Annotated in this window: 40 protein-coding genes (1 of these 40 only partly in view); 34 read left to right on the top strand and 6 right to left on the bottom strand. The window is 36.7% G+C overall.

Annotated elements, in window-relative coordinates; translation table 11 throughout:
- Together M0R16_07045 and M0R16_07050 are read right to left on the bottom strand one after the other, a co-directional pair.
- A partial coding sequence (locus M0R16_07045; GenBank protein MCK9612642.1) for a hypothetical protein occupies positions 1-665 on the bottom strand: 665 nt, incomplete at its 3' end.
- A gap of 248 nt (positions 666-913) precedes the next feature.
- Entirely contained in the window at positions 914-10,894 is a 9,981-nt protein-coding gene (locus M0R16_07050; GenBank protein MCK9612643.1) for a GEVED domain-containing protein, read from the bottom strand.
- Between the two features lie 193 nt (positions 10,895-11,087).
- Here M0R16_07050 and M0R16_07055 point away from each other — a divergent pair, with 193 nt between their 5' ends.
- The 7 genes from M0R16_07055 to M0R16_07085 all read left to right on the top strand — a co-directional run bounded on the left by M0R16_07055 (position 11,088) and on the right by M0R16_07085 (position 19,735).
- A complete protein-coding gene (locus tag M0R16_07055) occupies positions 11,088-13,310 on the top strand; it encodes a RelA/SpoT family protein (protein MCK9612644.1) in 2,223 nt (740 codons plus the stop codon).
- 77 nt (positions 13,311-13,387) lie between these two features.
- On the top strand, positions 13,388-13,834 hold the full coding sequence (locus tag M0R16_07060; GenBank protein ID MCK9612645.1) for a transcriptional repressor: 447 nt from the start codon (positions 13,388-13,390) through the stop codon (positions 13,832-13,834).
- Between the two features lie 30 nt (positions 13,835-13,864).
- Entirely contained in the window at positions 13,865-15,154 is a 1,290-nt protein-coding gene (locus M0R16_07065) for an adenylosuccinate synthase (GenBank protein ID MCK9612646.1), read from the top strand.
- A 12-nt stretch (positions 15,155-15,166) separates the two neighbouring features.
- Positions 15,167-16,789, top strand: a complete 1,623-nt coding sequence (locus M0R16_07070; protein ID MCK9612647.1) for a PepSY-like domain-containing protein — start codon at positions 15,167-15,169, stop codon at positions 16,787-16,789.
- 49 nt (positions 16,790-16,838) lie between these two features.
- A complete protein-coding gene (locus M0R16_07075) occupies positions 16,839-18,371 on the top strand; it encodes a hypothetical protein (protein MCK9612648.1) in 1,533 nt (510 codons plus the stop codon).
- A 1-nt stretch (position 18,372) separates the two neighbouring features.
- Positions 18,373-19,071, top strand: coding sequence for a 16S rRNA (uracil(1498)-N(3))-methyltransferase (locus tag M0R16_07080; protein ID MCK9612649.1), 699 nt, complete (start codon positions 18,373-18,375; stop codon positions 19,069-19,071).
- Between the two features lie 4 nt (positions 19,072-19,075).
- Positions 19,076-19,735 carry a DUF4159 domain-containing protein gene (locus tag M0R16_07085; protein MCK9612650.1) on the top strand — a complete coding sequence of 220 codons (660 nt, stop codon included), beginning with the start codon at positions 19,076-19,078 and terminating at the stop codon, positions 19,733-19,735.
- A 49-nt stretch (positions 19,736-19,784) separates the two neighbouring features.
- Here the strand turns inward: M0R16_07085 and M0R16_07090 are convergent, their stop codons facing one another.
- Both M0R16_07090 and M0R16_07095 read right to left on the bottom strand, forming a co-directional pair.
- Complete coding sequence (locus M0R16_07090; protein ID MCK9612651.1) at positions 19,785-20,717, bottom strand: T9SS type A sorting domain-containing protein; 933 nt, start codon at positions 20,715-20,717, stop codon at positions 19,785-19,787.
- A gap of 163 nt (positions 20,718-20,880) precedes the next feature.
- Positions 20,881-23,757 (bottom strand): hypothetical protein, encoded by a 2,877-nt coding sequence (locus M0R16_07095; GenBank protein MCK9612652.1) that lies wholly within the window; start codon positions 23,755-23,757, stop codon positions 20,881-20,883.
- 179 nt (positions 23,758-23,936) lie between these two features.
- On the opposite strand from M0R16_07095, the gene thiL reads away from it, so the two are divergent.
- On the top strand, positions 23,937-24,998 hold the full coding sequence (gene thiL, locus M0R16_07100) for a thiamine-phosphate kinase (GenBank protein ID MCK9612653.1): 1,062 nt from the start codon (positions 23,937-23,939) through the stop codon (positions 24,996-24,998).
- Here the strand turns inward: thiL and M0R16_07105 are convergent.
- Positions 24,979-25,602 carry a hypothetical protein gene (locus tag M0R16_07105; protein ID MCK9612654.1) on the bottom strand — a complete coding sequence of 208 codons (624 nt, stop codon included), beginning with the start codon at positions 25,600-25,602 and terminating at the stop codon, positions 24,979-24,981. The two genes, thiL and M0R16_07105, sit on opposite strands and share 20 nt — an antisense overlap.
- Positions 25,603-25,720: 118 nt before the next feature.
- On the opposite strand from M0R16_07105, the gene M0R16_07110 reads away from it, so the two are divergent.
- From M0R16_07110 to M0R16_07135, 6 genes are all read left to right on the top strand, one after another.
- On the top strand, positions 25,721-26,086 hold the full coding sequence (locus tag M0R16_07110) for a co-chaperone GroES family protein (protein ID MCK9612655.1): 366 nt from the start codon (positions 25,721-25,723) through the stop codon (positions 26,084-26,086).
- 152 nt (positions 26,087-26,238) lie between these two features.
- Positions 26,239-26,703: a hypothetical protein gene (locus M0R16_07115; GenBank protein ID MCK9612656.1), complete on the top strand. Its 465-nt coding sequence runs from the start codon at positions 26,239-26,241 to the stop codon at positions 26,701-26,703.
- Positions 26,704-26,764: 61 nt separating this feature from the next.
- On the top strand, positions 26,765-28,105 hold the full coding sequence (locus M0R16_07120) for a TolC family protein (protein MCK9612657.1): 1,341 nt from the start codon (positions 26,765-26,767) through the stop codon (positions 28,103-28,105).
- Between the two features lie 29 nt (positions 28,106-28,134).
- Positions 28,135-29,181 (top strand): efflux RND transporter periplasmic adaptor subunit, encoded by a 1,047-nt coding sequence (locus tag M0R16_07125; GenBank protein MCK9612658.1) that lies wholly within the window; start codon positions 28,135-28,137, stop codon positions 29,179-29,181.
- Between the two features lie 49 nt (positions 29,182-29,230).
- Positions 29,231-32,350 carry an efflux RND transporter permease subunit gene (locus M0R16_07130; GenBank protein ID MCK9612659.1) on the top strand — a complete coding sequence of 1,040 codons (3,120 nt, stop codon included), beginning with the start codon at positions 29,231-29,233 and terminating at the stop codon, positions 32,348-32,350.
- Between the two features lie 11 nt (positions 32,351-32,361).
- A complete protein-coding gene (locus M0R16_07135; protein ID MCK9612660.1) occupies positions 32,362-32,655 on the top strand; it encodes a hypothetical protein in 294 nt (97 codons plus the stop codon).
- Between the two features lie 47 nt (positions 32,656-32,702).
- Here M0R16_07135 and lipB read toward each other — a convergent pair whose 3' ends face one another.
- Positions 32,703-33,401, bottom strand: a complete 699-nt coding sequence (gene lipB, locus M0R16_07140) for a lipoyl(octanoyl) transferase LipB (GenBank protein ID MCK9612661.1) — start codon at positions 33,399-33,401, stop codon at positions 32,703-32,705.
- Between the two features lie 244 nt (positions 33,402-33,645).
- On the opposite strand from lipB, the gene lysS reads away from it, so the two are divergent.
- The 20 genes from lysS to M0R16_07240 form a co-directional block, all read left to right on the top strand.
- Complete coding sequence (gene lysS, locus M0R16_07145; GenBank protein MCK9612662.1) at positions 33,646-35,370, top strand: lysine--tRNA ligase; 1,725 nt, start codon at positions 33,646-33,648, stop codon at positions 35,368-35,370.
- A 107-nt stretch (positions 35,371-35,477) separates the two neighbouring features.
- On the top strand, positions 35,478-36,755 hold the full coding sequence (locus M0R16_07150; protein MCK9612663.1) for a radical SAM protein: 1,278 nt from the start codon (positions 35,478-35,480) through the stop codon (positions 36,753-36,755).
- 204 nt (positions 36,756-36,959) lie between these two features.
- On the top strand, positions 36,960-37,526 hold the full coding sequence (gene efp / locus M0R16_07155; protein ID MCK9612664.1) for an elongation factor P: 567 nt from the start codon (positions 36,960-36,962) through the stop codon (positions 37,524-37,526).
- A gap of 25 nt (positions 37,527-37,551) precedes the next feature.
- Complete coding sequence (locus tag M0R16_07160; protein MCK9612665.1) at positions 37,552-38,472, top strand: UDP-3-O-(3-hydroxymyristoyl)glucosamine N-acyltransferase; 921 nt, start codon at positions 37,552-37,554, stop codon at positions 38,470-38,472.
- Positions 38,473-38,537: 65 nt separating this feature from the next.
- Positions 38,538-38,915, top strand: a complete 378-nt coding sequence (locus M0R16_07165) for a LysR family transcriptional regulator (protein ID MCK9612666.1) — start codon at positions 38,538-38,540, stop codon at positions 38,913-38,915.
- A 142-nt stretch (positions 38,916-39,057) separates the two neighbouring features.
- Positions 39,058-40,056 (top strand): tungstate ABC transporter substrate-binding protein WtpA, encoded by a 999-nt coding sequence (gene wtpA / locus M0R16_07170; protein ID MCK9612667.1) that lies wholly within the window; start codon positions 39,058-39,060, stop codon positions 40,054-40,056.
- A gap of 97 nt (positions 40,057-40,153) precedes the next feature.
- The gene (locus tag M0R16_07175; protein ID MCK9612668.1) at positions 40,154-41,104 is read left to right on the top strand and encodes a hypothetical protein; all 951 of its coding nucleotides are present in this window, start codon (positions 40,154-40,156) and stop codon (positions 41,102-41,104) included.
- Between the two features lie 35 nt (positions 41,105-41,139).
- Positions 41,140-42,555 (top strand): T9SS type A sorting domain-containing protein, encoded by a 1,416-nt coding sequence (locus tag M0R16_07180; GenBank protein ID MCK9612669.1) that lies wholly within the window; start codon positions 41,140-41,142, stop codon positions 42,553-42,555.
- Between the two features lie 62 nt (positions 42,556-42,617).
- On the top strand, positions 42,618-44,972 hold the full coding sequence (locus M0R16_07185; protein MCK9612670.1) for a TonB-dependent receptor: 2,355 nt from the start codon (positions 42,618-42,620) through the stop codon (positions 44,970-44,972).
- A 52-nt stretch (positions 44,973-45,024) separates the two neighbouring features.
- Positions 45,025-46,092, top strand: a complete 1,068-nt coding sequence (locus M0R16_07190) for a hypothetical protein (GenBank protein MCK9612671.1) — start codon at positions 45,025-45,027, stop codon at positions 46,090-46,092.
- A 7-nt stretch (positions 46,093-46,099) separates the two neighbouring features.
- Entirely contained in the window at positions 46,100-46,894 is a 795-nt protein-coding gene (locus M0R16_07195) for an ABC transporter permease (GenBank protein ID MCK9612672.1), read from the top strand.
- Positions 46,887-47,945 (top strand): ATP-binding cassette domain-containing protein, encoded by a 1,059-nt coding sequence (locus tag M0R16_07200; protein ID MCK9612673.1) that lies wholly within the window; start codon positions 46,887-46,889, stop codon positions 47,943-47,945. The genes M0R16_07195 and M0R16_07200 overlap by 8 nt, the downstream gene beginning before the upstream one ends.
- Positions 47,946-48,048: 103 nt before the next feature.
- Complete coding sequence (gene lpdA / locus M0R16_07205) at positions 48,049-49,440, top strand: dihydrolipoyl dehydrogenase (protein ID MCK9612674.1); 1,392 nt, start codon at positions 48,049-48,051, stop codon at positions 49,438-49,440.
- Between the two features lie 9 nt (positions 49,441-49,449).
- The gene (gene asnB, locus M0R16_07210; GenBank protein MCK9612675.1) at positions 49,450-51,342 is read left to right on the top strand and encodes an asparagine synthase (glutamine-hydrolyzing); all 1,893 of its coding nucleotides are present in this window, start codon (positions 49,450-49,452) and stop codon (positions 51,340-51,342) included.
- Between the two features lie 13 nt (positions 51,343-51,355).
- Positions 51,356-52,549 (top strand): glycosyltransferase, encoded by a 1,194-nt coding sequence (locus M0R16_07215; GenBank protein ID MCK9612676.1) that lies wholly within the window; start codon positions 51,356-51,358, stop codon positions 52,547-52,549.
- 33 nt (positions 52,550-52,582) lie between these two features.
- Complete coding sequence (locus tag M0R16_07220) at positions 52,583-53,326, top strand: polysaccharide biosynthesis/export family protein (protein MCK9612677.1); 744 nt, start codon at positions 52,583-52,585, stop codon at positions 53,324-53,326.
- Positions 53,327-53,331: 5 nt separating this feature from the next.
- On the top strand, positions 53,332-55,809 hold the full coding sequence (locus M0R16_07225) for a polysaccharide biosynthesis tyrosine autokinase (GenBank protein MCK9612678.1): 2,478 nt from the start codon (positions 53,332-53,334) through the stop codon (positions 55,807-55,809).
- Positions 55,806-56,348, top strand: a complete 543-nt coding sequence (gene rfbC / locus M0R16_07230; GenBank protein MCK9612679.1) for a dTDP-4-dehydrorhamnose 3,5-epimerase — start codon at positions 55,806-55,808, stop codon at positions 56,346-56,348. The genes M0R16_07225 and rfbC overlap by 4 nt, the downstream gene beginning before the upstream one ends.
- A gap of 41 nt (positions 56,349-56,389) precedes the next feature.
- Entirely contained in the window at positions 56,390-57,478 is a 1,089-nt protein-coding gene (locus M0R16_07235) for an undecaprenyl/decaprenyl-phosphate alpha-N-acetylglucosaminyl 1-phosphate transferase (GenBank protein ID MCK9612680.1), read from the top strand.
- On the top strand, positions 57,465-57,671 hold the 5' portion of the coding sequence (locus M0R16_07240) for a lytic transglycosylase domain-containing protein (protein MCK9612681.1). 810 nt of this gene lie beyond the right edge of the window; 207 of the gene's 1,017 nt are visible here — the first part of the coding sequence; its start codon is at positions 57,465-57,467; its stop codon lies off the right edge, out of view. Before M0R16_07235 ends, M0R16_07240 begins: the two co-directional genes overlap by 14 nt.

The following is a 57,671-nucleotide window of genomic DNA, read 5'->3' on the forward strand; positions in this document are numbered from 1 at the left end:
GTATCTTGTATCACCGGCGGGAGTATAGTGATTTCAGGTGGTATTAACTCTGAAGTTCCTGCTATTACGATAACATCATCAATATACCAGCCATGATTCTGTGCTGCGCCGTCATTGTCGCCATCTTTTAAAGCAAATCTTACTCTTACATCTGCCTTGCCTGCTGCAAATCCTGAAATGTCAAACAATTCATTTCTCCACCAACTTTGCTGTGGCTTGGCATCACTGATGTTAAAAAGCCATTCGGGATAAGCATTTGCAGTGAAACTGTATGATTGTGTGCTGAACTGGGCAGAACCAAGATATTCTGTAGTAAGTTTTATCCAGTTTACTCCGCCATCGATAGATACTTCTATTGTAGCCTTATCATTAAACTCTATTTTGCAAATGTGTGAAAAGTTCAGCAAAACATGTGTATAGCCAACAGTGCTGAACGGAAGGGTTGTCAGGTATGCAGTGTCATTTGCAGTTACAATGTTCGAGTCGCACTGTGTTCCTGAATTGTGTAACCTTGTGTTTATACTCCAGTTATATGTAGCCCCGCTAGCAACAACATTATTTGCATTTGAAGGCGGTTCAAAATCTTCCTGAAAAACTGTTGTCTGTGCAATCAGTGATGTTGCTGCAAAGAGCAGCCCGCTTAGAAAAGATAAAAATTTTTTCATGACTATTTTTTTAATTATTGATGGTTTTTTAAAAGAAAATAATAGCGTATAAAATTACGCTATTATAGAATATAAATACCTATTTAACCAGTATTTAGCAAGTTAGTTTTATTTTTTTTCAAATGTAAGAAAAAAATATACTGTTTGCAAGTAAAATTTTATTTTTTATCTGTCAAATATTTGTTAATGCAGATATTTTATATTTGAAAGATGTTATAAATTTTTATAAAAACATGTTGTAAGCATCTCTATTTCAAAATTATCATGCGTTTGCATAGTTTATTATCCTTGTATATAACGGAATAATAGTAAAGCCCTGCTGGAAATTCTGAAACATTAAGTTCAATGGTGTTTATTCCGCTTATGGCATCATACAGCTCAGAAAATATTTTGCGGCCTAAAATATCGGTTATTTCAAAAATAACTCTTCCGGACTGTAATGTTTTATAAATTATTGTTGTTACTTCGGTCGCGGGGTTTGGAATATTCTGCAAAAGTTCAAAATCTTTATTTTTATATTCTTCCATTCCAGTCCCGCCAAAGGGGAATATGCATTTTTCATCATTAACAGGATCCTCGTCTCCTGTAAGCATCGTTTTTGCACATAAATTATAATTTCCTGTTGGAGAAATAAATGTTGTGGTAAATGTATAATCTGCGGAATCGCCCGGGTTTATTGTCCCGGTGTAAATTCCTGCCCCAACCTGTATCAGGTTTTTTAAATATACCAGGGGTATGGAAGCCTCGGGGTTCAATCCGTAATTTTTTATTCTTACTTTTACGGTAACATCTTCTCCGGGGGGAGTATATTCTCCCGGCTCCAGAATTTCCGAAATCCCGACATCATGATTGGCAGGTGTAGGGTTGATAAATTTGCAGGTGGTGTCGTTTCCCCAGTATATATCCCCTGTTCGTTTGGTAAAAGCACAAATCTGGTAAGCAGTGCCCGGTGAGGGATAAGTCGTTGTAAAAGTATAATCTGTTGATTCTCCGGATAACAATGTACCGTGCCAGGTTTCAGCAACCACAGCACCGCCACTGATAAAATACCTTACAGGTATCATTTGCAGACTGTCGGTACCAAAGTTATGTATTGTTAATTTTACTGTTACTTCACTGCCGGTTTGCACCGAATCATCAGGCAATGCAATATCTGTAACACCGGCGTCTTTCGGTATGGGTGGCACAGTGATGGAGAAGTTATCGAGTGCCCATCCGTCATAATTATTTATTGTGTTGTTTGAGAAAAATTTATATCTGAACTGCACATAGCCTGTAGCATTCATAATAGGGGTTACATAAGCAAGGGCATACCGTGAATATGTATATCCTGAAGAATTTCCTGACCAACAAGGTATTCCATTAATTAAAGCATTGTACCAGTCCGTGGCATGCGAATCATTTTGAGTGCCCAGCACTGTCCAGGAATTTCCGTTGTTGACAGTGTATTCAATCAGGCAGCCGTCATAAGAGTCTTGAGTATGGTACCAGTGTCTGAACTCCAGGTAGGCGCTGTCAACATAGGCAAGATAAAACCAAGGTGAATATAAGTAACTGGTGGCATTGTTCGGGTATGTAGTGTTAAGTTTTGTTTTCCATGCGTTTGACGGGCTGTATGGGGTATTAATGTTTGTGGATGCCGGAGTGCCGTATTCCCAGATATTGGGAACTCCCGTACCGACCCAATAGGGAGTGTTTTCGAAGTCATCGCTGTACGGTACGTTGTATTTTGGCACTCCCATGACGTAAGAATATGTGGTGTCATTTTCATAGTCTCCGTCACCTGCCAGTTGTGTATAGGAAATTATTTTAAATTTTCCTTCCGGGACGGTAAATGGTGTTGTAAAAATTACAGATATTGAATCGTATGGAGGAAGCACGCCCGTCCAGGTTTGTGTAATGACGGGCCCGTCATCGTTTATGCGGTAGGCAATCGGCACAGATATTGCTGATGACAGTCCGTAATTGCGTAGGCGGACTTTCACCTGCCGTGATGAGCCTGCCTGGGCCTGCACCGATGGACTACTGATAAGTTCTACACCCACATCTTTCATGCCTTGTTTTGAAATGGAGAAATTATCAACGGAAACTCCGTCATAATTTACCGAAGGGTCGGATGTAAAAACAAACCTGAAACGTACCAGGGGAACATGATTAAGCTGAGATAACTGGAACCAACAATAACGCCAAACCAGAGAGTTGCCTGTCCATCCGGGAAGGTTACTTGAATACAAAGAACTGTTGTTGTACCAGAAATATGAACCAGGGGCACTTACACTGCCCAGAACATACCATGTTTTATTGGTATCGGTTGAATAGTCAACCCTGAGACCATCCCAACTGGATTCGCAATAGATGTTAAACCAGAATTTCATTTTTACATCCACGGCATTTGAAAAGTCAAAAAACTGTGTGTAAAGTATAGAATTGGCATCACCCCCATAAGGGTCGCTCAGATTAATATCCCAGGAGTTAGGAGGCGTGAAAGCAGAATTTGTACTGCCATAAGCCGGTTGCCCGAGTTCCCAAACGGAGCCTGCAGCAGAAACCTGTGACCAAAAAACCGTTGAATCGTCAAAATTATCAAAGTAAGGAATAGTGCTGGTAACCACCCCGAAGGAATTCATACACACAGTGTCGTTGGCATGATTTGAATCTGCATCAAATGAGGTGTATGCACAAAGAGTGAAAGCCGTTTGAGGAATATTAAATGTCTGGGTTATCGTTATAGTATCCATATTATTAGGCGCAATTGTTCCCGACCAGGCTTGAGTGGCTGAAAGAATCCCGTTAATGTTGTAACACAGGTTTAACGAAGTAAGGTTCTGCACTCCGAAATTCTTTACCACCACGGAAACCACTTCGTCAGCATCACTCACCGACTCGGCTCCTGGGTGGAGAATAGCCACGATTCCTGCGTCGTTCAGGGGTGTACCATAAAAATCCTTGCAGAATTCATCATTAAATACATTACTGTCACCGGGTAAGGATGTAGTGGCGCATATGTGATTCATATTCGGGGAAATGCTTATACCTGGTAAAACGGCAGTATCTGAATGAAGCGGGAGTATGTCTCCGCCGCTCCATGTTATTGACTGTGGTGGGAGGCCATTATATGTATAGGAAACAGTCATATTGGATGAATTACGGATGGTGTCGGTACCGAAATTGCAAATGATAACTTCGACAGGAACCAGGCTATCTTCAATTTCTGTATTTTCAGGACTTATAATTGCTGTAACTCCGGCATCATGAGGTATCTGAGGCAAAATATACAGGAAATAATCTTCTGTTTCGCCATAAGAATAAGTTCCGCATGGGGGAGCGTTGCCGCTGCGGTCCAATACAACGCGCATCCTTGTTGGCAAACCGGTAACAGTGCCGGTAACAGGGATTGTTATGTTTCCGGTGACGGAAGGGTTTGTTGCATTTACGGTTACTGCATTAAAAGCCAGTTCTGAAGGTATATCAAATTGCCCGTTTCGGTTGTAATCAATATAAACTTTTACGGCAGCACTGTAAAAAGTTGCCGAATATTCAATTTGAGAAATGGATATTGGGTAATCAGAACCAATCGTAATGGGTGTTGCCGGTAAGCCGGTATAATCTGAATATGCATGAGTTGAATTGGGGTTGCTTAGAACAGGAAAAGGATTTCCGTTGTTCAGGGTGCCAAATGTTATATTCCCAATATTGCTTCCTGTGGTGTATATTGCATTTGAGTTGCAATAGGGTATCTGACTGCAGATAACTGTTTTGCTTGCTGTGTCGTTAATGAAAGTGGTATCACAGTTCAATTTGGTATAAACTTTAATTTGATAAGTGCCATAAGCAGATAAGTCTGCAGGGACAGCAAAAGAGAAAATTGTCGTGTCGTTTTGAGCTATAGGCCCGGGGATGGTATCATTAATTATAGTAGTTTCATTGATGTTATAAGTTATAGGAATATTGACAGCGGTTTGTGTTCCGTAATTTTTAACTTTTACTGTAATGATTTCCGCACTACCAAGTTCTATGGCAGACTCGGGAGAATAAATATCGAGCACGCTCATATCGCATGGTGGGACTCCTGTAACATAAGCTGTGTCGGGAACTCTTGCGCTTGCACAGCCGGAACCGTTGTAACTTACAGATAAATTTGGATTCAAAGTGCCAATGGTTTGGGGGACAATAGCACTTGATATAATCCAGTCCCCGGATATATTATTATCAGAAATCATTCTTATAGTGCCGGCATAACTTGACATGCCGTTTATATTTCCCGACCAATCGCCTGCAGATACACCGTCTGAGATGGTGAAAATATATCCGTTGGAGGCTACCGCATCAACGACTTCTCCATTCGGTGTTTTCAGAGCAAAGCCGCTTAAGCTTGTAGATTGAATAATATCATTGCCTCCGCCCATGTTATAGTATTTATTGGCAGGGTCATCAATTCCAGTTCCGGCGCATAATACCAGTATCTCTCCTGCTTCGAGAGTAATATCTGGAATAACATAGCTCCTGTTGCCAACGCCATAAATATTCATGGTATAGTTTCCCAGATTAATTGGGGATGTACCGAGGTTGGATATTTCTATTAAGTCAGCACCGGTGCACCATGCAGGATAAGGGTTGGTATAACCGGTGCCAGTACTGAAATGGGTTATTTCTGTGAGCTTCACATCCGGAGTACCCGACCTTGATTCTACATAATAAAAGGTAGTTCCAAATAATACTGGTGTTGTATAACTATTTCCCTGGGCGATCTCCGTTCCGCCCACCGGAACATCAAACCAATAAAGAGAATCGGTGGATATAATATTAAAAGTGCCTGAAGTGCCATAAGGAACAAAAATATTAGTTGTAACGGGGTTGGGTGGTGTATAAAGCAGATCAACTGTTTTGGAAAGTGTGTCATTTAATGTGTATGTATCACCGCTTAATTCTATATAAGTTATAATCTGGAATGCAGAATCCTGATAAGACTGGGAAAGTCCTGTTGTAAATGGAGTTGAAAAAGTAAAGGAGATTGTATCACCAGGGACAATAACATCAAGTATAGCTTCAGAGACGACAGGGCCGGAATTGACTTTATAATGAGCAGTAAAATTTCCATTAATGGTATTCAAACCATTATTACGTATTCGGATGCTTATGTTTTCGAAGCTTCCGGCGCAAGAGCTGACAGGCGAATTAATATCTGTTAAGGATGCCTCAAACGGAAGCAATTCAACATAAGCAGTATCCGGTATTCTGTTACTGGTACAACCACCCATGCCGCCGCTTAAAACAACATCGTTTATATACCAGCCATCACTGCCAACCGATAAATCTGTGGTGTAAACAAAGGCAAGCTGTATATTTGTTGCCCCAGTGGTATTTATGCTTCCGCTGCTGGTAATATATGCAGACTGGGCTCCGTAAAAACAACTTTTAGAGTTTGAGGTGCAAGAGTTTAAAGGATCCATATCAACACTATGAGTTGAAGTGCTATAAGTATTTGTTGTAGGGAAAAATTGTGTCCAGGGCCCATTATCAAGGCGGTAAGCAACATACCCTTCATCGCAGCAACTTTCCGTTTGATACCGGTGAGTGAAGGAAAGCGATACCGTTTCTGCTCCTGCCACAATCACTGACGGAGATGTAATAAGTTGTGAAGATGTTGCGGCAGGATTACTTGCGTAAAGGGTTCCATTACCGCCATCGCTGTTCCATGACCATTCCACTGTTGATGAACAGGGATTTTGGACGGTCCAACCTTCTAATCCGCTGTCAAAAGTCCAGGAATTGGTTCCTCCCTGAGTAATTGACTGAGCATAATAAACAGTGTTGACAAACAATGGAGGTGTTATCAGTGTATCTCCTGAGAAAATGACATTGCCACCTGTAGGTACATCAAACCAGTAAATGAAATCCGAAGAGCTTGCAATAAGAGTTGCTGGTTCACCATATGCCGTTGTATCGCTTATTGTCAAAGGGTCTGCAGGTATGTGAGATGAAGCAATGGGACTATTTATGGTATCATTAAAACTGTAAGGGTCATTAAGCAATGAAACCCAAACCTTCAGGGGAAATATGGAATCATTGGCAACAACATGAGCATCCACTGTTTGTGTAAATGAAAATGAGAGAGTGTCGTTAGGGGCTATACTGGAAGTTAAAACTTCTGTAACAGGAGTTCCGTTATTAAAGGTGTAAGAAGCATTATAATTTCCGTTAATTTCATTCGTCCCGGTGTTTTTAATAAGAATACTGACAGTTTCTGCAGAAGTAAGTCCGCATCCTGAAATCGGAGCAGTGACAGATAATAAAGCCGCTTCCTGCAAGGGTACCAGCGAGATGTTGATGTCGTCAACAAAAGCATAGTATGAGCTGGCAACGCTATGGCCCCACCAGCCGAAATAATAAGAGCCGGAATTTGCAGGGATAAAATAAGCAGTAGCTTTTTGGTATGATGTGTTGTTAAAAGAAGTAAGCGTCAATAAATTGCTGACCATAGCGCCGGGTGTGGCAGTATTTCCTGCCTTAAGGTCAATAGTTTGTGGATAACTTGAGTTATATGCTCTGTACCAGAATTCTATTTTATAAGTTGCCCCGGCATTTAAAGTAAAGCATCTTGAAAATAACCAGTCATTGCCTGCATTATTGGCGTTATACAAACGAGCACTGTTGGAGCCAGTATGTGCATCCGATGCACTGGTATAAGGAATGGTCCATCCATAGTTATCGCCATTTACATCAACGACCAGCCAGTCGCTGAAATTTTCAGAAGCCTCAAACCCTATTGTAAAATAACCCGAATTAAAGTCGTAACCGCTATAAACGATATAATTGCTTATCGTGTCATTTAAAGGAATGGTATCTCCAGACAGGTTTACCCAGAATTTAAAAGAATAATTACCCGGTGCAGTAAGGTCTGCTTGCTGTGTAAATGTATAATTATATTCGGCTTCAGGCAATAGTGAATAAGTCATGGTTTCATGTATTGCAGTTCCTCCGTTTATGGCGTAATATACATCAGCAGAAGTTATATGTGTGCTTCCAAAGTTCTTGAGCCGGATAACGACATTGCCCGGTGAAGTAGCTCCACAACTGTTTACAGGTTCGATAACATATAATATTCCGATATTTTTTTCAGGGACATCAAATTCGCTGGCTCCGATATCAGGGGTTACAGCATCTCTTAAATTTCCGTCAATATCATCAGATACTCCTGCTACAGAAATTGCATGATCATTAATTTGTGAAGAATAGGTATGCAAATCTGCAGGTGAAATAAAATAAGGGTTAACGGAAACGGAGTTGGAGTCTTTGCTGCTTACAGTTTTCCATGCAGCTAAGTTTGGCTGCATAGCTGTCCAGTAACCTAAATTAGTTCCTGATGAATACAAGTCATTGTAATTCATGGATGCAACACCTGCAGTATTTGCAATGTACACTGCAAGGCCGGATAAGTTTGTTCCGGTGTAAGCAAAAATATTATTTTTTAAATAGTGATTGATATTGGAAGTGGAGCCACTCAGATAAAATGCACATGCTGTGCTATTGTTTGAATAAATGTTTACGCTGTTATAATATATTTTCTGGTTGCTGCAGTAATAAGGATAAATACCATAGGTACTATTAATTCCTGATATGCTTATCATGTTATTTGCAATAAGGCCTTCTTTATCATAAGCGCCATCGCAATAGCTAAGATAAATTCCATAGCCTCCGTTTGACTGAGATATTTTATTTTTTAATATCTTCAGTTGATTATCACAATATCCGCAATAAATGGAGTAAAAAGTAGTATAGGTATTATTGGTAGAAAAAGTGTTTTGTGTTACTTCGGGTGCATTTTGATAATAAAGGTAAATTCCTGAATAATACTGATTGATAAACTGGTTGTTTTTAATTATGGTTTTATTTTCAAGTTGATTTATTGCTGAACCTTGCCCGTAGCAATATATGCCGTATGAGCCGTTTTCAATAATATTTTCTTCAAATAACATCACGGAGTCGCAGGTTAATGCTCCGCTGGGAGAAATAATTACGGCTTTATCAATAGTTGTGGTATTGGAAGCAGTCCCCAGCAATCTGTTCCCGATGAAGCTGTTGTATGTGGCATTATTACTGTATTTTATAACATTAGAATATACATTTCCGTTCGCCTGTATTGTGAGGTTTTTAAAATGGATATAATCTGCTCCGTTAAGATTTACAACAAAATTGTTTGCAGTTCCGGAAGCAGAATAAGCTAATGTAACATCATTATAATTTCCACTTGCCGATTGAAAAGTAATTGTGTGCAAAGATGATGCGCCAGGTATCTCAGGTATGTTGATTTGTTCATTATAAATTCCTGGCAATACATTAAAAATAACCTGTCCGTTTATCCCGCAATTATTAAGCGATGCTAGCGCACTGTTGAAGTCAGCATAATTGCATCCTGCGCCTATGGTATATGTCCCATTCAGATAACTGGAACAGGCATAAAAATTTACATTTAGAGTATCGTTTGAATGAAATTGGTCAGCATTATCATTAGGCAGTTCTGTCCATACTTTAATGGTATGGCTGCCGGGTAACACATTGATGTCGCCAATAGAAAAAACTCCCGATATCACATCTTCTGCTAATTGCCCTGTCCAGTGAAATATTGCCTGTGAAATGCCATCAAGTTGCCACGCAATTTTAACTTTTGTAAGGGTATCATCTGCATAATTTTTAATCCGAATATATACAGGGTTATTAACACCTGAAAGTATTGTCCCTGCTGGGCTTATTATCTGATTTATTCCTGCATCCGCAGTGTAAGTGAAAGTTGGCAAATGAAGCTGAATATTAGGTCTGTTGGTTTGAACACTGCCGCCACCGAGAGTGCATCCCGAACTGCCGTTCACATATTGTGTCCAGGTTTTTCCGGATGCCGGCGTGCAATATACTTGTGAATTGCTCGAAGTAAACGTGTTGTCATAACAAATATCAATAAGCAGGTTGCTGTTCCCATCCCAGTTAAATGGTGTCTGCAGGGTGATGGTTTGCCAGCCGGTATTAGTTACAGTATAAGTTCCCGAATAAACAGTTGCCCACCCTGTATTTACAAATCCTGACAGATTGCTCAGGCTTGTATGTTGCATTTTAATGTTGAAGTTGTTCATTGTAATAGCTGAGGCAGAAGCAACATTAAAAGCAATAGATGTTATTGGTCCTGCAACCCCGTCGGCAGCTGTAATTTCATTGGAGGCATAAATAAGTTGGGTTCTCGCATCCTCGTAAAGAGTTGCATAAGGCCAAGCCTGCTGCGTTGTGCCGTTTCCGATTTCTACCAGCGGAATGATTTTTTTTATGTAAAACCAAAAAGACAGTCCGTCAGCCTGTACATGTGCAGTAGAATTATCAAAAGCCCTGACATGATAGTCAATTTTGTTTGTATAGGTATAGCTGGGGATAGTTCCTTTATATGTGCTGTCTGATATCCATATCATTGGTTCAACCATCTCTGTTCCATTGTTCAGCTTGTAAACGATATATGCCGTATCAATTCCCGAAGAATCAGTGATATGAGCATAAATATCAAAGGGTCCCGTGTTAAAAACTGTGTCTTGAATTATTACAGGAATGACAGTGATTTTTGGAGGAATTATTTCGTCTGCAGAAGCTGTAACGCTTATATTGTCAATATACCACCCGTGGCAGGTACTGGAGCCGTTGCTGTTGCCATCTCTTAATAGAAAACGGATACGGACATTTGAACTGTTCGCTGCAATTGCTGATATATTAAAAATTTCATTTTTCCACCAGCTCTGTGTGGGCATCACTCCGTTTATGGCAGGCTGCCAGTTTAGCGGATATGTATTGGTGTTAAATTTGTTCCCATTATTTTCAAACTGTGAATTACCGGGGTTAATATAGTGGTCGCCTGTTAGTTTTATCCAGGGCCCGTTATTGACAGAAACTTCAATTTCTCCTGCATCAAGCAGTTCTATTTTGCAAATATGGGAAAAACGCAACAACACAGAAGTATATCCAACTGTAGTAAAAGGAACTGTGGTCAGGTAAGCCGTGTCGTTGAGAGAAACGATATTTGAGTCGCATTTAATTCCTGAGTAATGCAAACGAGTATTAATTGACCAATTATAAGTAGCACCGCTGGCAACAACATTGTACGTTGCCTGTTCAAAATCTTCCTGTAATACTACTGTTTGTGCTGAAGATACGAGGAAACAAGAAAACATTACCAACAAACAAATATACTTTTTCATAGAATTTATTATTATCAAAATTAATACTTTAAAAGTAAGCAAATAGTATATAATTATGAATATTTGAAGAAATTTTTTTTTTAATTATTTTAATTAGTTTATTGCCAGAAAGTTATTTTTTGTGATATTTTTTATAAATTTATTACAGATAGCTTGCTTAATTTGAATTAAATTTGTGTAAAAATTTTTTTAAATGCGGAACGATGCAGACTTGAACGAGACAAAGGAGATAATTGCCAGATACAGAAACCTTTTGCGTGTATGCAAGCCCAAAACAACCGATAAAGATAAGGTTTTAATCCGGAAAGCTTTTAAGCTGGCAGTTAATGCTCATAAAGATATGCGGCGAAAAACAGGAGAGCCTTATATCTATCATCCTATAGAAGTGGCACGTATTTGTGCGGCAGAAATCGGGTTGGGAACAACATCTGTCATTTGTGCTTTGCTGCACGATGTAGTGGAAGATACGGATTACACTCTTGATGATATTAGAGGCTTATTTGGTGACAAAGTGGCAAAGATAATTGACGGACTTACGAAGATTTCAGGAATTTTTGATGCCGGGACAGAGTCAAAGCAAGCTGAAAACTTCAGAAAAATGCTTTTGACACTTTCTGATGATGTCAGGGTAATTTTGATAAAACTTGCCGACCGTTTGCATAATATGCGTACCCTTGACTCACTTCCTAAAGAAAAACAACTCAAAATTGCATCAGAAACTTCATTTCTCTACGCCCCTTTGGCGCACAGGCTGGGTTTGTTTGCTATTAAAACCGAACTTGAAGATCTGGCATTTAAACATATGGAGCCGGAAATATACAGTACCATATCATACATGATTAGGGAATCTGAACCGGAACGAAAAAAGTTTATCAGTAAGTTTTTATCCCCTATAAAAAAGGATATAACAGAGAAAGGTATTGACGCAACTATCATCACAAGAACAAAGTCAATATATTCCATCTGGGATAAGATGCGCAAAAAAGAAATCCCTTTTGAAGAAGTGTATGACCTTTTTGCAATAAGAATTATTATAAATGTGTCACCGGAAAAGGAAAAATCAGAGTGCTTCAACGTGTATTCCATTGTTACAGATCATTACCGCCCTAATAAAGACCGTTTTCGCGACTGGATTTCCATTCCAAAGGCGAATGGTTATGAAGCCCTGCATACAACAGTTATGAGTCATACCGGCAAATGGGTGGAAGTACAGATTCGTTCCGTTCGGATGGATGATATTGCCGAAATGGGTTTCGCCGCACACTGGAAATACAAAGATGGTTCTCAAGGTGAGAGTGCATTGGAAGAATGGCTTGCGCGAATTCGTGAACTGCTTCAAAGCCCTGAGTCAAATGCTCTGGATTTTCTTGAGGATTTTAAACTTCATTTGTTTTCAGATGAAATTTATGTTTTTACTCCCAAAGGCGATATGATTATATTACCTTCAAAATCAACAGCACTTGATTTTGCATATAATATTCACTCACAAATAGGCAATAGTTGTATTGGAGCAAAAGTTAATTTAAAGCTTGTCCCTTTGAACTATGTTTTAAAAAGCGGTGACCAGGTAGAGATTATTACTTCTGATAAACAAACACCAAAAGAACAATGGTTTGAATATGTTACTACTGCCAAGGCCAAGTCTCAGATTAAAGCATTTGTCAGGGAAGAAAAAAAGCAAATGGCCATTGAAGGTAAAATTAAATTAAAATCCTTCTTTGAAGAATTGCATATTGAATTCAACACTTCTAATTTAAATAAGTTTATGCATGCCACCGGATTCAATGTGCCCGCAAATCTTTATGTCGAAGCAGCGAAGGGAACTATAACGGATAAAGACATAAAAGAATGCTTTACGAAGCAGGAAAGTGAAAACTGGCTCCGTTATCTTCGATTCCCTTTCTCTAAAAGCAAACACACCGAAATAAAAAAAGAAACTACTCCTGAATCCTCTTCCGGAAACTCAGACAGTCTTCCTCTATTGAACTCTCAGGTTGAAAATATACGTTATAACATTGCTAAATGCTGTAATCCGATTCTCGGAGATGAAGTAATTGGCTTAATAGAAAAAAGCGGAGAAATTACTGTGCATCGAGCAAACTGCGTTTATGCAGTAGAGTTTATGTCGAAGTACGGGAACAAACTGGTGAAATCAAAATGGACCACCGATGGCTCGCCTCATTTTCTGGCCGGGATTACAATAAAGGGCTTTGACAGAGTTGGAATGATTAGAGATATTACTACTCAAATATCACAACAACTTAATATAAATATTCGTTCCATGACACTGGAAACCGACAGCGGAATCTTTGAAGGTCATATCACTGTTTATATTCAGAATACCGAACAGTTAAAAACATTGATAGAAACCATAAAAAAAGTGAATGGAATAGAAAGTATAAACAGAATCAACTGATGGTTTTTTATATGAAGAGAATATTTAATTTTTATCTGGAATAAATTAATATTTTGTATCTTTAACAAAAAAATATAATGAAATATCAACAGTTAGAAAATTTTGAGGATGTCAGAAAAATTTTTGTAGCTTACCTTGAACAGCAAAAACATCGCAAAACTCCGGAAAGATTTACTATTCTGAAAGAAATTTATTCTTTTAACGGGCATTTTGATGTAGAAACACTCTATATTAAAATGAAAAATAATAAATATAGAGTAAGTCGTGCAACGCTTTATAATACTATTGAAATTCTTTTACACTGCGGCCTTGTTGTGAGGCACCAGTTTGGACAAAATTCAGCTCAATATGAAAAATCACATAAGTTCAAGCAACATGACCATGTGATTTGCATCGACAGCAAAAAAATAATTGAGTTTTGTGACCCTCGTATTGAAGAAATAAAAAAATCTCTTGAAGAAACATTTAAACTTAAAATTACACATCATTCGCTGACTTTTTATGCAAAATGTGGCAGGAAGTAAAACGATTATGAATTTAATAAAAGAAGATAAATGAAAGTAGATGTGATACTAGGCCTTCAATGGGGAGACGAAGGAAAAGGTAAAATTGTTGATGCCCTGGCACCCGGATATGATATTATTGCTCGTTTTCAGGGAGGGCCCAATGCCGGGCACACCATTGAATTTAATAATCAGAAGATAATTTTACATACCATTCCATCCGGAATATTACATAGCAACACTATGAACATAATAGGCAATGGAGTTGTTATCGACCCGGTCATATTAAATGAAGAACTAAATAATATTCTTGCTTTTAACCCTGCAGCAGCCCAAAACCTTCTCATCTCAAAAAGGGCGCATTTTATACTTCCTGTTCATCGTGCTGTTGATGCCTGTTTTGAACACCTGAAAGGCGATGCAAAAATAGGTTCCACACTGAAGGGGATAGCCCCGGCATATTCTGATAAATATAATCGTAGAGGTATTAGAGCAGGAGATATTTTTTATCCCGATTTTTTATCAAAATATAAAAAACTTACCGAGGAACATATTCAGATTATTAAACATTACGGATTTAGTACTACTGATTTTAAAATTGACGGCATTGAGTTCAGCAGATACGAAGAATTGTGGCTGGCAGCAATAGAGCAAATCAAGCACTTGCAATTTGAAGACACAGAGATATATATTAATGAAGCCATACAGGCCGAAAAGAAAATACTTGCCGAAGGCGCTCAGGGAACTTTGCTCGACATTGATTTCGGCTCTTATCCTTATGTAACTTCGTCAAATACTATTTGTTCGGGGGTTTGCTCAGGGCTGGGCATCGCACCTCACAAAATCGGGAGAGTTTATGGAGTGTTTAAAGCTTATTGCACAAGGGTGGGCAGCGGACCTTTCCCAACGGAATTATTTGACGAAACAGGTATAAAACTGCAAAAAAAAGGAAATGAATTTGGATCGACTACAGGCAGGGTAAGACGTTGCGGATGGCTCGACCTTCCGGCGCTCAAATATGCTGTTATGCTTAACGGAGTTACCGATTTGGTTATGACAAAAGCAGATGTTATGAATTCCTTTGAAACAATTTTAACGGCCACTTCCTATTTGGACAGGGATATTAAATACAACTTTATTCCTTTTGATTTGCCTGTTAAAAATTTAGTTCCTCAATATGCTCAGATAAAAGGATGGAACAGGCAAACGGATGATATTAATACTGTTGAAGACTTACCCGAGGAATTATATAATTACATAAAATTTATTGAAAACCATACAAATATTCCTGTTTCTTTTTTATCTTTAGGACCTGATAGAAAACAAACGTATCAATTATAAAACATTAATATAATGAAAACAAAAGGTTTAATTCTTCTTTGCTTTTTTGTATCAGCATTCATAAGTGTAAATGCACAAAAAATTAATGAGTCCAAAGTACCTCAGGACGTTTTTATTAGTTTTAAATATAAATATTCTGAAGCCGTGGTTAGTTATTGGGAAAAAATAGGTGATTTATATGTTGTGAAGTTTAAATTAAACGACCAAGTCTCAAAAGCAGAATATGATGAAAAAGGCTTATGGCAAGTTACTAAAACAGAAGTTAAAGAAAAAGAAATGCCCACTCCGATTATTGATTACTATAAACAAAACTATTGGAGTAAAGAATATGTAATTGTTGTTAGTGAACTTCATAGAACAGCTCAGGGTGAATCGTTTTATTTTTTACAACTGAAAAAGGAAGGAATAAGCCAGGTAAAACCTGTTGAGTTGCATTTTGACCTTACCGGGAAACTTATTTATAAATACGACCCCGCTGAAGATCTTATTGACGATAAAAATAATGGGGAGAATACCGATGATAAGCCTCATAATCAGGTAAATGTTTCTAATTATAATACAGGGCCATATTCCAATCAAGGTGAAGATACTCCTGATGATGGAACAAAAAACCTTATTGATGTTTCAAAAGTACCTGCTGCGGCCAAAACACATTTTGCGAGCAAAAATAAAAAAGCTGCCGGCACCGTATGGTATTTGATAGATAAAAAATATGTTGTAAAATTTAACAGTGCCGGCAGAAATGGCTCTGCAACATACACAAAAGAAGGTACGTGGATGGAAACCAGGATAGAATCATCTGAGGCTAGCCTGCATCAACTCATTATCAAGTATTTAAAAGATAATTATAGACCTTATGTTATCAAGTCAGTTGAAAATGTTAATAAACCAAAAGATAAATCAGTTTATATAAGGATGTATGATAAACGCGACAAGACCGTGCCTCCACTTATTACAGAAATATGGTTTACCTCTACTGGCAAATTTATTAATGTTGAAAAACCGGAAATTATTGACCCCTACGAGCTGGAACGCCAGAAACGCAAGGAAGAAAAAGAGAAAGAGTTTTTGTCGAGTGTTGACCAGAAAGGCGAAAAATACGAAGATGCAGACAATTATTATGAAAAGGTATCTATTAAAGAATTACCTACTCCCATTATCAACTATGTCAAGCAAAATTATAAAGAACATATCATTAAATCTGCCCACTTTTATAGCGATGATGAATTAGGGAATGTTTACCTGATAAAAGTGAAAATTGAAGGTGCAAAATACGGAATCCAGTTGTTTTTTGATATTTCCGGTAAACTGCTTAGAAAAGTTGATGAAACCGAAAACAGGGTTAATCAGGATAATTTTAAAGTGGATAATGATAATCAGGCTGAAGAGGAAAAGCCTTCAAAATATGGTACTCCTGATGAAAGAGTTAGTTATGGGGAATTGCCATCAGATATTTCAAAATATTTGAAGAAAAATTATCCCCAGCACATGGTTTATGAACTCTACTTTAAGACAGATAACGAACTTGGAAATTGTTACCTCCTTATATTGCGTAAAACCGGTGAGAAAAAAGTTATCAAGCTGTATTTCGACATGGACGGGAACCTCCTGAGAAACGAAATGGAAAACCTTTAAAAAATTCAGGGCATTTCCGGGAGCAAAAAATTCCATTGAAATACACATTATGAACCGGACGATACCTTTCGTTTTATTTTTTGTGTGCCTGCTTCAAAGCCTATTGAGTTATGGACAGGAAAAACCGGAACTCAAAAAAATTGACCTTATCAGTGCCGAAAGTATGACGTATGACCAATCAAAGGGTGATTACACCCTGCTTATTGGCAATGTTATTTTTCAGCACGAAGGCACCTTGATGTATTGCGACAGCGCATACCTTTACGAAGAAAATAATAGTCTGGATGCTTTTGGTAATATACATATTAAAGGAAGCGACTCACTGAATATTTTTGGAGATTCACTTAAATATAACGGTAACACTAAGATTGCAGAAATACATAAGAATGTCCGGCTCATTGATAATGAAATAACTCTCACAACTGAGCATCTCACATATAATATTAAAGCGAAAACAGGTACTTATTTTGACATGGGGAAAATTGTTGACCCCGAAAATACCCTCACAAGCAAATATGGGTTTTATTATTCGGATAAAAAGGATTTTTTCTTCAGCGACTCTGTGGTGCTCATTAATGATGACTATACAATAAATACAGATTCCCTTGTTTATAACACATCCACAGAAGTATCGCGTTTTTATGGCCCCACAACTATCATTAGTGACGAAAATTATATTTACTGCGAAAAAGGCTGGTATGACACCCAAAAAGATATCGCCGAATTTACAAGAAATGCCTTTATGAAAAACAAAACCCAGAGTATCAGCGGCGACAGTATATTTTATAATCGTATCACAGGCATTGGAGTTGCTTACTACAATGTAATTATTAATGATACTGACAGAAATTCGGTTATTAAAAGTGACTACGTGTTATACGATGAGATAAATCAATACAGCCTGGCAACAAGAAATGCACTTCTTATTCAGATTGATGATGGGCGGGACTCGTTGTTTCTGCACGCCGATACACTTATCGGGACTTTTGACACTCTTACCGAAAAAGCAAAAATCCTTTATGCTTTTCACAAGGTTAAATTTTTCAGAGAGGATTTGCAGGGGCAATGCGATTCGTTAATTTATAATTACGCAGATTCTACAATTCATATGTTTTACGACCCTGTTATATGGAATGAAGAAAATCAGCTTTCAGCAGATACGGTGGTAATTCAATTATGTGATGACCTGATTGACAAAATGTACCTGTATAAATCCTGCTTTATTGTAATGTGTGATGACAGTACCGAATATCGATTTAACCAGGTTAAAGGAGCGTATATGACCGGATTTTTTGATAAACATGGTGAACTTTACAAGATACATGTTACCGGAAACACAGAAACCATTTATTTTCTAAGAGAAGATAACGGGAGAAGAATAGGGATAAATAAAGCGATTTCAAATAAACTGGATGTGTTTGTTTCAGATAATGAAATTAAAACAATTACTTTCCTTGAAAAACCCGTTGCAACTTTGTATCCCGAAAATGAACTTACACAAAAAGAAATGCTTCTGAAAAATTTCAGATGGCTGGAAAAATACCGCCCTAAAAATAAAACCGACATATTTTATTGGGAATAACATGCATTTATTTTATGAAACAGATTTGTCTCCAGAATCTATTCAACTAAGCCCGGAAGAAGCAAAACATTGCAGGTCCCTTAGAATAAAAAAAGGAGATATCGTTTACTTAACTGACGGGTATGGGAATTTGTGCAAAACAGAAATCACTGCTGATGAGAGATATAATTTTCATGTACGTATACTCCACCGGCAAAAGGAATATAACAGAAGAACTTTCAATATTCACATAGCAATATCTCCTACTAAAAATCCTGACCGCATGGAATGGTTTCTTGAAAAAGTTACCGAAATAGGCATTGATGAAATTACCCCGATTCTTTGCGAACATACAGAAAAGACACATGTGAATACAGAAAGATTCCGGAAAATTATCATTTCCGCCATGAAACAATCATTTTCGGCATATTTACCAAAATTAAACAGCAAAACAACATTTAGAGATTTTGTTGAGAAAGCCGGGGAAAATCAAAAATTTATCGCCTATTGTGGAGGCAAAGCTTCTTTGCATTTAAATTCTGGATATAAAAAAAATCAGAATGTACGGATTCTTATTGGCCCCGAGGGAGATTTCACCGCAGAAGAAGTTGCATTTGCTGAAAAAAACGGATTTGTGCTAATAACTTTAGGCAAAAATCGTTTAAGAACCGAAACGGCAGGCATCATGGCTTGCAGTATCATCAATATTATGAATACTTGAGACGATGAAATATTATTATAAATTTTTTTTATTTGGCATTTTTATTTCCTTTTTTATCAGCCTTCATGCGCAAAATGCACAGATAGCATTATTAAAATACAGAGGCGGAGGCGACTGGTATGCCAACCCGACTTCACTTACCAACCTGATAAAGTATTGCAATCAAAACCTGAATACAAATCTAAATCAGGATTATGCCACGGTCGATGTTGGCAGTACGGAGTTGTTTAACTACCCTTTTGTTCATATTACCGGACACGGAAATATTGTTTTTAATACCCAGGAAAGTGATAATTTAAGAAATTATCTTATTAGCGGCGGTTTTCTTCATATTTCGGATAATTATGGCCTCGACAAATTTATCCGCCGCGAAATGAAAAAAGTTTTTCCGGAGTTAGATTTTGTTGAGTTGCCTTTCAATCACCCGGTTTATCATCAGAAATATAATTTCCCAAACGGGCTTCCAAAAATACACGAACATGATGCAAAATCTCCCCAGGGGTTTGGGCTGATTTGGGAAGGTCGCCTGCTTTGTTTTTATGATTATGAATGTGACCTGGGCGATGGATGGGAGGACCAGGCAGTGCATAAAGATTCGGATGCTACACGGCAAAAAGCCTTACAAATGGGAGCTAACATCATTCAATATGTTTTTATGAAATAAAAAAAGGCTGTCCAACAAGGGCAGCCTTTTTTTTGATAAGTGAACAATATTATTCAACAATCATTTTCTTTGTGAATCTGTAGCCATCAGCATTCAAAGAATAAATATAAGTTCCGGCTGCTAATTTATTGGTCAGTTTGATAGTATAACTACCAGCTGATTTATTTCCATCATTAACAGAGGTTATCAATTTACCATTTAAATCCCTAATTTCCAGTGTTACGTTGTTAAAAGATTTGTTTATAACATAATCTACGGTAACGATTCCGTCAATAGAAGGGTTAGGATACTGTGTCATTTGGATTCCGCCAAAATAATCATCTGAGCCCGGTATTCCAGCAATGTTATCAGCAATGATCCATGCTTCGAAAAATGAGTATGGTGGCATTAATGTATACATCCCCCATGTGCCACCAACTTTCACCCAGCAAAGGCCATCAAGCTCTCCGAAATCTCCGTCGAAAAGTAAACCAAAAATGGTGTCACCAACATCTGAAGATGCTCTCCAATCCAAAAATGCATAAGGTCTGGTAACAGCTTCAAAATCTACAGGAGCAGCAAATAATTTTGTATTCCACCCATTACTAGCATTAGTAGTATCTAAATCTGCAAATGTAATACTATCCATAGCAAGAGTGTTACTATTAGTATCAGCATCCCAAAAACCAGCTCCAATATAAATTTTACTGTCTAAAGAACTTCCTGCAGCAGCTGTTTTACCATAGATACGAAACAATACTCCTTCGCATGAAAATCCAGGAGAGGCAATTTCAGGTGAAGAAACAAAACCGCCCATTAAATTAGTAGGATCACTAAAAAAATTGATGCCATTGAAATAATACTGGGCAGATGCTAAAAGAAGAGTGTAATCATTTAAACCAACTGTGTCGTTAACAGTTTTCGCATTCGAAGCCATTGGCGCCAATTGAACAGGATGCAATTTAGAGTTGTCAATTTGTAAAGAGCCAACTGGTTTCGTCATTTGTGCAAATGTCATTGAGGTAACCATCAACATTGCAAGTAGCAAGTAAACTTTTTTCATTTTTTTAAATTTTTTGGTTAGTAATTAATTTTTTACAAAAATAATAAAATTTATTATCAAATAACAAAATTATTGTTTTTTTTGTATTTATAGTATTTAATTTTTAAAAAGAAACCCAGATTTTACCATAAAAATTGATATTGTTGTTTAACAAATCATTAAACTTGTTTATTTTTATTACAGATGCTTGTTTTGTGCCTGCAGAAGAAACAAGATACAATTCGCAGTATTTATTATTTTCAGACAATTTGTATAAATTAACAAGCTGGGTTACAGTTAAACAATAAGCATCCATTAAATCAGTTTTGCCGCTTACGAAAATGTACTTTTCGTCTGAACCTTGAGTTTTAATAATTAAATCGGCAATATTTTTCTGCTCTGTAATAATTTCATGTGTTGGATATTTTTTAGTAAGGATTTTTTCAACAAATTTACAACTCCAGCTATGTATTTCTGTCAATGAGTCATCAGAATATATTTGTGAGGGGTTTGAAATATTGTTAAAAGAGATATATGACAAACGAGATAATTCGGATGCATTTTTTTGCACATTTAAACAAGTATCTTTTGTAAAATTAAAATTAGGTTCATCCTTTGGTAATTCAATATTTTCAATAGTTGTCTCCGGCTCCCATTCTAAATATATTTCATTCTTAAAGTCTCTATTAACGGTTACTCCCATTTTTAAAGCGAACAAATTTTTTTCTGACTCACTTAAATTACAGGCTTCGGATATATCGGATATACTTATTTTACAGGGTGCGGTATAAGTTTTTTCTTTTGTGTAAATCCAGGGTTTAGTTTTGATAATCTTTGAGGTAGCCTGTTGCTCCGCTTCGGGCATTATCAGAAATAATTTTAAAAGAGCAGCTGATTTTACAGGGCTTATATTCCCCAGAAACGTACAAAACCCTTCTAATTCTTTATTGTCATTTTGTGTATTAACTATTCTAGGGTAACCAACTGCACCGGTGTCTTCTAAAATAGTAATGAAATCTTTAGAATGTTTTTTTTCAAATTTTCTGAAAAAACTTTTAACAGGGAAAAATATTTTGTTGTTTCCCGAAAAATATGCAGATAAATTATTGTTATTCAAATAAATTTCTGATGCTATCTTCAGGCTCTTTGCACCTTCTTGATTTTCGGCATAAACCCATGCAACATTATTAAGTTTTTGGATGATTTCCTCTCTATGGCTTGGTGAAGCAGTTTTAAATGCAGTTATTATTTTCTCAATCTTTATGTAGTAATCTCTGCCTGGTTTTACTTCATTTTGTTGAAATGACGGAATAATATTGAAAAAAACATCATCAAACAATTCTGCTTTTTTTAATCCGAGCTCTTTAAAAAACGCCATGCAGATTTCATCCGAGCATAGTTTTGGGTGCACTTCGGGAAGAAAACTTTTTTTTTCTTCTGGCAAAAAAACCAAAGCAGTGTTTTCTTTATCATAAGCAGGCATAAATCCATGAGATTGTGTCAGCATAATTGGAGCATATCTCAGGCTAAAATAACTTCCGGCATGATGGGCATCCCATAAATTAGAATGTTTATATAGGTATTGGTAAAAATGCGTGAGCCAGTTTATATTTTTGTCTTTAAGCCAATGTACATTAATTAATACTCTAAATGCAAAACTTTCCGCATCGGAATTTTTAATCTGTAAGCGTTCACTGAAATATTTTTTTAAGCTTTCATATTTATTGTTTGTGATAAGCTTGTCGGTGAAATATTTTTTCTGAAATAAAATACCCAGATCTTTTGAAGAAAGCAGGCTTGTAATTTCATTGTCGCCAGGGGTTATCACGTCAGATGCGCAGGCATATTTTTGCCTTGAAACTGGAATTTTTGCCCCTGACATTAAATAATGAAGCAATGCATCAGAAAATGATAAATAAAAAAACTGCTCCGAATCAGCTGAAATTTCATCTTCAGATATATTCAAAGGCATCAATGACAAAAAATCAACAGTATAGAACCCAAGCTGCCTGATAGAATCAAGTGATTTTATGAACAGATGATTTGCTTTATTTAAAAGTTTAATGTTTTCGGGAGTGCGAATTTTATCAAAAAGAATATACTCCCTTAAAGGGTTGGTGGTAAAACTGCCGTTAATAAAAAAGCTTAAACCGCTTTTCATACGGGTGGGGAAGTACACAAAAACAGGAGATTCTTTTACAGGGACAATTTTGAATGTATTCCCGTTTTCGTTTATTTTATAGGCAATTTCAACAATTTCATTTTTATGAAGACGGGAGGAGAAGAGTAAAAATTTCTCTGTATTAGTTTCAGAATTTGAGCCTAAAGTTGTTGTTTCGATACTTATGATAAAGTATTTTTTTTTATCAACGGAGTCCCGCTTTAATATTCGGTATGGAGCGGCTGAAATAGAAATCTCCATACACGAAATTTGTTTCAGAAAAAGCAAGTAATATGAATTAAGTTCTTCCAATCCTTGTTTTACAGTCTGGTAACATTCCAAAGATTTTTTTTTCTTAAAAGGTAATATTATTAATGTATTAAATCCATCATCTGCTGTTTTTGCTTTAATAATTTCCAGAATTTCATAATCCAAAATAGCATAATGAAAGCCGGAAGAATGAATTTCGGGGATGTCAGTGATTGAAAAAACGGATTTAAATCCTATACCAAATTTGCCTATTAAATTTATATCTTCTTCGCCCTTCTTTGTTGTGTTTGCAAAAGTGGTCAGCGACATCAGGTCGGCCTCGTCGAAGTCCTTGCCATTATGATGAATTTCTATCCTGTCGTCAAATAATTTGAACCTGATTATTTTTTCGGGTTCGTTTGTTTTTTTTCTTGCATAGGCATCTTCAGTATTTTGTATTATTTCTTCAATAAATCTCGACGGGCGGGCATACATATGCGACAGGAATTCAGCATGCCTGTTTCCTTTGGCCTTATTGGCGGCCACGGCTTCTCTGCTTTTTTGTATATGTTCCTGTAGTGTTAGTTTCATACTGCCGTTTTGTGCAAATTTAGAATTTCTGTACTAATGTGAATAATTAATTTAACCCTATTTGCCAACAATCATTATTCTATTGTTTGTCCGCTAACATAAAACTTTAAGTTGCTCAATAAACGCTATTATCTTCTCGTAAACAATAACATCTTAAATCAAATCCTTATCTTTGCCCTATGAATACACAAAAACAAACAAGAACCGAATTATCAGAGTTGGGAGAATTCGGCCTTATCCACCGACTTACTTCGGGAATAAAAATACATAACAGCAATACTCTCAAAGGTGTTGGCGATGATGCAGCTGTTATAGAAAATATCGATTTACTAACACTTGTTTCAACAGATTTGCTGGTCGAAAAAGTTCATTTTGACCTTACGTATTATCCTCTGAAACATATGGGATACAAAGCCTCTGTTGTTAATTTTTCAGATATTTATGCTATGAATGGAACACCACGCCAGTTACTTGTAGGGCTGGCAGTGTCGAATCGTTTTTCAGTCGAAGCAATTGATGAAATTTATGCAGGAATTCGGCTGGCTTGTGAAAAATATCATGTTGACCTCGCAGGGGGCGACACTACAAGCAGCCATTCAGGTTTGTTTTTATCTCTGACTATTATAGGTAGTGTTGAAAAAAATAGAGTTGTTTATCGTAATACAGCTAATGAAAGCGACCTGATATGTGTAAGCGGGGACCTGGGTAGCGCTTATGCCGGACTGTTGCTTTTAGAAAGGGAAAAGACGGTATTCAAAGCCAATCCTGATATGCAACCTGATTTTGAAGGATTTGATTATGTTTTAGGCAGGCAGTTAAAACCAGAAGCCCGCAGGGATATAATTGAACTATTAAAAGAAAATGAAATCATACCCACATCAATGATTGATGTTTCCGATGGGCTGGCTTCGGATATATTGCATTTATGCAACGATTCTGTTAAAGGCTGTGCTTTGTACGAAGAAAAAATTCCGCTCGACATGTCAACTATAAAGGCCTGCGACAGCTTTAAAATTGACCCGCTGACTGCAGCCATGAACGGTGGTGAAGATTACGAGTTGTTGTTTACTATACGACAAGACGATTATGAGAAATTAAGAAAACTTGAGGAGGTAAGCATTATTGGCCATATTACAGAAGCATCTGCAGGTTGTAATTTAATAACCCGCAGTGGGCAGTCAGTGCCAATCACTGCACAGGGGTGGGATGGATTAAAAAAATTTAATCGTTATAATGTTTAAAGGAAAGAATTGCAGCAATAGTGCCGCAAACTAAAACACTGGCTGCACTTCCGATAGCTGCATTTACAATTTTTTTACGACGGGCTATATGTTTAAATCCGTCGATATAATATTCATTGTTAATCTTGTCTGCAGGGAAGTATTTTTTCTTTGTTGGTTTTACAGGCACAGCAGCTGCCACACCAAGATAAGCGCCGGGAATAAGTATCCCCCACATGCCAAGATTAAATAATCCAGCACCTGTTACAGCCCCCACGGCAGAAGCCCAGGGAGCATGGTAACGGTATTGAGCAAGGTGTTCACCGGCAATAAAATCTTCCATTTCTTCAACCGTTAGTGGTTGTTCATCTGTTATTAAAGGAGTGTAAAGAACCAGGCTAATGCTGTCTTTAAAATGAATGGCGAAAACATCTTCTTTTTTCAGAATCTTGGTTTTAATAGATTTTTTTTTCTGAACCTCAAGGTGGAGAAGGGTTTCGTTTTTATTGAACTCAATAACATTTCCCTTAAAATGTTTGCCGTTGAACATTACAATAGAATCCTGCGATTTTACCGATGCAACAACAACAAAAAATATGTATACAAAAATAACAGCTTTTCTCATTACATAGTTTTTTGCAAATATATAAAGCAAATTCAATAAAACTAAAATAAATAAAATATAAAGGTGTAAAGATTTTAGTGTGCTTTATGTATATTTGTAAAACAAAGAAGGATTATTTATGAATATTAAATTGGGAAATATCAAAAAACTTCATGTAATAGGCGACAGAGTGCTTGTAAAAAAAACCAAAACAATTGACCGGACAAAATCAGGTTTGATACTTCCGCCCGGAGTTACAGAAAAAGAAGATATTCAGTCCGGTTATGTTATCAAACCAGGTCCGGGTTATCCAATACCCATTGTCGCAGATGAAGACGAAGCATGGAAAAATAAGGAAGACAAAGTTAAATATATCCCCTTGCAGGCCAAAGAAGGTGACCTGGTAATTTATCTTCAAAATCAGGCTCATGAAATAGAATTCGATAAAGAGAAGTATTTCATAGTACCCAATTCAGCAATATTATTATTGTATCGTGATGAATAAGGCAGAAATATTTGCCATTACTCTTTAGTAACCCTTGATATATTGATATTCCGTTAATTACAAAGATTAACAAAAGTTTAACGGTTTTTTTAGTTCGCATATTACCGAACTAAAAAAACTATGTGTAATTTTGCCGTCGAAAATTTTTGAAAATGAACACTGAAGAAAGAATCAAAGCACAATGGGAATTGGTAGAAACCATTGGCCGTGTTTATGAAAAGCAGGGCTTTGGAACTATTACCGGTCGTATTGCTGGGCTTCTGACCGTAATGGATAAAGAGCAATTTACTTTTGATGAAATCGTCGAAGAATTGAATATAAGTAAAAGCTCTGCCAGTCATGGCCTGCGGCTTCTGGAAACTCAGAATCAGATAGAATACATTACTCAGCCCGGCGACCGCAAACGATATTTTCGGGTTAGGACACAAGATAAATTTGCTATTATTGATAACCACCATATGATACTTAACAATTCAAGGAATATTTTTCAATCAATTTTGGAACTAAAAGCCGATAAGAATACGAAGGTGTCTGTTTATATCAGTGATGTGTTGAGTTTGTTATGTTTTTTTCTCGAGAAGTTTGAGGATTTAAAAACAATGTATTTGAACAAGTGATAAATTATAAAAAAATGATGGTATGAGAATGTTTAAGATTTTTTTGTTGATAATATTTATAATGACAGATTGTGTTTTGTATGGGCAGGAACAATCATACACTCTGTCATTGACCCAGGCTCGCGATTATGCTTTACAAAATAATAAATCGTTAATGAATGCAAGGGCAGGTATAGCTTCATCCAAACAAAAGTTGAATGAAACAATTGCCCAGGGCTTGCCCCAGGTGGAAGGCAGCCTGAACTACATGACCTATTTTAACTATGAAATGAATTTCAGTATGGGGAGTTCCGACACCGAGCCAAATATCAATTATGCGCTGCTGGACCTTGGTGACATGGAAGTATTAAACGCGATCAGCCAGATGTTTGGCTCTTCCGAACCGATAGTGATGAACGACCAACTCTCCGGCAAAGTGCAATTATCCCAGCTTATTTTCAGCGGGCAATACCTTGCAGGGATCAAAACAGCGAAAATTGCGCGCAAATTATCAGAGCAGAGCGTGGTGGCAAGCGAGCAGGATGTTAAAGAAAACGTTACGAACACCTATTATCAGATTCTGACCAGTGAACGCACCTTAAAGATTATTAATGGCAACATAAAAAACCTGAACGAAATACTTCAGCATACCACCAATATGTATAACGCAGGACTGGCGGAAGAAACCGACGTGGACCAGTTGAAAATAACGGTGAACCAGTTAAAAAACTCACAGAAGGCACTGGAAAGGATGACTCAGTTGAGCTATAACATGCTTAAATTTCAGTTGGGCGTTCCACCAGCTACTTCGATAATACTTACGGACAGCCTGACACAGCTTCTGGATGCTGCCAATCCGCAAATGGCTTTAGCCAAAGACTTCAACATTTCTGAAAATATTAATTATCAGATGATGGAATCGCAGGTGGCGCTTAGTAAAAAACAGGTTGACCTCCGGAAATGGGCTTATGCACCTACCATTGCCGGTTATTATAATTATACCGGAAAGATCCTTAAGACAGATTTTGATTTAAATCCAAGCCACCTGGTGGGAGTTACCATGTCGGTGCCTATTTGGTCAAGCGGCGTAAGAAAAGCGCAGCTTGCACAGTCAAAAATAAGTTATGATATTGCTCTCCGTAACAAGGATATCGTCAAGGACCAACTGGAACTTCAAAAAACTCAGTTATTGTATGTGTACCAGAATGCCCTGGAAAACTATGAAACCCAGAAAGAAAACGTTTCTGTTGCCGGAAGGGTTTATCAGAGTATTCAGAACAAATATAAGCACGGCGCAGCCTCCAGCCTAGATCTGACACAGGCAAACGGCAATTACCTGACTGCCGAGAGTAATTATTATTCGTCCATATTGACGCTGCTTCAGGCGCAGACTTCACTTGACAAACTTTATAACAAATTATAATCATTTATAAACTTTAATAATTAAACATAATGAAACGCTACTTCTCACTTCTAATCCTGTTATCCGTTTTTTTTGCTTCATGCAGCAATGAAAAAAAGAATGATGCTAACGTACCAACAGCCGACACCACGGTTTATCGCGTAAAGACCATGTTGCTCGAAAAACAAAATATTGCGCAGAAGATCGAATATACGGCCAGTTTGCTGCCATACGAAGAAATAAATTATGCCCCGGCAGCTCCGGGAAGGATCGACCAGATCAATGTGGAGGTCGGGAGCCGTGTAAGCAAAGGAACGGTGATTGCCCGCATGGACCGCACGAACTATAATAATGCCAACGAACAATTGCAGAGCGCACGTTCCAACTTTATGCGTATGGACACCCTTCATAAACTCAACAGTATTTCGGATGCGCAGTGGGAAGCCGCAAAAACCCAATACGAGGTTGCCAAAACCAATGTTGATTTTCTTGCAGGCAACACCACGCTGGTTTCTCCCATCAACGGGATTGTTACCGGGAAATATTTCCAAAGCGGTGAACTTTATTCCGGTGTTCCAAACACTGCTGCCGGGAAAGCAGCTATTGTCACGCTCATGCAGATCAACCCATTGAAAGCAAAGATCAATATTTCCGAGCGCTACTACCCTTTGATTAAACTGGGTATGAAAGCGGATGTCGGAGTTGATATTTTCAAGGAAAAAACTTTTCAGGGCGTGGTATTCAGGATTTATCCGACTGTCAGTTCGGATACCCGTACATTCCCCGTTGAACTTACCATCCCCAATTCGGATGAAAAATTACGCCCGGGAATGTTTGCAAGGGTGTCGCTCGATCTGGGTGAAGCCAGCGCACTTGTGGTGCCTGCTACAGCTTTGGTGAAACAGGAAGGTACCAATAATCGCTTTATATTTATTGCAGGTGCGGACAATGTAGCCCATAAAATTGAAGTAGAGATCGGCACCCGATTCGATGATAAAATAGAGATCATTTCTGAAAAGATCAAAGAAGGAGATCAGATCATTATCGCCGGGCAGAACAAGCTTATGGATGGTTCACATATTTCGGTCGTGAAGTGAAACGGAAAATCAAAGAATTTTTTACAAAGAACTATAAAGAAATAAAGCTATGAGTATATATGGAAGTGCCGTAAAGAAGCCTGTTACGACGTTGATGATTTTTATTGCAATTATTGTGGTCGGGATTTACTCATTTACCCGGCTGCCGATTGACCTGTATCCCGAGATAGAAATACCGGCCATCATGGTTTACACCGGGTATTCCGGTGCCAATGCCGCAGATATTGAAACAAATATCTCAAAACCTATTGAAAATACACTGAATACCGTCAGTAACCTGAAAGAAGTTTATTCCACCTCCAGGGATAATGCTTCGGTTGTTACTCTTGAATTTGAATACGGGACAGACCTTGACGGTGCGGCCAACGATGTGAGGGACGCCCTGGGAATGGTTACGCGCTATTTGCCGGAGGGAGCAGATGACCCAATAATTTTCAAGTTTAGCACCAACATGATGCCTATCATGTTTTTCGCAATTACCGCAGACGAAAGTTATGAAGGAATCGAAGAAGAATTGAACGAAAAACTGGTTAATCCACTGAACCGCATTGACGGGATCGGTTCTGTTTCACTAATTGGAGCGCCGATCCGAGAGGTAAGCGTAAATATTGACCCGCGGAAAATGGAGGCCTATAACCTGACGATAGAACAAATCGGTAATGTTTTGCGTGCAGAAAACCTGAACATGCCTGCCGGATCGGTGGATATGGGGCAGATGACTTATCCGCTTCGGGTTCAGGGCGAATTTGAGCAAAGTGAACAGATAAAAAACGTAGTTCTTACCAATTATCAGGGAAAAACCATCTACCTGAAAGATGTGGCTGTCGTGAACGACTCTATTCGTAAAATGAGCCTTGACGAAAAAATCAATGGCAGAAAAGGTGTCCGCATGATGATCATGAAACAGTCCGGCGCCAATACAGTGCAGATAGCCAAAGAAGTGAACAAAAAGGTCGCCGAACTGAAAAAAGACCTGCCGGCCGATGTCAAGATTGACCCGATATGGGATACCAGTGATTTTATTACAAATTCTATTAACAACCTGACGGAAACCTTACTGTTTGCCTTTTTATTTGTGATGCTGGTGGTAATTTTCTTCCTGGGAAAATGGAGGGCAACATTTATCATCATCCTGACTATTCCTATTTCGCTGATTGTCGCCTTTATCTACCTTGGAATTTCAGGCAGCACCATTAATATTATTTCGCTTTCGGCCTTGTCCATAGGTATCGGAATGGTGGTGGATGATGCGATCGTGGTACTTGAGAATATTACCCGGCACATCGAGCGTGGTAGTTCGCCACGGGAAGCCGCCGTATATGCTACTAACGAGGTGTGGCTTGCTGTAATTGCCTCCACCCTGACCATTGTCGCCGTTTTCTTCCCGCTTACCCTGGTATCAGGAATGACAGGGATCATGTTTAAACAATTGGGATGGATCGTGACCATAACTATCCTCACTTCGGCTATTGCTGCTATCACAATTACACCTATGCTTAGCTCAAAGTTTTTAGGATTGAAACCTGTGAAAAAGAAACCAGGCTGGTTCAGCCATGAGCGTCTGGTGGTTCCGTTATTGGACAAGATGGACAGCTTTTATGTCCGCTCCCTGAGATGGAGTTTACGTCATAAAAAAATCATTGTTTTCGGGGCTTTTGGAATCCTCTTGTTTTCAGTATTACTGGCCACATCATTAAAGACTGAGTTCATCCCTGAAACGGATCAGGGCCAATTGTCTGCTGTTATCGAATTGCCTGCGGGTATCAGGGTGGATGAAACTGTGAAGATTACCCGTAAGATTGAAGATTATATTAATAAAGAAATCCCAGAGAAAAAATTGATTTCCACTTCTTCAGGTGCAAATGACCAGGCCGGAATCGCTGCTTTATTCCAGAGCTCTGGAACCAATATCATTAATGTTACCATGAGGCTCGTTACCGCCTCTGAAAGAAACCGTTCTACTGCTGATGTTGCTGACCAGCTCCGTAATTATCTGGAGACCATTCCTGAAATTGTAAAGTATAATGTTACTGCAGGAGGTGGTATGGACATGGGTGGGGGAAATACTGTGGACCTTCAGATATTCGGTTACGATTTTGACCAGACCACGGCCCTTGCCAATGATCTGGCAGAGAAAATCAAAAAAATTGAAGGAGCCAAAAATGTGATCATCAGCCGTGAAAAATCAAAACCTGAATTAAGGGTGACACTGGATAAGGATAAAATGTCGCAGAACGGATTAAGTACTGCTGTGGTTTCCACAATGATCCGCAACAGATTCCTTGGTTTAACAGCAACCCAGTTCCGCGAATCAGGAAATGAATATGATGTGTTGGTGCGCTTTGAAGAAAAGTACAGAAGTTCCATAGTCGATATTGAGAATATCAGCATCCCTACCGCTGCAGGTATGATCAAGCTCGGCGATATTGCTAATATTGAAGAGTTCTGGTCACCGCCAAATATTGAAAGAGAGCACCGAGAAAGGGTGGTTTCCATTAAAGTGACACCATATAAGGTTTCACTCGGTGAAATGGCAAATAAAATCAAAGCTGAGGTGAAAAAAGTGGACGCGCCTTCCGGTATTATGATGAATGTTGGCGGTTCTTACGAAGACCTTGAGGATTCATTCAAAGACTTGGCGCTGCTGCTGCTGCTGAGCCTTGTACTCGTGTACCTTGTAATGGCATCTCAGTTTGAATCACTCAAGATGCCGCTGATCATCATGGTGTCTGTTCCTTTTGCCTTCACAGGGGTTATTCTTGCCCTGGTACTGACAAAGACGACCTTAAGCATCATTGCCGCTTTAGGCGCCATTCTGCTTATTGGTATTGCCGTTAAAAATGCTATTGTGCTGATCGACTTTACCAACCTGATGCGCGACAGGGGGAACAGCCTTGACGAGGCAATTCTGAAAGCCGGCCGGTCACGTTTACGCCCTGTAATTATGACTACCGCCACCACAATTTTAGGTATGCTTCCGCTGGCGCTAAGTACAGGCGAAGGTTCTGAAATTTGGAGACCAATGGGAATTGTAGTTGTTGGCGGTTTAATATTCAGTACCCTTGTTACCATGATATTAGTTCCGGTGGTTTATCGTATCGTGGTGAGAAGAACCGAGCGAAAAGCCAAAAGAGATGCTGTAGCTGTTATGAATTCTATTGATATTTAAAATTATTCCACATGAAAGCAATAATGATCGTATATAACCAGGCCATGACCGAAAAAATTGAATACCTTCTGGAAAAACTAAATATCAGAGGTTTCACACAATGGCCTATGGTCTATGGTACCGGTACAACCGATGGCGAACCCAGAATGGGAACCCATACCTGGCCTGAAATGAATTCAGCTATCATCAGCATCGTTAATGATGATATTGTAGATGCCTTGCTTGAAAAAGTAAAAAAACTTGATAGTATAAATAAAGAGATAGGAATACGTGCTTTTGTATGGAATATAGAAAAAACCGTTTAGAAAATTTTACTTTTAGATGAGCAAAGATTATTACTAAAACCATAAGCTTATTTTTTTGTATCAGGTATCAGTTTCATACCAAATACTTTTGAAATATTTTCTTTAAGCTTTAGCTTAACATCTTCAACATCACAAAATTTATTTAACTCTTTCTGGAGTGATGTTACTGCTTTGTCGGTGAAGCCGCAGGGATTAATATAATTAAAATAAGTCAGGTCTGTATTCACATTAAATGCAAAACCGTGCATGCTAACGTAGCGGCTTGTCCGTATTCCAATAGCGCATATCTTTCTGGCATGTGAACTATGAGCCTCAAGCCAGACTCCTGTGGCTCCTTCAAGCCTTCCGGCAGCAATATTATATTCCGAAAGTGTAAGGATGATAGACTCTTCAATGGCATGAACGTAAGTTTTAACACCCATATTAAATTGTTCTAAATCCAAAATCGGATACCCCACAATTTGCCCGGGACCATGATAAGTGATATCTCCTCCGCGGTTTGTTCTGTGAAAAACAGCATTTTTTGCCTGAAGTTGTATGTAATCAATCAGAAGATTGTTTTCAGAGCCGCTTTTTCCCAAAGTGTAAACATGAGGGTGTTCGCAAAAAAGTAAATGGTTTAAAACTTCGTTTTCAATTATTGGTTTGCCGGTTTTATGAAAAATTATTTTATTGAATATCTGTTCTTGTATTTCATAAGCCCTATCATAAGATATCAATCTTAAATCCCTGAATTTAACTTCCATCATAATGTTAATATTTTTGTTTGATGAACTTGAACCCTAAGCTATATTTGAGCAGCAAAAATAGAAAAATTTATTTCGAGCACTCAACATTAAATATAATCCTATAACTATGGTAAAACTATTTATATAAAATATAGTTAAAAAATTTTTTCTGATAATCTTTTAGCTCTACCGGTGGGATTTTTTATTTTGTAATAATCATTGAAAAATTTCTGGTTACTTTTGCATTAAATAAAAAATTATTATGAACAACGAGTATAGCGAACAGGAACAAATCAGGCGACAAGCACTCACAGAGCTTTATAATTTGGGTATAAATCCTTATCCGGCTGAAACATTTGAAGTAAATACAATAACTTCAGAAATACATGGAAATTTTCCCGCAAATAATAATATGTATCAGGATGTAAGTATAGCTGGCCGTATTATGTCAAGGCGTATTATGGGGGCAGCTTCATTTGTTGAATTACAAGATGCCCACGACAGGATTCAGTTGTACTTTAAGCGTGACGATATATGTCCGGGGGAAGATAAAACCTTATATAATACTGTATTTAAAAAATTATTGGATATCGGAGATATAATAGGAGTGAAGGGGTATGTTTTTATCACACAGATGGGAGAAATAACAATACATGTTAAAGAATTTAAGCTGTTAAGCAAATCTTTAAGGCCCTTGCCTATTGTAAAGGAAAAAGACCTGGTTGTATATGACGCTTTTACTGACCCTGAACAGCGTTACCGTCAGCGTTATCTCGACCTGATTGTGAACAGGGATGTCAGGCAGATATTTGTTAAACGGGCAAATGTTATTAATTCTATCAGGCAGTTTTTGAATGGCAAAGGATACCTTGAAGTAGAAACTCCTGTTTTGCAGCCGATATATGGAGGAGCAGCAGCCAGACCTTTTAAAACATTTCACAATACACTTAACAGCACACTATATCTTCGTATTGCCAATGAACTTTATCTGAAGCGCCTTATTGTAGGAGGTTACGATGGAGTATTTGAATTTGCAAAAGATTTCCGTAATGAAGGTATGGATCGGTTTCATAATCCGGAGTTTACCCAGATGGAGTTATATGTGGCATACAAAGATTACGAATGGATGATGGACTTGGTGGAAGAAATGGTGGAAAAGGCAGCTCTTGACACCAATGGCATTACGCGGATTAAAGTAGGGGAAAATATAATTGACTTTAAACGCCCATGGAAACGCTATACTATGTTCGAAGTTATAAAACAGTACACAGGTATTGATATTTCTGTGATGACCGAAGAAGAACTTCGTAAAACAGCAAAAACCTTAAATATCGAAATTACTCCCTCCATGGGTAAAGGAAAAATTATTGATGAGATTTTTGGAGAAAAATGCGAGCCCAATCTGATTCAACCAACATTCATAATTGATTATCCGCTTGAGATGTCACCACTTGCCAAAAAACATCGCAGCAAAGAAGGCCTTGTGGAGCGTTTTGAAGCTATTGTTAATGGAAAAGAGCTTTGTAATGCTTTTTCAGAACTTAATGACCCCATTGACCAGCGTAAAAGATTCGAAGCTCAACTTGAATTAGGCAAACGCGGTGACGAAGAATCCATGGTGTTGGATGAAGATTTTCTGAGGGCTATAGAATTTGCTATGCCACCTGCAGCAGGTTTGGGAATCGGCATTGACAGGTTGGTTATGATTATGACAAATTCACATTCTATTCAGGACGTTTTGTTATTCCCGCAAATGAAACCCGAGATTAAATCAGTGGTTACTTCTGTTGATGATTTTGTGGCAAAAGGAATCCCTTCTGTTTATGCCGAATTGATTATGAAAGCTGGCTTTAATACTCCTGATTCATTAACAAATGCTGTCCCTACAAAATTGTTTAACGATATCTGTGGCCTGCGAAAAAAATTAAAATTAGATATTAAAGCTCCGACCATTGAAGAAGTAACAGGTTGGATCAATAATATTTGATAATAGCAAAAGATTAATAATATTTAATCAAAAGCAATCTCTTGAATCAGTACCAGAGAAATTTGTCAAATAATAATATTTCATAATTAGAATAAAGAAGAGTATAAATGTTTCCGTCAAAAGCTCCATATTTATTATACAGTGACGATAATGGAAATATATTTGAAGATACATCTTTGCATGTTGTAGGGCGGAGTGGAAGAATTAATAAAGTTTTACAAAAAGAAGATTTTATCTTGCTGCCCGAAGGCAGCGACTTTTTTCATCTACCAGGCAGGCGTGCAGTAGGGTATGATTATAAAACAAAGCAACTTCGAACATGCTATAAAGGTTGGGCTGTGGCAGCTTTCGTTGCGCCGGCATACACCCTCACATATAACGCATCATGGGTTACGGAGGCACAAGCACCTCGCTTACCATTATATGCTTATGCTGCCATTGGTTGGTTTGATAATAAATTTTTTACAACAGCTTTACGTATTGATCCGGATATCAGGCAGGATTGCAATCAATTTAATCAGCATTATGTTGAGAAAAATGCAAAAAAAATGCTGAAAGTTAACCCCGGTAACAGGCTGCTGAAGCATTTGTCACATTGTGCCCTGGTATATTTTTGCCCTGCAGCCCGTAACTATTTTATGAACCGCTGGGAAGCCCCTTTACCCACGTCACCTGTCTGCAATTCACGCTGTGTAGGATGTATTTCATACCAACCTAAAGAACACAAAATTGTTTCAACACAAAACCGTATTACTTTTATTCCCATTCCAGAAGAAATTTCTGAAATTGCAGTGGCACATCTTGAAAGTGCATCTAACCCTATTGTTAGCTTTGGGCAAGGTTGTGAAGGAGAGCCTCTAATGGTATGGGAGACCTTGCGTGATGCCATTAAAATCATTCGATCGCAAACATCAAAAGGAATTATCAACCTGAATACAAATGGGAGTAGGCCGGATGCCGTTGAAGAACTTTGTAAAGCGGGTTTGCAAAGTATTAGGGTAAGCATGAACAGTGTAAGGAAAGAAATTTACCAGGCATATTATAATCCTGTGAACTATGAGTTTGAAGATGTTCTTGATAGTATCAGTATTGCACGAAAAAATAATATATGGGTTTCGGTCAATTATTTTGTTTTTCCCGGGCAGACAGATAATACATTAGAGGTTGAAGCTTTAAAAAATTTTATAAAAAAATACGATATAAACATGATACAATGGCGTAACTTTAACATTGACCCTGAATGGTATAATGAGATTGTGGCGCCAGCAAAGGATTCCGTTTGTATCGGAATAAAGAATTTGATTAAAAATATTAAATCTGAATTTCCAAAACTTTGCAACGGATATTTTAATCCGGGAGAGCAAATAATCACATCAAGGTTATAAGACATGTATTTGCTATCATGATGGTTCATTCTACTTATCATTCATGCAATAAGTTTAAAGTATAGATGTATTAATATTCTTTAATTATGAAATTTGCAACACGCTTATATTCAGTCAATTAAGCCTAGCTCTAAAATACCCCTTGCCATTTCAATATTTTGACTATTTTTGCACGAAATTTCAAAAATACATTAATATATATTTATGGCTACTACGGCAGATATCAGAAATGGTTTGTGTATAGAGTTTAACAATGATTTATTTGTTGTTGTTGATTTTCAGCATGTAAAACCCGGAAAGGGTGGTGCTTTTATCCGTACAAAACTTAAAAGTTTAACTACCGGAAAGGTGATTTCCAATACTTTTAATTCAGGCGTTAAGATTGACGTAACCAGAGTTGAGAGAAGGCCTTATCAATACCTTTATAAAGATGATATAGGTTACCATTTTATGCATGCTGAAACATTTGAACAGGTTTCCATCATTGAAGACCTTATTGAATCATACGATTTACTTAAAGAAGGTCAGGGGGTTGAAATTATGTTTCATGCCGATACAGAACGCCCACTTTCCTGTGAACTCCCGGCATTTATTGAACTTGAAGTTACCTATACCGAACCCGGCCTGAGGGGCGATACTGCAACCAATACTTTGAAACATGCCACTGTTGAAACAGGCGCTATCATTGATGTCCCTCTCTTTATAAATATTGGAGAAAAAATTAGAATTGATACCAGAACTCATTCGTATTATGAAAGAGTAAAATCATAAACCGCAGATTATATATTTAGATTTTATGGATTTTGAAAAAACCTTTACCCTCAAAAAAATTGCCGAATTAATAAATGCCAAGTATAAAGGCGAGGATAACCATATTATTTCCGGAATAAATGAGATTCATATGGTGAAACCAGGTGATATTACATTTGTTGATTTTGAAAAGTATTATGATAAAGCCCTCGGCTCCAATGCATCAACGATTATTATTAATAAAGATATTACCCCTCCTGAAGGAAAAGCACTGATTATATCTGAAGATCCTTTCAGAGATTATGTAACACTGGTAAAATATTTTAGAAAATTTGAACCCTGTTATAAATATATCAGTGATACTGCTGTAATTGGCAAAGGAACCGTTATCCAGCCAGGAGCTTTTATAGGAAATAATGTTATTATTGGAGAAAACTGCATTATTCATTCCAATGTAAGTATCTATGACCATGCTGTCATTGGTAATAATGTTATTATACAGTCAAATTCGGTTATCGGAGGAGATGCTTTTTATTTTAAACGCCGTCCAACTCATTATGATAAAATGGAATCCTGCGGAAATATTATTATTGAGGATGATGTGGAAATTGGAGCATTATGTGCCCTGGATAAAGGCGTTTCAGGAAACACTGTGATTGGGAAAGGAACTAAAATAGACAACCTTGTTCAGATAGGCCATGATACAGTCGTTGGCAAGCATTGCCTTATCGGTTCTCATTCAGCTATCGCCGGAGTATCAACTCTTGAAGATAACGTGTGCATCTGGGCGCAGGTGCTGATTAATAAAGACCTTACCATAGGAAAAGGTGCGGTGCTTCTGGCCATGTCGGCAGTTGACAAATCGCTGGAAGGCGGTAAAACATATTTCGGAGCACCTGCCATTGAAGCCCGCAAAAAGTGGAAAGAAATTGCGGCCCTTAAAAAACTCGCAGAAAAAAATATGTAATTCTAAAGCATGTTACCTGATATTTTATAGAACGCTTCCAATTTTTATATAGCATTTAAAAGCTTTTGGAAAAAAAATTTTTTAAAAGATATTCCAATATTCGCATCAACTATAAATTGTGGATGTCGTCAGAGTCTGGTAAAGAAATTCTTGATGATGCCAAATGGCAGATGCTTATTTCCATACATCAGATGGGGTCGCTGAAAGCTGCTGCAGATAAGGAAAATATTAGCTATCGCAAAGCATGGGGCGATGTTATAAAAATGGAAAATATACTGGGCTTCCATTTGGTTGAAAAGCATAGGGGAGGCAAAACAGGAGGGCTGACAATTTTAACCGATGAAGGGAAACGTCTGGTTGAAGCATATGTTGATTTTCGTGCTGAATTTCAAAATAATGTAAACGAAACAATCAGAAGGTTTAAAAAGACTTTGAAGCAATAGATTGTACAATGAAATTTTATGTTGCTTTAGTCCAAATCGTTAAATAGTATTTTTTAATAATGACGGATTTAGGATAAATATAACTTAATACCAACGATTTACTAATAAATGAACTGAAATAATTTTTAAACATTTATAACTGATGAAACAACTATCATTAATAATTATAACTTTAGTATTAGCATTGATAATTGGATGTGGAAATTCTAATAAGGTTGGGGGTGATGTAATAAGTAATAACGAACAATTAAAAGGAAGTTTGATTATTTTTCATGCGGGAAGTTTATCTTATCCGGTAAAAGCAATTTGTGATTCGTTTGGGAAAAAATATCCTGATGTAAAGATCTATACCGAAGCAGCCGGGAGCAAAGAGTGTGCAAGAAAAATCAGTGACCTGAAAAAGAATTGCGATATTATGCTTTCTGCAGATTACAAAGTGATTGATAATTTATTAATTCCTGAATGGGCAGACTGGAACTTAAAATTTGCAGCCAATGAGATGGCTATTGTTTTTACCGAAAAATCAAGATATGCTAATGAGATTAACAGGGATAACTGGCATGAAATTTTACTAAGAAAGGATGTTGTTTATGGAAGAAGCGATCCGGAAAGCGACCCTTGCGGCGTGAGAGCAATTCTTACCATGCTTCTGGCTGATAAATATTATAATAAACCTGAATTGTCAAATAGATTAAAAAATAAAAACACGAATTATATCAGGCCCAAAGAAACAGACCTGATTGCATTGTTGGAAACTGGTTCTCTGGATTACATTTTTTTATACCGCTCAGTGGCACAACAGCATAAACTGAAGTATATTCTACTACCGGATGAAATAAATTTAAAAAATGAGAACTTTGCAGATTTATATGCTTCTGTGAGTATTGAAACGACCGGAAAAAAACTTGGAGAAAAAATTATTGAAACAGGAGCTCCTATGGTTTATGGGCTTACCATTCCCAAAAGCGTTAAAAATTATAAGCTTGCAGTAGCCTTTCTGACTTTTTTTCTTGACCCTTCAGGAGGTATGGCTATCATTGAAGCAAGTGGGCAGCCATCGGTTGTTCCGGCAAGCACTGGAACTTATGACAAAATTCCGGAAGAATTGAAACTTTATGCAAAGCCTGAAACACAGGAATAACAATTTTTATCATGATAATCTTTTAATTACAAAAAAAATGTAATTTTGAAAACGATATGTAATCGTTTGCATATCTAAAAATGTAAAATTGAAAAATATGAATGTTCAAACTGAATTAAAATCAATTTTATTTATATCATGGCCTAAGTTTTTATGTCTGCTGTTGGTTTTGTTTTTTACAAATTGCAAGAAAAACACAGAGACACGCCTACCGACAATTAATTTGATTTTTGAATCGTGGTGTAATAATGATGGTGATACAATTGAAATCGGAAAACCTATTCGGTTTAAAGTTCAGGCAGAAGGGTTGGATGCGAATCTTACAAATTTCACTGTTAAAAAATATTATGACGGGCAGATTAAAACAGTGTTGGATTCCGGATTAAATTCTTCTGGTTTTGTAACCGGGCTTTCCTTTTATCAAAATGTCGAAAATCAGGTGGAGTGGAGGTTTGCAGTAATGGACAGAAACCGGAATGAAGCATCTGTATCTCTCAATATTTTTAAGGATCCCAATTCGGTTTTTGGAGGTATTTATGAATTTTTAAATTTAAGAATGGGCTATCAACAGAATAACACCTATGGGCATTTTTTCCTGCCCGTAATAAATAAAGTTTTTTTTGGCGATTCTGCCGCCTTATATCAGGATAAGGTTGATTTTCTTACCTATTTTAATTATCGTGAAGACAACGGAATACTGAAACCTTCTCCTACCTTTTCTTCCCCCGGAGAAGAATTATCAGCTACCGGCGAACTTTACGACATATATTACCCTTTTTTATGTGACTGGACAACAAGAAACTATACCAAATATGACGTCAGGGCTGTTAATGGAGTAACGGCCGAAGCATTCAACCAGGCACATAACGACAGTTTGCTAATTGTTTCCTATGATGATGTTTGGGGTAAAAAGAAATATAAATGGGCAAGCGATGGTACATTAATACCTTTTATGACCCAGTCAGGCAAGAAGGGAATTATTTATGTACATCAAGCGGACAATGACTCAACAGGAAGCATATTGTTTTCAATGAAAATTCAAATGTAAATCATAAACATAATTATTAACTAAAAAAAGTAAAAATGAAAAAAAGAATTTTATTATTTAGTTTCATTTGTGCAATGACAGCAATGTATACTTATGCACAACAGGACACAATTGTTGCCTGGACATTTCCAACCGGAAATTTAACAGATACAGTTGCTGATGCCGGAATAGCTGGAAATATCGGATCAAGAACAATCATGCATGAAGGCGGCACAGGTGTAACTACTATGGTTCCGGGCGACGGGACATACGCTGAAGAAGTTACAGGCTGGGATAATGGTGATAATGTAAAATTCTGGTCTATCAAATTCAAAGCTGAGAATTATCATGATTTGGTTTTGTATTCAAAACAAAAATCAGATGCAACAGATTTCGGCCCAAAGGACTGGAAAGTTCAGTATAAAGTGGGTTCGTCAGGAACCTGGACAGATATTACCAGTGGAACCATTGTTTGTACCAATGACTGGACAGGTGGTGTTGTGAACGCACTGGCTATTCCTATTACTACTCCCGGTAGCAATTCAATTTATATCCGCTGGATCATGACTTCAAATACAGCCACTAATGACGTTGATGTTTTAGCCACAGGCAAATCTGCTATAGATAACATCGTAATTATGGGCACCGCTGACTTGCCTGTTGAAACGGGTGATACTATTGTAGGATTTAATTTTGCTGATACAACCGATACGGAATTTAATGCAGACTTTGGGCTATCAGGGAACCTGACATATAACATACAGGCTGAAGATACAGGATATAATGACAGGCCTTTGACTTATACCAATGGCTACTCGGATTATGCAGCAACTGCTACAGGATGGGATGGTGGTGATAGTGTGAAATTCTGGTCAATAAAGTTTAAAGCAAATGGCTATAAAGACATGAAAGTATGGTCGAAACAAAGGTCTGACGGAACAAACCCCGGCCCAAAAGATTGGAAGTTACAATGCCGTTTGAGCGGTGGCGAATGGGAAGATATTCCCGGGGGAAATATTACTGTGGCCAACGACTGGACAACAGGAGTGGTTAGTGAACTGGCGTTACCAGCAACTATGAACGATCCCGGAACGACATCAATTTATATTCGGTGGATTATGACATCGAACGAAAGTTCTAGCGGCAGTGACGTACTCCCGACGGGAATATCAAAAATTGATGATATCCTTGTTACAGGAACTTTATCAGGTTTAGGCATTTCAAGTGTGATATATGAAAATAATGTTGGCGTGTATCCGAATCCATGTGCTGACATACTTAATATCAACTCATCAGAAGAAATAGCAAAAACAGAGATTTATAATATGCTTGGCGCAAAAGTATATTCTAAAGCAGCGAAATCAAATGACTTACAGATAAATGTAAATCAATTTGAAGAAGGCCTTTATTTGGTAGTATTACATTTTAATAATGAAACAAAAGTTGTTACCAGAAAGATCATTATTAAATAAAAAAACCAAATAATGAAATTGAAAGACTGTCGGCAGATAATTGCTGACAGTCTTTTTTTGCCATGATAAAAAGATTTGCACTATACATCTTATTTTTATTTTCATTGTTTGTATCATACTCGCAAACTATTGAAGGATATATAACTGATGCTGAAAATAAACCTTTACAGAATGTGAATGTCATTTTATCTGGCGTAAAGAAGGGAACAACAACCAACGAAAATGGATTTTACAGCCTAAGCGATATAAATAAAGGAAACTATATAATTGAAGTGAGTCACGTAGGCTATACATCGCATTCACAAAAAATAGAAATCAATAACGATATTGTCATTAAATTGGATTTCACTTTACAAAAAGAGATGATTAATATTGAAGAAGTGGTGATTCAGGCGAAATCAGAAGATAATTTTGATATCATTAATATTCCTGTTCGGACAAAACTCCTAGACGAACAGGATATTAAACAAATACCAGCAATATCAGCCAGCAAAATGTTTAATTCTATATCGGGAGTTAATACGAGCAGTGAATTTGGTATTTTTTCGACATCAACGGTTGTTTCACTAAGAGGTATAGGAGGAAATTCACAATCAGGTACTTTGGTTGTAATGGATGGAATGCCGCTAAACAAAACTGACGGAGGTTCTGTAAATTGGAACATTATTGATAAAGATAATATAGAAAAGGTTGAGATAATCAAAGGCCCGGGTTCCGCGTTGTATGGCTCGAATGCGATGGGCGGGATTATTAATTTTATCAGCAAGCCACCTGACGGAAATTTCGGTTGTAATGTCAGCGTTTCATCGGGTACTTATAGAACTTTGGAAGCAAAAACAAGCGTAACGGGCTCATTATTGAAAAGATTAATCTACTGGAAAGCCTTTGCTAATTACCGCATCAGCGATGGTTATATCAACACACCTGATGAAATTATCAAAGAAAATGATTCCATTGTGGTGCCTGTATTTCTCAAAGAATTTTTTGCAGGTGGTTCCCTAGGGTTTCATATCAACGAAAACAATAATATAGAATTATCTTTTAATTATTTTGATGATATCAGGGGCAGAGGAGTTAAAATTTACGAGGATGTGGGCTCAAACATTGAGAGGGATACGTATCATGCATTTTTAAAATATAAAGGGCAAGTTAAGAAATGGAGGATTTATACAACTGCTTACGGAATGTACGAGAAGTATTTCAGGCTGAATGAATATTACAGCGATGGTTCTTATACTTTATATGAAGTGGATTCAAGGAGAGAAGATTATGGATTGCGAATATGGACTGAAACTCCCATAGGAAAAAAAAATGAAATCACATTTGGTGGAGAGGCAAAGATTGGGAAAGTTTATGGAAAAGACATTTATTATACTTCCACAGACCTGATTAAAAATAAAGGGTCTATGACAACATATGCGCTTTTTGTACAAGACAAGTTCACTTTTGGAAAGCAGAAATGGAGCCTTGTTGCAGGGGTACGTTTCGATGGCGCTATATTTTATGATGCGGCTTTTTCAATAGAAAACCCTTCGTATTCCATAGAATATTTAACAAATTTTCAATTTGATGATATTGATACAAAACAGTGGTCGGCAATTAGCCCGAAGCTAACTCTGCAGTTTGCCCCATCCATATATTTTAAATCATACATTTCAGTAGCAAAAGGATTCAGGTCACCGATTTTGGACGACCTATGCCGCTCAGAAAACAGCCGTTACGGGTTCAGGGTAGCAAATCCTGCAATAAAGCCGGAAAATATTTATAATATGGAGGTAGGATTTGACAAAACTTTTTTTAAAATACTAAGGACAGAATTATCATTTTATTATTCTGCCGGTTATGATTTTATGTTTATGATTTCAACTTCTGATTCTGTTAACCTAGGATACACTATAGCGCCGATTTATCATGTAACCAACATAAGTAAAGTGAACATTTTTGGCATTGAAACGGATGTGTCATCTCCCATTGGAAAATATATTACAGCATTTTTCAATTACACATTTAATCATTCCACCATAGGCGATTTTAAAACCAATACTGAAGCAGACAGAGATCTGGAAGGGAAGTTTCTTCCTGATGTTCCGATGCATAAGTTCTCAACCGGCATTAACATGCTGACACAATACGGAAACCTTTCAATAGCTGGTAAATATGTGGGTGAGTGTTGGGTTAAAGATGATAATACCATAGATTATATCTATTTAATGACAGATAAGTACTCTTCATATTTTACAGTGGACATTAAATTGTGGCAAAAAATTAAACAATTTGAGTTTAGCATTGATATTGATAATTTATTTAATAAAGTTTATATCAATAACAGAGGTTACAAATCCCCTGGAAGAATGGTTTTTGGGAAAATGGTATTCCAGTTCAAAAATAAAGTGAATAAAAAATCTCGAATTGACTAAATAACAAATAAAATAAATCGATTAACCTTAAAAAATGAAAAAAATGAGAAAAATGAAAACATGCTTGGTTATGTTGCTATCCGTTGCAATCTTTTATGGTTGCGGGCAGCCCAAAGTTGGGCCTGTTGGTGAAAATGAAACCCTTGAAGTTTCTTACGACAGTACCGATAAAACGAATGATTTTTATGATGATGCAGAAACTATTGCACTTAAAGGTGAACGTAAAGTTGAAGTAACAGGCGAGATATTAGATTCACGCATTATTGATTTTTCAAATTTGAAAAAACACAGTGTTATTGTTAAAGAAACAAAGTTTCAAACGCCTGCCGATTCATTTGTCGGTGCATATCGTTATGACGGGTATTCTTTATACGATATTTTAAATGAAGTAGTATTGAATAAAAAAAACAAGGAGGAATATTCTCCCATTATTGACATCTTTGTGGAAATTGAAAACAATGCCGGAGAAAAAGTAGTGTTAAGTTGGGGGGAAATTTATTACCCGATACACCGGCATGAAATTATCATTGCCACGGATGTCATGAGAATTGTTCCAAGTAAAACGAAAGAGTTATGGACTTTGCCGGAAAACACAAAACTTGTTGTAGGAAGTGACCTGATAACGGCAAGAAACATATCTAATCCTTCAAAAATTAAAATAATTTCTTACCCGACAGATATTGTGTCTCAAAAAGGGATGAAACCTTTATTTAGCCCCGAAGTTAAAATATCAGATGGTGAAAAAGAAATTTTAACACTGAAAGATGCTCCCAAAAATATTGTAATGCAGAATTATCCCGCAATATTTTACGGAAAGGGCAGAGGTATTCACAGCACGCAACCTTTTAAAGGGGTTATGGTAAAAGATATTTTGCATGATAATTTCTCTTTAAGTGAAGAATTAATAAAAAAAGGATTGATATTCGCTGTGGCAAAAGATGGTTACAGGAGTGTTTTTTCATACAGTGAGGTTATGAATAGAAATGACCAGGCAGAATTGCTTTTAATTACCAAGCTTGACGAAGAAGATGGTTCGGTATTCAGGATTTATCCATCTATGGATTTTTTCAGTGACAGAGCCGTGAAAGCATTAACTGAAATAAGCTGCGTACTTTGGTAAAATCAATATGTCAGGCAAAAAGTATTTATCAATATCACCTTTTGGACTTTTGCTTGTTTTTCTGAGCAGTTTAATTCTATTGTTCATTATTGCTCCTATAGCAGGAATGTTTTTTTCAACGCCGGCTTCTTCACTTTTTGACACTGCTCAGGACAAACAAGTACGCGATTCAATATGGCTAACGCTTTTTACTGCAATGGGGGCTACATTGGTTGCGTCAATTGGAGCAATTCCTCTTGCATATTTGTTGGCGCGCAGAGAATTTCGTTTCAAAAGAGTTGTTCTTGGTGTTATTGATTTACCTATTGTTATACCTCATTCTGCGGCAGGCATTGCCATTTTAGGATTTATCTCCCGTGATACTTTTTTAGGAAAATCGGCATCTGTCTTTGGTATTGACCTGATTGGGCATCCATTAGGAATATCTGTTGCAATGGCATTTGTCAGCATCCCCTTTTTGATAAATGCTGCAAGGGATGGGTTCATGAATGTACCTGTCAGGTATGAAAAAGCAGCCCAGATTTTGGGAGCTTCTCCAATAAGAATATTTTTCAGCATTTCACTTCCCCTTGCTTGGAAAAGCATCGTCTCGGGTTTAATTATGATGTTTGCAAGAGGAATGAGTGAATTTGGCGCTGTGGTTATAGTTGCGTATCATCCCATGATTACCCCGGTTTTAATATATGAACGCTTTGGCTCGTTTGGGTTGAGTTACGCCCGCCCTGTTGCAGTTCTTTTTATTATTGTCTCATTGATATTCTTTATTATTTTAAGGCTATTAAGTAAAACAAAAAATGCTTGAACTTAGAAACATATCAAAACGTATTGGTGATTTTGTTTTGGAGGATATTTCTTTTAATGTTTCAAAAGGCGATTATTTTGTTTTGCTGGGTGTTTCCGGAGCCGGAAAAACTATGTTGCTTGAAATCATAGCTGGCCTCAGAAACACTGATAAAGGGAATATTATACTTGACGGATTGGATATAACCAATATTAGAGCTAATAAGCGTGGAGTAGGCTTGGTATTTCAGGATAGTGCTATTTTCCCCCATTTAAATGTTGCGAAAAATATTGCATATTCTTTGCATGGAAAAGGCTTAACAAAAGCCGAAATTCAATCTCGTGTGATAAAATGGGCAGAGACAGTCAATATTGAAAACCTTCTCGAGCGCCAGTCAAACGGCCTTTCAGGAGGTGAAAAAAGAAGAGTCGCTCTTGCAAGAACGCTGGCTATGGAACCCGACATTTTATTGCTGGATGAACCATTATCATCATTAGATGTTTTGCTTCAATATGATATGATTAGGTTGTTAAAACAAATAAATACTTCCGGAAAAACAATCATGCATGTAACTCATGATTATAATGAAGCATATTCTCTTGCCAGAACCCTGGCAATAATAAATTCAGGGAAAATTGAGCAATTAGGTTTGCCGGAAGAAATATTTAAAAACCCCTACAGCAAGTTTGTGTCGGCAATGACCGGAATAAGAAACTTTTTTGTTTGTCATGAAATACAAAATGCAGGCAAATTATACAAAATACGCATTAAGGAAGGATTATCTGTTTTTTCATCAGAGTATTGTGCCCCGGGAAATCCTTTCTTTATAAGAGAGGATGAGATTTCATTTACAAACCAAGACATAAATATTGAAGAAAATATCATTGAAGGAATAATTACAGACATTTTCCCGTCACCTGAATTCTACAGCGTGGTTGTTGATGCCGGAGTTAATTTTTATGTTAGAGTGAAAAAACAGGATATGAAACTTTTATCTGTTAATATTGGCGGCAAAATACGGGTTCAAATTCTGCCTGAAGTTGTAATTCCTGTTAAAAGAGATACAACGTAAATCAAATTTTGACAAAAAATATCAGAAAGGGTTCTTTTGTAATCAATTAACTTTTTTAACCCTAATTTACTACTTTTGTCAAAGTTAAATCAAAGAGTTTTTTATGAAATACGACATTATTATTATCGGCTCAGGCCCAGGAGGGTACGTGGCCGCTATCAGAGCAGCTCAATTAGGATTTTCAGTTGCTGTTGTTGAAAGGGCTGAATTAGGTGGCATTTGCCTGAACTGGGGGTGCATACCTACAAAAGCATTGTTGAAATCAGCACAGGTTTTTAACTATGCTAGGCATGCTTCTGATTACGGAGTGAAAATTTCAGGCGAACCTATGCCGGATTTTGAAGCTATAGTGAAACGAAGCCGTACTGTTGCCGAAAATATGAGCAAAGGGATACAGTTTTTGTTTAAAAAGAATAAAATTGAAGTTATACAAGGCACAGGGAAAATCCTCCCGGATAAAAAAGTTGAAGTAACTGATCCAAATGGAAACATAACAACCTATGAAGCTGCTCACATAATCATTGCAACCGGTGCACGCTCACGGACATTGCCGAATCTTCCGATAGATAACAAAAAAATAATAGGTTACCGTAAAGCGATGACATTGGAAAAACAACCACAATCATTGCTTGTTGTTGGCTCGGGAGCCATTGGTTCCGAGTTTGCCCATTTCTATAATACCATTGGTACAAAAGTTACATTGGTTGAAATGCTTCCCAATATTGTCCCTATTGAAGATGAAGAAGTATCAAAGCAGTTAGAGCGTAGTTTTAAAAAGAACGGCATGAAAGTATATACTTCTTCAACCGTTGAAAATGTTGATATCAGCGGAGATTTATGCAAAGTGTTGATTAAAACTCCTAAAGGTGAAGAAACTGTTGAAGCTGAAATTGTGCTTTCTGCGGTTGGTGTGAGCACTAATATTGAAGGCATTGGACTCGAGGAGTGTGGTATTCGGGCGGAAAAAGGCAAAGTAATGGTTGATGATTTTTACCGTACAAATGTTGAAGGCTACTTTGCCATCGGTGATATCGTGAAAGGCCCCGCGCTGGCGCATGTGGCATCACGCGAAGGCATCATCTGTGTTGAAAAAATAGCAGGAAAAGATGTGAAACCTATGGATTATAACAATATTCCAGGCTGTACTTACACCTATCCCGAGATAGCTTCAGTCGGGTTAACCGAAAAAGCAGCTCTTGAAGCTGGCCACGAAATAAAGGTGGGCAAATTTCCTTTCACTGCCTCGGGAAAAGCAACAGCTTCAGGTTTCAGAGATGGCTTCATTAAGGTTATTTTTGATGCCAAATCAGGGATGTGGCTGGGAGCACATTTCATAGGTGAAAATGTTACTGAAATGATTGCAGAAGCTGTGGTGGCACGAACTTTGGGAACAACAGTGCACGAAATTTTATCTTCAGTGCATCCGCATCCCACAATGTCGGAAGCAGTGATGGAGGCAGTGGCGGCAGCTTACGGAGAAGTAATTCACATTTAATCCTACCCAATGTGCGGAATTTCAGGCATTGTGGCTTTCAACGAAGCAGGGAAAGAGCACCTGAATAAAATCAACGGTGTAGTTGCCGTTATGTGTAGCCGTGGCCCCGACCGAAGCGGTATTTACTCAGACGAAAACGTAGCTTTTGGTCACAACCGCCTTTCTGTAATTGATACATCAGAAGCAGCTTCACAACCATTTACTGATAAGAGTGGCAGATACACCATAATTTTCAATGGAGAATTTTACAATTTTAATAAATACCGTGAACAGTTACTGCAAAAGGGCATAGAACTCAAATCAAACAGCGATACGGAAGTTTTGCTATATTTATACATACTTGAAGGTCCTGCCTGTTTAGAAAAAGTCAATGGTTTTTTTGCTTTTGCTATTTACGATAAGCTTGAGAATACAGTATTTATTGCCCGCGACCGTTTTGGAGTAAAACCTTTGCTGGTATATCAAGACAGGAACAGATTTTGTTTCGCATCAGAGATGAAAGGACTGCTTGAGATGGATATCCCCCGGCTTCTTGACATGGAATCTTTATTTTCATTTCTGCAAATGAATTATATTCCTACTGGGTATACTATGCTTAGAAATGTAACAAAATTGGAGCCCGGAAATTATATTATTATAAAAAACGGAAAAGTTCTTCAGAAACAATATTATCATATCCCATATTCACACAAGCTTATTGAATGCACTGATAATTATCAAAATGCCTGTAAAAAAGTTTATGATTTGTTAAATCAATCCGTTGAAAAAAGAATGATTTCGGATGTTCCACTTGGCGCTTTTTTAAGTGGAGGTGTTGATTCGTCGGTAATAGTATCGCTTGCGTCTAAATTTACCAAACACTTAAATACATATTCCATCGGCTTTAAAGATGAGCCCTTTTTTGACGAAACTTATTATGCCCGGTTGGTAGCTGATAAACTAAAAACAAACCATACTGTTTTTTCATTAACTAATGATGATTTATTTTCTGTTTTATTTAAAGTGCTTGATTATATGGATGACCCCTTTGCCGATTCTTCGGCTATTGCAGTGTATTTGCTGAGCAGGGAAACACGCAAGCACGTTACGGTTGCTTTATCAGGGGATGGCGCTGACGAGCTTTTTGGAGGTTATATGAAGCATACCGGTGAAATGAGAATTCGTAATGTCGGCATTTTAGGTAATTTGCTTAAGCACACATTCCCATTAATTAAACTGTTGCCTCAATCGAGAAATAGTTTATTTACTAATAAAATCAGGCAAATTGCAAAGTATGCAGAGGGTATGAATTTAAGCGAAAAAGAGCGTTACTGGCGCTGGTGTTCCTTTATTTCCGAAAATGAAGCAAAAAAATTATTGCAATCAGAAATAGATTTTAATGAATACATAAAAAGAAAAGACTCTATTACGAATAACATTGCCGAAAAAGGTAGCATAAATGATGTTTTTTATACGGACATGAAACATATTCTGGTGAACGATATGCTGATAAAAGTGGATATGATGTCTATGGCAAATTCGCTGGAAGTGCGAGCGCCCTTTCTGGATTATGAATTGGTTAATTATATTTTTTCTTTGCCTGCACATTATAAAATTCAAGGGAATGTTAGAAAAAGAATTTTGCAGGATGCTTTTAGGAATGATTTGCCTGAAGAGATTTACCATCGTCCCAAACATGGGTTTGAAGTTCCGTTGTTAAAATGGTTTCGTAACGAATTATCTTCATTGATAAATGACGAACTGCTTAATGATGAGTTTATTATTTCACAGAATATTTTTGAACTTACTGAAACAAAAAAACTTAAAACTCGTTTACATTCTAAAAATCCCGGTGATGTCCATGCACAGATATGGGGACTTCTGGTATTTCAATACTGGTGGAAAAAATATTTTTCAAAATAAAGCTATTTTATAAATGCCCCGAGTATTAAGAATTATTAACCGATTTAATCTGGGTGGCCCTACATACAACGCATCCTATCTTACAAAATATATGTCACCCGGGTTTCACACTTTGCTGGTCGGGGGCATTAAGGACGAATCTGAAGAAAATTCGGAATTTATTTTAAGAAACCTTGGTATTATACCAGTTATTATCCCAGAAATGCATCGTTCTATTAACCCTATACAGGATGCTATAGCTATTAAGAAAATTAAAGAAATAATAAGAGAGTTTAAACCTGATATAGTTCATACACATGCTTCTAAAGCAGGAGCCTTAGGAAGAAGAGCCGCATATATTATGAATGTCCCAGTAATTTTACATACTTTCCATGGGCATATTTTTGATGCATATTTTAGTGGGTTGAAATCAAAATTATATCAGTGTATCGAACGTAAGCTTGCAGAAAAATCAACAAAAATAATTGCTTTAAGCGAACAACAAAAATACGACCTTGTAATCAAGTATAAAATATGCCCGGAACATAAAATTGAAATTATTCCCCTTGGCTTTGACCTTGATAAGTTTGAGAACAATATGGATGTTAAAAGAACTCAGTTTAGAAATGAATATCTGCTTGATGATGACGAAATAGCCATAGGTATAATAGGAAGAGTTGTCCCAGTAAAAAATCATCCTTTGTTCATTAATGCGATAAAATATGTTATCTCAAGAAGTAATAAAAAAATCAGGGCTTTTATTGTTGGTGACGGAGTAGACAGGGCGAAAATTGAACGGATGTGCCATGACCTTAGTTTGAGTTATGTTGATTTCAGGTATAATAAAATAAAAGCTGATGTTACTTTTACTTCTTGGCTTAAAGACATTGATTATGTTGATGCAGGTATGGATATTATTACGCTGACATCTTTGAATGAAGGGACTCCTGTTAGCCTTATCGAAGCTCAGGCAGCAGGGAAACCTATAGTTTCTACCAACGTAGGTGGTATTGAAAATATTATTATCCCGAATGAAACAGCATGGCTTGCTGATGTTAAGAAACCTGATGATTTCTGTAATAAATTGCTTATGCTTGTGCAAAATGATGAACTTCGTATAAAATATAATCAAAAAAGCAGGGATTTTGTAAAGAATAAATTCAGTTACTTACGTTTAGTAAATGATATGCAGAATTTATATCATAAATTGCTTACTGTGACCAAGTAAGCAAGAAATTATTAAATTTGTAAAATTTTACACATGAAACGCCTGTTGCTTTTACTTATCACCATTTTATTTATTTCAGGGTGCAAGATATTTACTCCGTATCAGATGTTGCGGCAGGGCAAATATCCCGTGAGTGAGTTTCAAGATACATTAAATTCAAAAGAATATTTAATTGCTCCAAACGATGAATTAAAGATGGTCATATTTTCAAATAATGGAGAAAAGGTAATTGACCCTGTTTCATCAGGTTCGGGTTCACAATTACAAAGCGGCATTTCTTTTATGGTTGAATTCGATGGCCAGGTTAAACTTCCTATTCTTGATAGGGTTAAAATTGCCGGATTAACTTTACGTCAGGCGGAAGATTTGCTTCAAGAGAGATATTCCAAATATTTTAACAACCCTTATGTGCAGTTAAAAGTAACAAATAACAGAGTAATAATTTTCCCTGGTGGGCAGGGAAGTCAGGCTATGGTTGTCACACTTGATAACTCCAATACTACACTTTTTGAAGCACTTGCCAAAGCCGGAGGAATTAACGATGGAAAAGCCCATAAAATAAAGTTAATCAGGGGTGATTTAAAAAATCCAAAAGTTTATATTATTGATTTGTCAACAGTTGAAGGTATGACAAAGGCAAATCTTATTGTGCAGGCTAATGATATTATTTATGTTCAGCCAAGGAATAAAATTCCAGAAAAAATCATAAATGTACTTGCACCTTATCTGACTTTATTATCTACATTCATTTTAGTATACGAATTATTCGTTAAGTAAATACTATGACTAAGAAAAAAAAGATATCAACCATTAATGATGAAATAGATTTAAAGTTATTTTATTTTATTTTTAAGAGGAATTTTTTCTATCCTATAATATTTCTGCTTGTTGCATTAATTGCTGCATTTCTTTATTTGCGTTACACTCAGCCTGTATATGAGGCCAAAGCTATCATACAGATAAACAAAAACGAAGAAGCAAAGTTACTTGGAGCATCATCAATTTTTCCTGAAGAAGATAATTTCTTACCAAAGAAAATGGAACTTATTAAATCGGCTATATTTATACAAAGAGTTGTTGATAAGCTTCCATTGGAAATTTCTTATTTTAGCAAGGGTACAGTTTTAGATTACGAACAATATACAAGTTCTCCTTATAAAGTTTTTGCAAAAGTTATTAATTCAAGTATTTATAATACACCTATTCAAATAAATTTTATTGAACAAACAAAATGCGAAATAGTTTATAAAAATGTAAATAATGAAACTATAAAAAAAGTCTTCTCAGTTTCGGATACTTTAAATCTTAACGAGGTTAAATTGTATATATCGAATATAAATTATAAAAGAATTGAAGTGAATGAAGGTTTTCTCTCTGGTGACAAATTTTTCTTTATAATAAATAATCCACAAGCCATTCCTCAAGATATTATCTCCCGCATAAATGTTTCTATTCTTAATGATGCCGCTAAAACCATAATGATAAAATACAAAGACAGAAGTGCAGAAAAAGCAAATGCCATTGTAAATACCATTGCTGAAGAATTTCAAAGTTATGATATTGAGAAACAAGCGGAGAGTGTTGAAAAAATTCTAGGGTATATTGATGAAAGAATGGATATTATTTACGATACTCTTGTTAAATCTCAGGAAAACATAGCTGATTTTAATAAAAAATATAATATTGATACCATTGTAAACAGGCCATTACCTACATTTACTTCAAGGTTAAATGACTACCAAAATCAAATGGTTTCTCTTGAATTGGAAGCAAGCAAACTGGATGAAATTAAAAATAATTTAAAAAGTTCGGTTAATAATGATATTTCACGCATCATCGCTATTACAGCGGGAAGTGAGTTTAAAGGCTCCATTTCAACATTACTGAGTACATTACAGGAATTATTAATAAAAAGAGAAAAATTGCTTTACAATGTTACTGAAAACAGCGGACAGATAAAGGAGATTGATTACCAGATAAACATGCAAAAAAAGCTAATTACCGAAAGTATTGATTATGTGAGCGGAAGTATAAATAAAAGAAAAGCGGAAATTGCTGATAAAATTTTAATGTACGAAAGAAAGTTGAATTTTAAAACAAGCGACTATAATACTGTTGACCTGGCAAGCCTCGAAAGGATATACCAAATAAATGAAAATTATTATAATCAATTAATTGGGAAAAAAGCTGAATATTCAATTGCAAAAGCGGGTTATGTTTCCCAGAATATTATATTGCAACGCTCGTCAACACCGACAGAACCTATTGAGCCTATTAAAAAGAATATTTATTTAATCGCAGTTTTTGCATCATTATTTCTTGGTTTGGGGATAATTATTGTGAGGTATGTTTTGTTCAACAATATTTTAACACTATATGATATATATAAATATACAGACATTCCTGTGATAGGTATTGTCCCAAAATATATAGATTCAATTCCTGAATCCCAACTTATTGTTGATAAACATCCAAAATCTATTATTGCCGAAGCATTACGCTCTATTAGAACTAATTTGCACTTTTTGAAAAACGAGGAAGGTCCTAAAGTTATTGCAATGTCTTCGACTGTATCAGGAGAGGGAAAAACTTTTGTAATTATAAACCTGGCAGGTGTAATTGCTTTTTCAGAGAAAAAAGTAATTGTGCTTGATTTCGATTTACGCAAACCTAAGATTCATATTGGATTTAATGTTGTTAATACCAAAGGAATAAGTACAATACTTTCAAACAAACACAATATTGATGATTGTATTATTCAAAGTAGCTTGGCAAACCTCGATTTTATTACTGCCGGCCCTGTACCTCCAAATCCTTCGGAATTAATCTTTAGCAAAAGAACGGATGAGGTGTTAAGTTACCTTAAGACTAAGTATGATTATGTCTTAATTGATAATCCTCCAATCGGGCTGGTTACAGATGGGATTAAAGCTATGTCAATTGCTGATTATCCAATCTATGTGTTTAAAGCTGATTATTCCAAGAAGTTTTACGTATTAGATTTGGAGCGCCTTGCTGAAGATAGTAAACTCAAAAACATCTCTCTTGTATTAAATGCTGTTGAACCTATAGGCTCGTCATATGGTATGAAATACAGTTCAAAAGTTAAGGGTTCTAGTTATGGTTATGGTTTTGGTTATGGTTATGGTTATGGAATTGAAGATGAAAGCTCTGAGAATAGAAACAAAAAGTCTATTACAAACTGGATTTCAAGATTATTTAAAAAGGGTTATCAATTCGGAAAGCAACATCGCAAATGAGAAAAATTCTGACGAATATTCAGGATATAATATTAATAGAACCTGATGTTTATGAAGACAGCAGAGGTTATTTTTTTGAATCATTTAATTCTAATAAATTCAAAGACTTGGGTATTTATGAAGAATTTGTTCAGGATAACCAATCTTTGTCTGGGAAGAATGTTTTAAGGGGTTTTCATTTTCAGCGGCCACCTTATGAACAGGGGAAATTGGTTCGGGTAATAAAAGGATCGGTACTTGATGTGGCAGTTGATTTGAGAAAAAAATCTCCCAGTTATGGTAAAAATGTTGCTTTTGTATTATCAGAGAATAATAAACAGATGTTATGGATACCCCCGGGTTTTGCTCATGCTTTTCTTACCCTGGAAGATGATACGATTTTTTTCTACAAATGCACAGGACTGTATAATAAAGATGCTGAAGTGATTATTTCGTGGGACGACCCTGATATTAATTTTAAGTGGAATATTTCGGACCCTATTTTATCTGAACGCGACAAGAAAGGAATTCAATTTAAATTATTTAATTCTCCTTTTTAACTGATTTTTATATATATCTTTGCACACAGAATTTATCATAATTGAGTTCAGAAGATATATATTCGTTAGTTGCGTATTCCCTGTTTTTTATTGTTTCTCTGTTTTTTTCATTATTGATAAACAGGATACTGATAAAATTCTCTAAAACTTTAGGTACGCGTAATAAAGCGGATAATCTGAATAGATGGAGTACTGCCGATAAGCCATCTTTTGGTGGTATTTCATTCTATATAATTTTTCTATTATCTATTATTGCGCTGTCGTTTTTTTTCCAAAAAAACGCATTATTTCACAACATTTCGATTCTGGGAATAATTCTGGCCACCACCTTAGGTTTTATTATGGGTTTATTTGACGATGCATATAACACAAAAGTTTTAATTAAACTTTTTTCACAAATATTATGCGGGATTATACTAATTTTTTCAGGCACATATATCAGCATTTTTCAGAATGACTTCTTGAATTATATCTTAACTATTTTATGGGTAGTAGGCATAATGAATTCTATTAATATGCTTGACAATATGGATGCAATTTCCTCTGTAGTTGCTGTTTTTATTTTTACTGGAATTTTTATTGAAAATATAATTTTAAATAGTGTCTATGACAGCCTGAATATACTTATTATTGGAGTAATATCTTCGTTGATAGGTTTTCTTTTTTATAACTGGCCGCCTTCCAAAATGTTCATGGGTGATACAGGTAGCCAGTTTCTGGGAGTACTACTTGCTACTTTTAGTATTATTTTTATCTGGAACCATAGGGAAGTTAATATGGATGAAATTCCTACAAAACAAATTTGTGCTGTTGTACTTTTTTTTACTTTACCTCTAATAGACACTGCAACTGTTTCAATTAAAAGAATTTTAAAAGGGAAGTCGCCATTTGTTGGAGGGAAAGACCATACAACGCATCATTTATCATATCTTGGTTTTTCAGAAAAAAAAGTTGCAGTAATATATGTCATTTTATCTTTTGTTTCAATTTCGCTTGGGTTGCTATGTTTAAATATTGTTGATTGGAAACATTTATATACAGTTTTATTCATGGCATATTTTGTGATTTTATTTTCGGTTTTATTTTATATTGCTAACATCAATAAGCATAAATCTGATGGTTCGTCTTAAGCGCATTTCTATTTTTCTCCTATCCCTGAGTCTATTAATAGTTATTATCTGGTTATTTGTTAACTCAATTCAAAAAAATAATAACAAAACTTCTGATGAGTTATATTATGAAGCATATAGGAGGTTTGATAAAATATTTAGTATAAAAATTCCGGGAAAAATGAATTTCTGCGGTGAAACCGTACCTGTTGAT

The organism is Bacteroidales bacterium (genome assembly GCA_023228145.1).
GTDB lineage: Bacteria > Bacteroidota > Bacteroidia > Bacteroidales > CAIWKO01 > CAIWKO01.

Excerpts from the sequence above, each read along its gene's own strand:
- M0R16_07050 (MCK9612643.1), bottom strand. The coding sequence starts at position 10,894 with ATGAAAAAGTATATTTGTTTGTTGGTAATGTTTTCTTGTTTCCTCGTA.
- M0R16_07160 (MCK9612665.1), top strand. The coding sequence starts at position 37,552 with ATGGATTTTGAAAAAACCTTTACCCTCAAAAAAATTGCCGAATTAATA.
- wtpA (MCK9612667.1), top strand. The coding sequence starts at position 39,058 with ATGAAACAACTATCATTAATAATTATAACTTTAGTATTAGCATTGATA.
- efp (MCK9612664.1), top strand. The coding sequence starts at position 36,960 with ATGGCTACTACGGCAGATATCAGAAATGGTTTGTGTATAGAGTTTAAC.
- M0R16_07190 (MCK9612671.1), top strand. The coding sequence starts at position 45,025 with ATGAAAACATGCTTGGTTATGTTGCTATCCGTTGCAATCTTTTATGGT.
- M0R16_07150 (MCK9612663.1), top strand. The coding sequence starts at position 35,478 with ATGTTTCCGTCAAAAGCTCCATATTTATTATACAGTGACGATAATGGA.
- M0R16_07215 (MCK9612676.1), top strand. The coding sequence starts at position 51,356 with ATGCCCCGAGTATTAAGAATTATTAACCGATTTAATCTGGGTGGCCCT.
- thiL (MCK9612653.1), top strand. The coding sequence starts at position 23,937 with ATGAATACACAAAAACAAACAAGAACCGAATTATCAGAGTTGGGAGAA.
- M0R16_07075 (MCK9612648.1), top strand. The coding sequence starts at position 16,839 with ATGAACCGGACGATACCTTTCGTTTTATTTTTTGTGTGCCTGCTTCAA.
- lysS (MCK9612662.1), top strand. The coding sequence starts at position 33,646 with ATGAACAACGAGTATAGCGAACAGGAACAAATCAGGCGACAAGCACTC.
- M0R16_07070 (MCK9612647.1), top strand. The coding sequence starts at position 15,167 with ATGAAAACAAAAGGTTTAATTCTTCTTTGCTTTTTTGTATCAGCATTC.
- lpdA (MCK9612674.1), top strand. The coding sequence starts at position 48,049 with ATGAAATACGACATTATTATTATCGGCTCAGGCCCAGGAGGGTACGTG.
- rfbC (MCK9612679.1), top strand. The coding sequence starts at position 55,806 with ATGAGAAAAATTCTGACGAATATTCAGGATATAATATTAATAGAACCT.
- M0R16_07085 (MCK9612650.1), top strand. The coding sequence starts at position 19,076 with ATGAAATATTATTATAAATTTTTTTTATTTGGCATTTTTATTTCCTTT.
- M0R16_07175 (MCK9612668.1), top strand. The coding sequence starts at position 40,154 with ATGAATGTTCAAACTGAATTAAAATCAATTTTATTTATATCATGGCCT.
- M0R16_07115 (MCK9612656.1), top strand. The coding sequence starts at position 26,239 with ATGAACACTGAAGAAAGAATCAAAGCACAATGGGAATTGGTAGAAACC.
- M0R16_07220 (MCK9612677.1), top strand. The coding sequence starts at position 52,583 with ATGAAACGCCTGTTGCTTTTACTTATCACCATTTTATTTATTTCAGGG.
- M0R16_07110 (MCK9612655.1), top strand. The coding sequence starts at position 25,721 with ATGAATATTAAATTGGGAAATATCAAAAAACTTCATGTAATAGGCGAC.
- M0R16_07225 (MCK9612678.1), top strand. The coding sequence starts at position 53,332 with ATGACTAAGAAAAAAAAGATATCAACCATTAATGATGAAATAGATTTA.
- M0R16_07055 (MCK9612644.1), top strand. The coding sequence starts at position 11,088 with ATGCGGAACGATGCAGACTTGAACGAGACAAAGGAGATAATTGCCAGA.
- M0R16_07185 (MCK9612670.1), top strand. The coding sequence starts at position 42,618 with ATGATAAAAAGATTTGCACTATACATCTTATTTTTATTTTCATTGTTT.
- lipB (MCK9612661.1), bottom strand. The coding sequence starts at position 33,401 with ATGGAAGTTAAATTCAGGGATTTAAGATTGATATCTTATGATAGGGCT.
- M0R16_07095 (MCK9612652.1), bottom strand. The coding sequence starts at position 23,757 with ATGAAACTAACACTACAGGAACATATACAAAAAAGCAGAGAAGCCGTG.
- M0R16_07135 (MCK9612660.1), top strand. The coding sequence starts at position 32,362 with ATGAAAGCAATAATGATCGTATATAACCAGGCCATGACCGAAAAAATT.
- M0R16_07130 (MCK9612659.1), top strand. The coding sequence starts at position 29,231 with ATGAGTATATATGGAAGTGCCGTAAAGAAGCCTGTTACGACGTTGATG.
- asnB (MCK9612675.1), top strand. The coding sequence starts at position 49,450 with ATGTGCGGAATTTCAGGCATTGTGGCTTTCAACGAAGCAGGGAAAGAG.
- M0R16_07090 (MCK9612651.1), bottom strand. The coding sequence starts at position 20,717 with ATGACGAAACCAGTTGGCTCTTTACAAATTGACAACTCTAAATTGCAT.
- M0R16_07195 (MCK9612672.1), top strand. The coding sequence starts at position 46,100 with ATGTCAGGCAAAAAGTATTTATCAATATCACCTTTTGGACTTTTGCTT.
- M0R16_07065 (MCK9612646.1), top strand. The coding sequence starts at position 13,865 with ATGAAAGTAGATGTGATACTAGGCCTTCAATGGGGAGACGAAGGAAAA.
- M0R16_07060 (MCK9612645.1), top strand. The coding sequence starts at position 13,388 with ATGAAATATCAACAGTTAGAAAATTTTGAGGATGTCAGAAAAATTTTT.
- M0R16_07080 (MCK9612649.1), top strand. The coding sequence starts at position 18,373 with ATGCATTTATTTTATGAAACAGATTTGTCTCCAGAATCTATTCAACTA.
- M0R16_07125 (MCK9612658.1), top strand. The coding sequence starts at position 28,135 with ATGAAACGCTACTTCTCACTTCTAATCCTGTTATCCGTTTTTTTTGCT.
- M0R16_07120 (MCK9612657.1), top strand. The coding sequence starts at position 26,765 with ATGACAGATTGTGTTTTGTATGGGCAGGAACAATCATACACTCTGTCA.
- M0R16_07200 (MCK9612673.1), top strand. The coding sequence starts at position 46,887 with ATGCTTGAACTTAGAAACATATCAAAACGTATTGGTGATTTTGTTTTG.
- M0R16_07180 (MCK9612669.1), top strand. The coding sequence starts at position 41,140 with ATGAAAAAAAGAATTTTATTATTTAGTTTCATTTGTGCAATGACAGCA.
- M0R16_07105 (MCK9612654.1), bottom strand. The coding sequence starts at position 25,602 with ATGAGAAAAGCTGTTATTTTTGTATACATATTTTTTGTTGTTGTTGCA.